This is a genomic window from Providencia sp. (genome assembly GCF_003533305.1).
GTDB lineage: Bacteria > Pseudomonadota > Gammaproteobacteria > Enterobacterales > Enterobacteriaceae > Providencia.
Window position 1 is genome coordinate 122427 of the sequence record NZ_DOEH01000019.1, and the last position, 44018, is coordinate 166444.

At 38.1% G+C, this 44018-nt stretch carries 25 protein-coding genes (1 of these 25 only partly in view); 6 read left to right on the plus strand and 19 right to left on the minus strand.

Annotated features, from left to right (window positions below; translation table 11 throughout):
- Positions 1–148, minus strand: the start of a protein-coding gene (gene rlmKL / locus DD649_RS12310) for a bifunctional 23S rRNA (guanine(2069)-N(7))-methyltransferase RlmK/23S rRNA (guanine(2445)-N(2))-methyltransferase RlmL (protein ID WP_294107304.1). Its footprint begins 1961 nt before the window's first position; only the first 148 of its 2109 coding nucleotides appear in the window; the start codon lies at positions 146–148; the stop codon falls past the left edge of the window.
- Between the two features lie 98 nt (positions 149–246).
- Between rlmKL and DD649_RS12315 the strand changes: the two genes are divergently transcribed.
- Positions 247–1362: a YcbX family protein gene (locus DD649_RS12315; protein WP_294107305.1), complete on the plus strand. Its 1116-nt coding sequence runs from the start codon at positions 247–249 to the stop codon at positions 1360–1362.
- Positions 1363–1515: 153 nt separating this feature from the next.
- On the opposite strand, the gene DD649_RS12320 is transcribed toward DD649_RS12315, so the two are convergent.
- The 3 genes from DD649_RS12320 to pepN all read right to left on the minus strand — a co-directional run bounded on the left by DD649_RS12320 (position 1516) and on the right by pepN (position 6302).
- Positions 1516–2061, minus strand: a complete 546-nt coding sequence (locus DD649_RS12320; RefSeq protein ID WP_294107306.1) for a cell division protein ZapC — start codon at positions 2059–2061, stop codon at positions 1516–1518.
- 250 nt (positions 2062–2311) lie between these two features.
- The gene (gene pyrD / locus DD649_RS12325; RefSeq protein WP_294107307.1) at positions 2312–3322 is read right to left on the minus strand and encodes a quinone-dependent dihydroorotate dehydrogenase; all 1011 of its coding nucleotides are present in this window, start codon (positions 3320–3322) and stop codon (positions 2312–2314) included.
- Between the two features lie 361 nt (positions 3323–3683).
- Positions 3684–6302, minus strand: coding sequence for an aminopeptidase N (pepN, locus tag DD649_RS12330; RefSeq protein WP_294107308.1), 2619 nt, complete (start codon positions 6300–6302; stop codon positions 3684–3686).
- Positions 6303–6888: 586 nt separating this feature from the next.
- On the opposite strand from pepN, the gene pncB reads away from it, so the two are divergent.
- The 4 genes from pncB (at position 6889) to DD649_RS12350 (ending at position 13334) form a co-directional block, all read left to right on the plus strand.
- Entirely contained in the window at positions 6889–8103 is a 1215-nt protein-coding gene (gene pncB / locus DD649_RS12335; protein ID WP_294107309.1) for a nicotinate phosphoribosyltransferase, read from the plus strand.
- Between the two features lie 499 nt (positions 8104–8602).
- Positions 8603–10003: an asparagine--tRNA ligase gene (gene asnS, locus DD649_RS12340; protein WP_294107310.1), complete on the plus strand. Its 1401-nt coding sequence runs from the start codon at positions 8603–8605 to the stop codon at positions 10001–10003.
- A gap of 594 nt (positions 10004–10597) precedes the next feature.
- Positions 10598–11710, plus strand: a complete 1113-nt coding sequence (locus DD649_RS12345; RefSeq protein WP_294107311.1) for a porin — start codon at positions 10598–10600, stop codon at positions 11708–11710.
- A gap of 433 nt (positions 11711–12143) precedes the next feature.
- Complete coding sequence (locus DD649_RS12350) at positions 12144–13334, plus strand: amino acid aminotransferase (protein ID WP_294107312.1); 1191 nt, start codon at positions 12144–12146, stop codon at positions 13332–13334.
- Between the two features lie 89 nt (positions 13335–13423).
- Here DD649_RS12350 and DD649_RS12355 read toward each other — a convergent pair whose 3' ends face one another.
- The 9 genes from DD649_RS12355 to cmoM all read right to left on the minus strand — a co-directional run bounded on the left by DD649_RS12355 (position 13424) and on the right by cmoM (position 35692).
- Complete coding sequence (locus DD649_RS12355; protein WP_294349720.1) at positions 13424–23596, minus strand: anthrax toxin-like adenylyl cyclase domain-containing protein; 10173 nt, start codon at positions 23594–23596, stop codon at positions 13424–13426.
- A gap of 167 nt (positions 23597–23763) precedes the next feature.
- Entirely contained in the window at positions 23764–24411 is a 648-nt protein-coding gene (locus DD649_RS12360; protein WP_294107314.1) for an MBL fold metallo-hydrolase, read from the minus strand.
- A 39-nt stretch (positions 24412–24450) separates the two neighbouring features.
- Positions 24451–24999: a YcbK family protein gene (locus tag DD649_RS12365; RefSeq protein ID WP_294107315.1), complete on the minus strand. Its 549-nt coding sequence runs from the start codon at positions 24997–24999 to the stop codon at positions 24451–24453.
- A 304-nt stretch (positions 25000–25303) separates the two neighbouring features.
- A complete protein-coding gene (ldtD, locus tag DD649_RS12370; RefSeq protein ID WP_294107316.1) occupies positions 25304–27031 on the minus strand; it encodes a L,D-transpeptidase in 1728 nt (575 codons plus the stop codon).
- Positions 27032–27332: 301 nt separating this feature from the next.
- Entirely contained in the window at positions 27333–28046 is a 714-nt protein-coding gene (gene aphA, locus DD649_RS12375) for an acid phosphatase AphA (protein WP_294107317.1), read from the minus strand.
- Between the two features lie 387 nt (positions 28047–28433).
- The gene (mukB, locus tag DD649_RS12380; protein ID WP_294107318.1) at positions 28434–32876 is read right to left on the minus strand and encodes a chromosome partition protein MukB; all 4443 of its coding nucleotides are present in this window, start codon (positions 32874–32876) and stop codon (positions 28434–28436) included.
- Positions 32873–33601, minus strand: a complete 729-nt coding sequence (gene mukE / locus DD649_RS12385; protein ID WP_336430811.1) for a chromosome partition protein MukE — start codon at positions 33599–33601, stop codon at positions 32873–32875. The genes mukB and mukE overlap by 4 nt, the downstream gene beginning before the upstream one ends.
- Complete coding sequence (gene mukF, locus DD649_RS12390; RefSeq protein ID WP_336430812.1) at positions 33582–34907, minus strand: chromosome partition protein MukF; 1326 nt, start codon at positions 34905–34907, stop codon at positions 33582–33584. The genes mukE and mukF overlap by 20 nt, the downstream gene beginning before the upstream one ends.
- Complete coding sequence (cmoM, locus tag DD649_RS12395; protein WP_336430813.1) at positions 34904–35692, minus strand: tRNA uridine 5-oxyacetic acid(34) methyltransferase CmoM; 789 nt, start codon at positions 35690–35692, stop codon at positions 34904–34906. Before cmoM ends, mukF begins: the two co-directional genes overlap by 4 nt.
- A 323-nt stretch (positions 35693–36015) precedes the next feature.
- Between cmoM and elyC the strand changes: the two genes are divergently transcribed.
- Complete coding sequence (gene elyC / locus DD649_RS12400; protein WP_294107321.1) at positions 36016–36843, plus strand: envelope biogenesis factor ElyC; 828 nt, start codon at positions 36016–36018, stop codon at positions 36841–36843.
- A gap of 88 nt (positions 36844–36931) precedes the next feature.
- Here the strand turns inward: elyC and kdsB are convergent, their stop codons facing one another.
- The 6 genes from kdsB to DD649_RS12430 form a co-directional block, all read right to left on the minus strand.
- Positions 36932–37681, minus strand: coding sequence for a 3-deoxy-manno-octulosonate cytidylyltransferase (kdsB, locus tag DD649_RS12405; protein ID WP_294107322.1), 750 nt, complete (start codon positions 37679–37681; stop codon positions 36932–36934).
- Between the two features lie 5 nt (positions 37682–37686).
- Positions 37687–37866 (minus strand): Trm112 family protein, encoded by a 180-nt coding sequence (locus DD649_RS12410; protein WP_294107323.1) that lies wholly within the window; start codon positions 37864–37866, stop codon positions 37687–37689.
- A 143-nt stretch (positions 37867–38009) separates the two neighbouring features.
- Positions 38010–38225, minus strand: a complete 216-nt coding sequence (locus DD649_RS12415; protein ID WP_294107324.1) for a cold shock domain-containing protein — start codon at positions 38223–38225, stop codon at positions 38010–38012.
- Positions 38226–38617: 392 nt separating this feature from the next.
- Positions 38618–39616: a tetraacyldisaccharide 4'-kinase gene (lpxK, locus tag DD649_RS12420; protein ID WP_336430814.1), complete on the minus strand. Its 999-nt coding sequence runs from the start codon at positions 39614–39616 to the stop codon at positions 38618–38620.
- Complete coding sequence (gene msbA / locus DD649_RS12425; RefSeq protein ID WP_336430815.1) at positions 39613–41358, minus strand: lipid A ABC transporter ATP-binding protein/permease MsbA; 1746 nt, start codon at positions 41356–41358, stop codon at positions 39613–39615. Before msbA ends, lpxK begins: the two co-directional genes overlap by 4 nt.
- A 38-nt stretch (positions 41359–41396) precedes the next feature.
- The gene (locus DD649_RS12430) at positions 41397–43805 is read right to left on the minus strand and encodes a DNA internalization-related competence protein ComEC/Rec2 (protein ID WP_294107325.1); all 2409 of its coding nucleotides are present in this window, start codon (positions 43803–43805) and stop codon (positions 41397–41399) included.
- Between the last annotated feature and the right edge of the window lie 213 nt (positions 43806–44018).

Sequence of the window (44018 nt, forward strand, 5' to 3'; positions counted from 1 at the left end):
AAAGTAGGCTTTGGTACATCACTCGTTCATCGGCCTGAAAATAGACACCCCCTTGTGCAATCTTGCACTGGCTAGCTCCAAGAGCTTCCAATTCCGTTTTCAGTAGTTCTTCCAGGCCTCGAGCTGTGCTGGCAAACAAAGAATTCATAGTATTTATTACCGATTTCAATGAAAATTGTTGCGCATTATAGCTAATCTTATGCGCTTGTCATAAAGTTGCTGTGCAACAATTATAAGGATTAAAAAATGATAACGCTTTCGCGCATTTATACACACCCAATCAAATCAATGAGAGGGATACGTTTATCTCATGCATTCGCTGATATCAGCGGACTGACTTTTGATCGTAACTTTATGGTAACGACACTGGAAGGTAAATTCATTACTGCAAGAAAATATCCACAGATGTTACTGTTCACACCCGCTATGCTTAATAATGGGCTTTATCTTAGAGCACCAAATGGCGAAAGCGCTACCGTATTGTATCAGGACTTTAACGATAATCAGAGTCCTACTGAAGTTTGGGGCAATCATTTTCATGCGCTTATTGCGCCGGATGCGATAAATACTTGGTTAAGCAGCTTTTTTGACGAGCCAGTTCAATTACGTTGGCTCAGTCCTCAGCTATCTCGCAGAGTGAAAACCCATACCGATATTCCATTATCCTTTGCAGATGGTTACCCTTTTCTATTAATTAGTGAATCTTCAGTACAAGAACTTCAACGTCGTTGCCCTGCAAGTATTAAGCTTGAGCAATTTCGCGGTAACTTGATTATTACTGGCGCCAAACCTTTCGAAGAAGATACCTGGAAAAAAATTCAAATAGGCGATATCGTTTTCACTTTAGACAAGCCTTGTAGTCGCTGCATTTTAACCACCGTCAGCCCTGAAAAAGGCATCAAACATCCGAATAGTGAGCCTCTGGCAACGTTACAAACATTCCGCACAGCAGAAAATGGGAATGTGGATTTTGGTCAAAATGTCATTATTCACAACACGGGTGTCATTCGCGTTGGCGATCAACTCACCGTATTAGAAACCAAGTTAGCAGAAAAATACGTTGAGAAAGAAAGAGAAACACCCGTCGCGGTATCGACCAATAAACCACAAATCAACACGTTGAGTTTAATCTTTGAAGGTATTGAATATCAAGGGGATAATCAGAGTGTTATCTTAGAACAGCTTGAATCACATGGTATCTCTGTTCCATATTCATGCCGTGCAGGTCTTTGTGGTTGTTGTAAAATAAAGCTTATCGAAGGGGAAGTAACACCATTAAAACAAAGTGCAATTAAAGATAATGGCTATATATTAGCCTGTAGCTGCATACCTAAAAGCGCAGTCAAACTTGCTTTAAAATAGTATTAATAGATTTGTCTATTCAAACACCATCACGAAAAATAATTTAGATAAAGTGATGGTGTTAATAAACTAGAGTTAAATTAATCGTTATATTTATATGATGGTATTTTATTTATTTTTACTTTTCTGTATTCACCGATCATAAACGATCAACTAAATGACATTTCCATATAGTATACGCTTAGTCTTAGCTGAATATTGCATCATACGATCATTCATGATCTTAATTGGATCACAAAATCGCAAAGTCCTATCTGATAATTCAAGCTGTGGCTCCGCTAATAAACATAAACTCGCCGATATACCTGCTTCCGCAATGATAAATGTTGAATAGCAATTAGTATTCTCTAAACACACTTGAACCAATTGCCCTTGAGCAGGCTCAGTAACATAGTGAAAGGTTGAAAAATACCAGCTTTTAGGCATTTGTGGTTTTAAAAAACGAAAAGCAACAAGACTATTTAATACTAACTCCGCTCTTTCTTCGAGAGTTATATTTAATCTCTTCGCTTGCTCATCAAATATATAATATTCACCTGCATCTTCAATACTAAATGGCATTTCATTTCGAGCAAAAGCCGTTAGCATTTTTGCGGGAAAACATGACCGGAATATCATTCCGTTGGCGAGGTCTAGCATCACCCTGTCATGATCATGATCAAAATACCAACGCCAATGATCATCAGGTTTAATTTTCATAAACGATCCTTCAGCGATTTATCGGTAAATAAACTTTAGGATCGATCATCAATAATGATTGTTCCAAAAATCTATAATGAGTCCTTAAATGTCCAAGTTAAGATTAGATAATAAAGCACTATATTTGACGTAAATAACCTATAACTTAAAGCATAAAGGAGATGAAACTAGTTAAAAAATAAACAATATTCATAATATAGATTAAAAGGGGGAATAAATAAACCCCCTTGATATGTAAATTTACACTTTATTAGATATTATTGACAATATCTTTTATTAATTTTGGTCCATGGTAAATAAAGCCAGAATAAATTTGTATTAATGAGGCCCCAGCTTCCATTTTTTCCCGAGCGGCTGTCAGTGAATCAATTCCACCCACACCAATAATTGGCAATTTACCGTTTAATTCTTGGGAAATAAGCTTAATCACTTGGGTACTTTTTAATTGAACTGGGCGTCCGCTTAATCCCCCCATTTCATTGCAATGATTTAAACCTTGTACCAATGAACGGTCTAACGTTGTATTCGTGGCAATAACACCATCTATATTATGTCGAACTAAGCTATCAGCAACCTGAATAATTTCTTCTTCAGTTAAATCCGGTGCAATTTTAACAGCAACTGGAACATATTTCTGATGCACAGATTGCAACTCAAGTTGCTTAGCTTTAATACCACTTAATAAATCATCTAAAGCTTCGCCATATTGCAAAGTGCGTAGACCGGGAGTATTTGGAGAAGAAATATTCACGGCAATATAACCGGCATGGGCATAAACTTTATCCATGCAAATTAAATAGTCGTCTTTACCTTGTTCAACGGGCGTATCTTTATTTTTACCAATATTAATACCAATTATTCCGCCATAATTTGATTTTTTGACATTCTCAACAAGGTTATCAACGCCTTTATTATTAAATCCCATTCGATTAATCAAACCTTCCGCTTCGACTAATCTAAACAAACGCGGCTTGTCATTACCTGACTGTGGTTTCGGCGTAATCGTTCCAATCTCAACAAAACCAAAACCCATAGCGCCGAAAGCATCAATACAATCACCATCTTTGTCTAAACCCGCAGCAAGCCCTAAGGGATTCTTAAACGAAAGTCCCATGCATTGAACAGGTTTAGTCGCAACAGATTGGCGTAAAAGGAATTTTAGAGGGGAATTAGTTAAACGTTGGAGCTGACGAAAAGTCAATTCGTGAGCTTTTTCAGGGTCGAACTGAAATAATGCCTTGCGGGCAAGGTGATATAACATATTCAATAACCTATTTTCTATCTATGCGAATACATGTCTAAGCGTAAAGAAAGACACAATATTGCGCGTGCCAATACACTCGCCAATTTAGTTTGCCGAGCCCCTAATAACATAGCTTATTTTTCATTCGATAAAACGCGCTATAGACTACCTTAACTTGACGTTATTTACCCATGAAAAAATCAATAAAAATGATGTTTGATTGATTTATCACCATTTAAGACCCCGTTAGATATGCGAGGACAACAACAAGATAAGAATAATAGGTAATAAAAAGCCCCTAAAATTTAATTTAAGGGCATAAATTGACAGTTTAATCGTTATCCCATTTAGGAAATATATAAACCTAGTTTTGATACTGTTAGCTTTCTAACGCTTTAGTCACCTTCTCAAATAAATCCCCTGAAAGGTTGTCTAATGCTTTTAATTGCAAAAGGATATTACGCATCAAACCTTGACGCTTTTCATCATAACGCTTTAAGCGAATTAACGGCTCAATCAATCTTGAGGCAACTTGCGGGTTACGCGTGTTTAAATCAACTAATATCTCATATAAGAATTGATATCCACTGCTATCTTCTGCATGAAAATTCACTGGGTTACCTGCCGTGAAAGCCCCGACTAATGAACGAATACGGTTTGGATTACTCATACTAAATGAACGATGATTTAATAATTTTCGGACATTTTCTAGCGTACCTTTAGAAGAATTAGCGCCTTGCAAAGCAAACCATTTATCCATCACCAGACCATCATGGTGCCAGCGTTCATCAAAATCAGCCATTAATTCAACATGACAAGGCAATTTCTCTTCATAAGCTGCGGTTAGCGCAGCCAGCGAGTCAGTCATGTTATCCGCAGTTTTATATTGGTTTTGAACCAATTTATTGGCCAATTCCTTATCGTCACCCGCAGCAAGATATTGCAAGCAAGTATTACGTAATGCACGCTTAGCAATGTCTTGGTGATCAACTCGATACCCATCAATTTTGATTGAACCATATACCGCCAAAAATTCATCATGTAATTGGGTAGCCAGTTGACCATAAATGAAATTATGAACTTCATGAATAGCAACAGGATCAATCACAGGGAATTGTTCCGCAATCTCATTTTCTGATGGCAACGTTAAAATCAATGCAGCCAAAGCAGGATCAATTGAATCACTCAACAGCACAGCTCGAAACGCATCAATAACATGCTCAGGTAAAACTAACGCTTCACCCTGATGAAATTTTGCAACGTTGATTTTCGCATAGTTATTAATTAACTGCTGAGCCGCATCCCAACGTGAGAATTCATTGCTGGCATGTTGCATTAAGAAGGCTAGTTGCCCATCAGTATAAGGATAGTCAAGCTTAACAGGCGCTGAAAACTCACGTAGCAACGAAGGTACTGGTTGACTGGTGATTTCATCAAAAACAAAAGTTTGCGACTCTTGGGTAATATTTAAAACTGAATTTACCTGATTCCCTTCGCGTTTTAATGGGATCACCGCGCCATCTTGTCCATACAATTCAATATCCAAAGGAATATGCAGAGGAAGTTTTTCAGCTTGATCTGCCGTTGGTGGCGTCATTTGGCTCACATGCAGAACATATTGTTGCTTTTCAGGCAAATATTCATCGCGTACCGTTAATACTGGCGTGCCTGATTGGCTATACCAACGACGAAATAGTGATAAATCGACATTTGATGCATCTTCCATCGCTTGAACAAAATCATCACAAGTCGCGGCGCTACCATCATGGCGATGTACATATAACTGCATACCTGCTTGAAACATCTCTTCGCCGAGTAATGTGTGGATCATCCGAATAACTTCAGATCCCTTTTCATAGACGGTCAAAGTATAAAAGTTATTCATTTCAATAACTTTTTCAGGGCGAATTGGATGTGCCATTGGGCTTGCATCTTCAGCAAATTGAGCCGCACGCATCACTTTAACATTGTTGATACGATTTACTGAGCGAGAACCTAAATCTGAACTAAATTCTTGATCGCGAAAAACAGTCAAACCTTCTTTTAGACTTAATTGGAACCAATCGCGACAAGTGATACGGTTACCGGTCCAGTTATGAAAATATTCATGACCAATGACCGATTCAATACCGAGATAATCTTTATCTGTCGCCGTTTCACTTTTCGCTAAAACATATTTAGAGTTGAAAACATTCAGGCCTTTATTTTCCATTGCGCCCATATTGAAGAAATCAACGGCCACAATCATATAAATATCAAGATCATATTCAAGGCCAAAACGCTCTTCATCCCATTTCATGGCATTTTTCAATGACTGCATTGCCCAAGGCGCACGGTCTAAATTACCTTTATCAACAAACAACTCTAAGGCGACTTCGCGACCACTACGGGTAATAAAAACATCTTTTAAAACATCAAAATCACCCGCGACAACCGCAAATAAATAACTTGGTTTTGGGAATGGATCTTCCCATTTAACCCAATGACGGCCATCTTCCAGCTCACCTTTTGCAACACGATTACCATTTGATAATAAGTAAGGGTAACGTGTTTTATCTGCGGTGATAGTTGTGGTGTAACGGGCTAAAACGTCAGGCCTGTCTTGAAAGTAGGTGATATGACGGAAGCCTTCGGCCTCGCATTGCGTACACAATGCTTCCCCAGAAACATACAAACCTTCTAATGCGGTATTTTTTTCAGGGCTGATTTCATTCACAATGCGCAAGGTAAATGTTTCAGGTAAGCCCTCAATAATTAATTTTCCGTCTTCTTCTTTATATTGAGTCCAAGCCTGACCATCGATTTCAAGGCTAATGAGTGATAAATCTTCACCATGTAACTCAAGCGTCGAAGATTGAGGATTAAGACGTTTAACCTTACTGACTGCCGTTACTACAGTCTTTACTGGGTCAAGGTTAAAATCGAGTGCGATTTCATTGATAGTATAATCAGGAGCTTGATAATCATGGCGATATTTTGCTTGTCGTAACTGGGTCATAAGGTAACCTTATTATGCGTTAATTCAGTATCGTGCTGTTTTGTTACTTCATACAATACTATAACAACTGATAATGTGAACGGATTTGAGAAACATTTTCATCAAAAGATATTAAGCTTTTATATAAGAATGTTGTCACTTTATCTATAACCGTACCTAACTTTGTTAACAAATCGTTTGTTTGTTGGTGCTATCCCACTATTAAATATTTCATTACCTGTTAGTATCAATCGGTGATTAGTTCCTTTTTGTGGTATCACTCACAGTAAATTATTAGCATTCAAATTATTTGCTTAGTTCGTCTATTTTAGATATTCATTTGAAAGCATTAAACATTGATTTGAAAGCAATACATTAAAAAATAAACAGGTGAATTAAAGTTGAAATGTCCTCACGGCACATCAAGATAGAATAAAACTTCAATCTTTTGGTAAAGTGAGTATACTTTTGCAACTTTAATGATTTAGACCCTTGATAATTCAAGTGACATGACAGCGTCAAATAGAGCAACTCAATGACGTTTACGTGTACATGAATATGATGGGTATAACTAAGTAGATAAGCTCCGTGAGGATGCCTGCGCGCCATGAATTTAGACGCTACACCAATTATTACATCACTACTCGATACCGATGCTTATAAGCTCCATATGCAGCAGGCGGTCTTTCACCACTACAACCAAGTGCCTGTGGTTGCTGAGTTTCGTTGCCGTAGCAGTGAGCGCTTAGGTGCCTACGCAAATGCGATCCAACAGCAAATTAACTTGATGGCGAAACTATCACTTTCTGATGAAGAATTAAGCTTCTTACGTAGCCTGCCATTTTTCCAAGAAGACTATCTCACTTGGTTTAAATTATTTCGTTTTAACCCTGAACAAGTTAAGGTTTCTGTCACTGATGACGGGCAATTAGCTATTCGTATAAGTGGTCCATGGCGTGAAGTGATCCTGTGGGAAGTACCCCTTCTTGCGCTAGTCAGTGAAATAGTCCAACGCGATAGACATCCAAATGTCACTGATGAAGATGCCGTTAACCAGTTAAGAAAATTACTGACTATTTTCTATAGCCAAGCATCCGAAAACCAACTTGACCTATCTAACTTTAAACTAATGGATTTCGGTACACGTAGACGTTTCTCCTACAGTGTGCAATCTGCCATTGTTTCTATGCTAAAAAATGAATTCCCTTATTTGGTTGGGACAAGTAATTACAAGCTCGCCCACGAGTTAGACTTAATACCCGTTGGCACACAAGCCCATGAATGGTTCCAAGCGCACCAACAAATAAGCCCTGAATTATCCAATAGTCAGCGCGAAGCGCTACAAAGTTGGCTTAACGAATATCCTGATCAACTCGGTATTGCATTGACTGACTGTATCACTATGGATGCATTTTTACGCGACTTTGATGAAAATTTTGCGAAGCGCTACCAAGGATTACGCCATGATTCGGGTGATCCGATTGAATGGGGTAAAAAAGCCATTGCCCACTATGAAAAGTTAGGTATAGATCCGCTAAGCAAAACATTGGTCTTTTCTGATAGCCTTGATTTGCAAAAAGCCCTTGAGCTTTATCGCTACTTCCATCAGCGAATTAATTTAGTTTTCGGTATTGGCACACGACTGACCTGCAATATTCCTAATGTCGTGCCGCTGAATATTGTGATTAAATTAGTTGAATGTAATGGAAAGCCCGTCGCGAAATTATCCGACAGTCCAGGCAAAACGATGTGTGAAGACGATGAATTCGTCAACCAACTCAGAAAAGCTTTTGACCTACCTAAACTGGAAAAAGCCAGCTAGTCCTCCCCCCTATTTTTAGCCTCTCCGCATAAGAATTTACATTTTTCTTATGCGGCGCTTTAAAAGCGCTTTTGCTTTCGCCTGCTTACTATTACTATAGCTTTTGAGCCCTATCTCTATCGTTTATATTCAAATAGAAAGGTTTGTAGCGATTTTTTACTTGTTTCCTACTAAATGGCAAGTAACATAGAGCTTTGGCCCCTGAAATATGGGATTTCGTTAATATATCCCTACTTTACTATTTTATTCGTTATATATTGATTGCTATACCTTAAATAAGGAATATCTAGCAATTCAATTTATTAAATGATTGTAATACGATTTGAGTTATATCCTAAATAATTCGAGTTGTAGGAAGGCGGCAAACAAATTGAGACCTAGGAGCATACATAAGTATGTGACTAGGTTCGATTTGCGAAGCCAACGCATCTACAGCTTGAAGTATGACGGATTGAGATAGTCAAAGTAGATATTGTTAAATTAAAAGAGAGTAAATTTTATGATAGTAGCGCCTGTAGTCGACGTACTGCAAGGCCGAGTGGCGGTAGGCTCAGAAGTCACCGTTCAAGGCTGGGTACGTACAAGGAGAGATTCAAATGCTGGTTTTTCTTTCCTCGCCGTTTATGACGGTTCTTGCTTTAACCCATTACAGGCTATCATCAATAATAATTTATCAAATTATAATGACGAAGTCCTTCATCTAACAACCGGTTGCTCAGTTGAAGTCACAGGCACCGTTAAGGAATCGCCAGGTCAAGGACAATCCTTTGAACTTGACGCGACAGCCGTGAAAGTTGTCGGTTGGATTGATGATCCTGATACCTACCCTATGGCAGCAAAACGCCATAGCGTTGAGTTTTTACGCGAAGCGGCTCACTTGCGCCCACGTACTAACTTAATTGGTGCGGTTGCACGAGTTCGCCATACATTGGCACAAGCGCTTCATCGCTTCTTTGATGAGCAAGGTTATTTCTGGGTATCAACCCCATTAATCACCGCATCAGATACCGAAGGTGCCGGTGAAATGTTCCGTGTTTCCACACTGGACTACAACAACTTGCCACGCAATGACAAAGGTGAAGTTGATTTTAGCGAAGACTTTTTTGGTCGCGAAGCGTTCCTAACGGTTTCAGGTCAGCTTAATGGCGAAGCTTATGCTACTGCTATTAGCAAAATCTACACTTTCGGACCCACTTTCCGTGCTGAAAATTCAAATACTAGCCGTCACTTGGCTGAATTTTGGATGTTGGAACCTGAAGTGGCTTTTGCAAACCTAGACGATGTTGCAGGCCTTGCGGAGCAAATGCTCAAATATGCGTTTAAAGCCGCATTAGATGAACGCCGTGACGACTTAGAGTTCTTTGCTCAGCGTGTTGATAAAGAAGTAATCAATCGCCTTGAAAGCTTTGTTAATTCAGATTTCGCACAAGTGGATTACACCGATGCGATAAAAATCCTCGAAAATTGTGGTCAGAAATTTGAAAACCCAGTTTATTGGGGTGTTGATATGTCATCTGAACATGAGCGTTATTTAGCAGAACAACACTTTAAAGCACCTGTTGTGGTTAAAAATTACCCGAAAGATATTAAAGCTTTCTATATGCGCCTCAACGAAGACGGTAAAACCGTTGCCGCAATGGACGTATTAGCACCGGGTATTGGTGAGATCATCGGTGGCTCACAACGTGAAGAACGTCTTGATATGCTAGATGCGCGTCTTGAAGAGATGGGTATGAATAAAGAAGATTACTGGTGGTATCGCGATCTGCGTCGTTACGGCACAGTGCCACATTCAGGATTCGGCTTAGGCTTCGAACGTTTAGTGGCGTATGTCACAGGTGTTGGCAACGTACGTGAAGTCATTGCATTCCCACGTACCCCAAGAAATGCTTCATTCTAGTGTCACAAATTAGCTAAGTATTTTTTACTTTCTGTTTCTACTTAGTTAATTTGCTAAATATTGGGTCAATCATCAGGTTGGCCCAATACTTTTTGTAGAAGTCTTAATTATTATTCTGTTTTTATACCTCAGCATAAATTCTGTATAGTTGTTAACTCAATCACAAATTTTCTGTTATCGCCTTATAAGTGACCTGTTATTCAATCTTATAAGGAATAGCTAAGAATTATCTGCTTTTGCGATCCAATTACTGACTTCTTTTAGCACAAAACAGCATTCGAGTTTCCCTAAGTCGCTCAAAAAAAGCTCAATTCGCCTTGTGAAAAAGTTCACTTATTTTTGTAATATTTTTTAAACTGGTACGATGTGTGGTTATTATTTGATCTATTTTTTACATTTTGAAACATATTATTACCATTTGTTACAGAAACTTCGTTTTTGTAGCACTTTGAGGGTGGATTAATTTATTTAGCAATGGAACACTGGTCGCCGACATAGACGACACTAATCTCTCATAAATAGTTCCAAATAAATTTGAGAATTATTTTTGGCAGTGGCAGGTGTCCGAAAATAACACCAATGAGGGTAATAATAATGATGAAGCGCAATATTCTTGCAATAGTTATCCCAGCTCTGTTGTCTGCAGGCGCAGCAAACGCAGCTGAAGTTTATAACAAAGACGGCAACAAATTAGACGTTTACGGTAAAGTTGACGTTCGTCACTATTTCGCATCTGCTGATAAAAAAGACAGCAATGGTAATGCTAAATCAAGCCAAGACGGTGATGATTCACGTGTTCGTGTTGGTCTGAAAGGTGATACTCAAATCACTGATCAACTGACTGGTTTTGGTCGTTTCGAGTGGGAAACTAAAACTAACAAAACTGAAACTAACAACGAAAACAAAAACCGTTTAGCTTACGCTGGTTTGAAATTCGCTGATTTCGGTTCAATCGACTACGGCCGTAACTACGGCGTAATCTATGACACGAACGCATGGACCGACGTTATGCCTTTATGGGGCGGCGACACTATGGCTCAGACTGACACGTTCATGACTAGCCGTAACCGTAACCTATTAACTTACCGTAACAACAATGCATTCGGTTATGTTGATGGCCTAAGCTTTGCCCTGCAATACCAAGGCAAAAATGGCGACAACAACAAATCTAGTGCTAAAACAGCTTACGAAAATAACGGTGACGGCTACGGTCTATCTACCGCTTATGACTTAGGTTGGGGCGTGACTCTGGGTGGTGGTTATTCTAACTCTTCACGTACTCCTGCACAGAAAAATACAACAGCTGCTGGTGGCGATAAAGCTCAAGCATGGAACGTTGGTGGTAAATTCGACGCTAACAATGTTTACTTAGCTGCTATGTATGGTCAAGCACTGAATACTACCCACTTCGGTAAAAATGATACTATTGCTAACAAAACTGAAAACGTTGAGTTAGTAGCACAGTACCTGTTCGATTTCGGTTTGAAACCATCTTTAGGTTATAACCAATCAAAAGGTAAAGATATCGCAGGCGGTAACGGCGACATCGTTAAATACATCTCTGTAGGTTCTTACTACTACTTCAACAAAAACATGTCTGCAGTTGTTGATTACAAAATCAACCTGCTGAAAGACAATGACTTCTCTAAAACTTACGGTCTGATGACAGACAACGTAGTTGGTTTAGGTCTAGTTTACCAATTCTAATTATCAGCTAACTGATAATTTTGAAACAGTAAATATGTTTTTGAAAGCAGCACTTCGGTGCTGCTTTTTTATTGGTTATTATTCGCAGCATCACTTATCGCTTTATCTCCCTACCTTGTAATTACGATGTCTATTATCGCCCACGACTTTGACTCATCTAAGCTAAGCGCTAAACAATGCATTCCCTCTAAAAATACAATCAACACTCTCATCACCATACTCATTATCTTGCTTTAAAAACTAATAATTAGACAATATCACTGTATTACTGGCGATTACTGGTCGTATTGCAGGCAATACCTATCGAGTTCACAAGATCTCACCAATTATAGGTAAAACAGTTGGCAAATCCCCTCGCTCACGTTACCCTGAGAACTCGACATTTTCGGCTAAACCACCTTTCAGCTAACAACAGAGCTTTGGAATCGATAACATGTTTGAAAAAATCACTGCTGCCCCTGCGGACCCTATTCTCGGTCTTGCTGATAGTTTCCGTGCGGATCCTCGCGATAACAAAATTAACTTAGGTATTGGCGTCTACAAAGACGAATCAGGTAAAACACCTGTGCTTGATACTGTTAAAAAAGCAGAGAAATTTCTGCTTGATAACGAAAATACTAAAAACTATCTTGCTATCAGTGGAATGCCTGAGTTTGGTCGAGTCACCCAAATATTACTATTTGGTGAAAACCATGAAATCGTAACCTCTAAACGTGCACGCACTGCACAAGCGCCGGGCGGTACAGGTGCATTACGTATCGCAGCTGATTTCATTGCAAAACAAACCAATGCAAAACGTGTCTGGATAAGCGGCCCAACTTGGCCTAACCATAACAATATTTTTGAAGCCGCTGGTTTAGAAGTTAAAACTTATAGCTATTACAGTGCCGCTAAACATGATATCGATTTTGAAGGTATGATAAGCAGCCTAGCAGACGCTACAGCGGGTGATGCAATCGTACTGCATGGTTGTTGCCATAACCCAACAGGTATCGACCCAACAGCCGAGCAGTGGTCTATTCTCGCAGACTTATGTGCAGAAAAAGGTTTACTGCCTATTTTTGACTTTGCTTACCAAGGTTTTGCTAAAGGCTTAGATGAAGATGCAGAAGGCCTGCGTATTTTCACCAAAAACAATCCAGAAATGATTGTCGCGAGCTCTTTCTCGAAAAACTTCGGCTTATACAACGAACGTGTTGGCGCTTGCACCATTATCGCCAAAGACAGCGATAACGCAGAGCGTGCATTTAGCCAAGCGAAAGCCGTTATCCGTGCTAACTACTCAAATCCGCCCGCTCATGGCGCAGCTGTTGTCACAACCATTTTGTCTGATGAAAATTTAAAAGCAGAATGGATCCAAGAACTAACATCAATGCGTGAACGTATTAAACGTATGCGCCAGCTGCTCGTAAAAACGTTGGAAGAGAAAGGCGCTAAACAAGACTTTAGCTTCATCATCAACCAAAACGGTATGTTCTCATTCAGTGGCTTAACCAAAGAGCAAGTAGAACGCCTGCGTAGCGAATTTGGTATTTATGCAGTAAGCTCTGGTCGTATTAACGTCGCTGGCTTAACACTTGAGAACATGGTTCCTTTGTGTGATGCGATTGTAAAAGTGCTATAAGCCAAGCTTATCACTTTTTGCGGTTTAACCGTTGATATCATCAATAGGCCAGTCAGTGAATTCTCTGACTGGCCATTTTTTAGAGATGGTTATTTAAGGTTGCTGAGGAAGTGCTCTGTTATTTGTGCCGCCCCCCAATTTTTTCTATAATTACCATTCTTTATCGTAGAATCAAGGTTACTTTCATAGGCTATACGTTGCTCGGCGAGTAGCTGTATCAAACGTTCAACGGTTTGATCTATATTTTGTTTTGATAGCAGCCTGTGGTCGTTAAGATAATTCACCTCGGTTACATTAGCCACTTTATTCAAATGGTTGTTATGGCGTAACGTCACGACTCTTCCACTCTTTGATTCATATTTCGTTTCAGTCACCGTTGCGGATAACTGATTGCCATCGGTGTCGTTACGCTCAAAACCAATCAATAGCAGCTTATTTCGCCCAGCAAAATCAGTGACCGTCACATCCCCTTCACCATGGCCACTGATAATGTAGAGATCATCTCCTTTATCTGCCGATAATTGGTCTTCTCCATCTAATGAGATCAACACATCCTGATGCATACCCTGTGCCAATAAAACATCATTACCTTGCCCACCATACAGCACATTCTCTCCGCCAGTCGCAATCAGTTTATCATTACCACCACCACCTTTTATCACACGACCGTACTCAGTCATATCTATGATCTCATCATTGCCAGATAAAGCATCAATGAACCAGTTATCTCTCCTACTGTCAGGCTGTAGCGTCCTTCCATCATTACCCGCTGTTAGCATTACGGGTTTCACGGTCAGCCCTTTTAGCGTGTCAGCCAGTTTCTCAGTTGGCTTCCAAGTAGCAAGCTCTCCGAAATGCTTTTCTTCATGCAATTTTTTAGATAAATAATTCACGAGCGGTGTCATACCATCACCTGTGGATGCAATAAATTTTTCATCCAATCGTTCATAATGATGAATGCTAAAATTAGCCGCGCTGTCATCGCTAGGTCGTTTAATTTTGACAATTTTACCGCCTGCTGAAGAATAGAGCAGGTATTCCTCATTGCTTTGCTTTATGGGATCGTTTTTAAAGTTGACCAAGTGAATATGATTGTGCCCCGCATCATCTACAATATAAACCCCACCCGCCTGATTACCCTCAATCACATAATGATCACTTCCCTCCCCACCCATTAAAGCATCACTGCCATCACTCGATAACAGTAGGTCATCACCTAGCCCACCGCTAACCGAATTAATCCCAGCGCCGCCATACAGAACATTATTTCCGACTGAGGCCTTAATATTATCATCACCCTTACCACCTAATAGGACGTAACTGTCTAAGCTTCTGCTGATAATTATATCGTCACCATTCCCCCCATCAATAACATGCTCTTCTGATATATAACCTGCAGGTAGGATTATTTGGTCAGCGTGGTCACTGCTCTCCATGACGGGTTTTATTGGCGTTATAAAGCCCTCCTTTAGATTCACTTTAAATACGTTGCTGTGCTTATCTTGCAGTAAAACAACCTCCGTCAGGTGCTCTCCGACATTAGTAAACTTGATATCTAATTGTTTTTTCCCTGAATTATTAATAGAGTAAATCTCATAGCCATCCATGTGTAGTGAATAACCATTCTCAGTCGGCAATAATAAATTCACACTATCCGATTTAGTAAAACTATCCTTCACTTTAGAAAAGTCGAACTCAATTTGCCCATATTCATCTTTTCCTTGCACAATTTGGTAAGTATCGATTCCACGACTAATTTCTATATAACTACCACTCTTGATAAGTGGTAATAAATTATTTTTATCATTGCCGTAATAGGATAAATGCTCAGCACGGCCAATCGGGGTAAACCAACCCCATTCAGGGGCAATATGGCAACGAGATTGATTTATCGTTATACAATTAGCTAGCTCATCTATTTTGACGGATTTATGTTCAGGGGCTGGTAACTGATCATATTCTTGAATATAACTTAAGCTGAAATATTGATGAGGTCGTGTTTTATCTTGTTGAGTTGTCATCACCCAACCATCACGTGTTTGTAGCTGATAGATATGATGCAGCGTTTTCGAATCGCCATCTGATTCAAACACATTTTCTAACACAATTGATACTTCACTTTCTACATTTGCAAAACTTTGTCCACCAATCACGTGGTCCGCCAATTTTATTGTTAAGACCAAGTTATTACCACTTAACCGTATTTGTATTATTTCATCTAAGGAATATTCTAAATTGACTCGGCTTTGTGAACGATTATATTCATTAATCATTACTTCCGTTTGATATATTCTATTACCCTGTATATAGACAGGGTTATGATACCTTCGAGTTTTAACAACTTTTTCTTTTATGTCAAAATAACGTTCTGTAAGATAAAAATCACTAACATGTTCAGACCAGTCAAAACGGCGGATACGATAGCTATCATTACCATCACCACCTAGCGCTCTACCTTGGGTTAAAATAAGCAGATCATCGCCTCCTTTTCCTTCCAATACATCAAAGCCAAGCCCACCATCTAATATATTAACCGCATCATTTCCCTGTAAAGTGTCATCGCTATTTCCCCTTACCACCACATTTTCCATTGCTTGTAAGTTCGCCGCTGGAATAACGATAAGAGAACTTTGTTCCTGATAATTCAGCGTATTTGCATTTAAATCGACAAGCACCTGATGGTTCTTCGGTAAGCTATCAATAATGACGGTATCTTGCCCACCTTGACCATCTAAATATTTAGTTGGTAATTTCCCTCCGCGTGACATTAATGAACTTACGCTACAATCACGCATAAAAAATAAATCATCGCTGTCCCCACCTGCGAAATATTTTTCACCAAGTAAAACCTGAAAGGAATTTTTTTGTGATTTTTTTCCGATAAGCACATCATTACCATTAGCTGTATTCCAACTTATCCCTTGGCTAAATGTGCTTTCTATATGTAATGCCGTGCGATAAGTATTATTCACCAAATTTTCACTAAAGAAGCGTTCATCAGCGCTAATCAAGCGCTGCCCAAACACACTAAATTGAGTATTGGTTGAATAAAAATTAATTTGTTCTGAAGCTGAATTCTTTAATTGCCTATCTAGGGGCAATGATAAATTATTATCTAGCACCTGATGCCGGGCTTTAAATTCATCAAATAATGGGTTCTTATAACTAGTATTTAAAGAATAATGCTCATTAGTCGAGACTCTGCCTATCGGCTTAAGGTCTATTATCTCTTTAGCTTCCCGCTTAAAATGAATCTTTTTACGATAATCTGGCTCAATACTTTCATAGCTTTTATAGAGAGTTTTTAAACGTTTAAACCAGCCTCTATTTCTAGCGAGTTCAATTTGTAAAATGAAATCGGCTTCTTCAGCTGTAAACGTAGGGGCTCCATTACGTAAAAAACAGAAAACAATATTTCCTGATCCTAATTTTTCAGTAGAGAAAGTTCCATGGAAGTAATTCCTATGATTATCAACTAAATAATATCTCTGCAAAGGTTCAGAGATGGGTTTTTCAACAATACTGAGGTGATGACCAAAACCTGCATGCTGAATATTACTTTCGAATAAAATCAGATCCCTATCCCAATCTTGATTTTTGAATGCATTAATCTGGTGTTGATTACTCATCTCTTGCTGACTACGTAAGGTTGGCTCCAAACCAAAAGCGCCTCGGATCCCTTCTTCTAATTCGCGATCCCAGTCAATATCAATAATATTTTTAATATTTTCAACAGCTCGGATGCCGTTATAAACCCAGCCCCCCACGAGCAATACTCCTCCAACAACTAATCCTATAACCGGAATAGTCGAAGAACCGACTAAGACGCCAATGACAGTCACCCCATTGATCACCGAACCCACAATAGAAAAAGTGGCATTAACAATAATGTCTTCACGCTGTTTAGGGTCTGTTACACTGTCCAATTTAGATAAACTGTCGTAAGCTTGATAGGCATCAATTCCCATCCCTATCAAATTGAAGATCACTACCGTGCCCATTGCAAGTCTTGACCGGAACAATGAGCTTGTCCCCTTACTCGATGCGATACTTAATAGCATTGGTTGCACTATCATATCGCCATAATTAAAAAAGGCAGACGCAACAAGTAAATAAAACTGCTTCTCTAACTCTTTACTTTCTTCAACGCTAATATCGGGATTATCCAATTTGGCCAAAATAGCATAAGCGCTAATCAGACTTTGGATCGCACCAGCCGCCCCCATGACTTGCCCAGCATGATTTGCAATACGATGATATTTAGGAAGCTTGTTACCCGCTTGACGAACCTTGAGTAATGTGGAGGACGCAACAGCGTCCTGTTGAGCATCGATATTGCTCGCTAAATATTTAAACTGTTTTTTCAGTGCTCCCGACTCAGCAAAGTTAGCTTTCCGCTCGACGAGTTGGTAAATATCTGCTGATTTTAATTGCTCATGAAACACTTTAATGAAAGAGAGATCCTCTTTCCCACCCTCCATTAAGGTAAAGTAGGTCGATAATTTCTCAGGGGAAAAGCGAATTTTTTTATGTTGTCCACCCACATCGAAATCGCTAAGAGAAATTGTTCTTCCCTCTATTGTGGCGCCTAATTGCTGTAATTTTACAAAAGAAACTTTTTCCCCATTGATAGTAACCCAGCGATTTTTAGGTAGGGAAAACGCAGTTTGCTCTATAATCGATTCTCGTTGATTTTGTAATGAGGGCAATACCTTTTTAATATTTTTAAAATCTAAATCAATAACCTGGAAATCAGCTCTAAAATTGCCATTCTTCATTACTTCGAGCCCGGCATTTTTTCCTCTCGCAATAAATTTTCCATCCGCAAGTTGAATATCTTCATTAAAATAATGTTTAATTTTTTGTTGGAATTTCCATTGAGCTCCCTCAGACGTTCTATTTTTAATACTAAATTGTATCCCTTGAGGATCAAATAAACTAATTTCATGACTTCCATTACGGTTGACTTGCATTACCGTATAAGTAGCTGATTTTCCTTTTATGAAAATAATTGCATTGCCAGAACCGGAGACGGTTGAAAATAAGTTTAATAGCGACTGATCAACCACCAATATACTATTTTCACGAACGACGGTATTAATATAGTGGCTATATTCATCCATTTTTATCAACAATGATCTTTCTGCTGATGTTAATGTACCTTTAAATTTAATTCTCTCAAGCTGTGCTTTTCGCTCAATAATATCTCGCGCCGTATCGCTACCCGTAAAATAAAATTCAATGCCATACATTCCCCCCAGAGTTTGGTCTATCACTCTAGGTTGATCCACTAAACGGATAATATCATGGTTAATTAACCCCACTTTATAACCATAACTTAACAGCTGATTAAATTGCTTCAATCGCTGTGCTTGGTTATTTTCATAGGTTTTAAACACTTCACTAAACGAAAGTCTCCTTAACTGAGCCTCTTCTGCCACTAAATTAGATGAACTAAACTCTTTTAGGTTATTGCTTAATAATATGAATTTATTATCATCAGTGACTAAGTCTAAAACTTTACCTTTATTAAACTCAACTCCATTAAATCCATCCCCAGCCGGAAATATTTTACTCAATAATAGTTTTGAGTTTTCACTTAAATTATTTAATAACGATAAATCATTTTTTATCTCAATTAATAGAGTATGAATATACTCGGCTTGTTGCTGATAACTGTTTGATAGTGAAGATTCAAGAAGCAAGTTCATTGACAAAGTATTAAAATCTTTATTTTGACTCAAAATATCATTCAATCTTTTATTAATTAATGGGTCTGATACTGCGATTTTTAATTTTTCAATATCAACCCCTCCATTTTCATCTGAAAAATAATTTAATAAATAAGGATGTTCCACCTTAGTGATATCTTGAATTAAAACCTCTTTTAACGATATTTTTTCCAGTAACGTAATCAATGACTGATGTGAATTTCCGCCTAAAAATGATGTACTCTGAGTATCATTATTTACACTAGCAAGATGGTGATTATAATCATGCGTATATTTGGATTTAACCTCGGAAGTCATACCATGCGATTTAAGATTTGCAGATAAGTCCATAAGAAACACTTTATGCTCCGCCGCGTCAGTTATCATAGCGGGGCCTACTGAATGATATAAAATATTTTCAGGATTTATTAATGGATATTTATTTTTCAGTGCCAATAATTCAGATGCCAATTTACCAGTTGGTTTTCTTATAATATCAGTATCACCAATAATTACCCAATTAGTTATTTTATTTTCCTCTACTAAAGAAATTAAATCCGCTGAACCATACTCTAATATACTTTTTTTATTTTCAACATCCATCTGGAAAATTAACGTATTATGTGGGTCCCTTGCAGCTAAACGTTCTGATTGCAATAAGCCTTTTCTATCATCCGTTAAGCGAATAATCACTGTTAATTCTGAAATATTCTGAGCTGTAATGTTTGATACTCGGTTAAGAATGCGTTCAGAACTCACCATTTTCCAAATTGGTGTTTCTTTAATTCCTAATTCATTAATTTTTTCATTAAAGGTAAAATAAAAATCATCAGGTAGATTACCTTTATGTCTTTTCAATTCATTAACAAATAATTTATAGGCATCATGGTTATAAATAACTTTCTTTAATAAATCCATATCAAGGGTGCGCGTATCTAGATCCCTAAATACGCGCATAGGATCTGGTTCAATATAATCATTTAATTGATTTAACGTAATCTCACCACGGCGAACTTCATTAATAAAATATAACACACTAGATTTACCATTAATTCTAACCTGCTCTGAACCTGTATTATATTGATAAGTAAACTTGTAACCATCTGTACTTACCGAATCACTATCACCATCAATAGGCATAACTAATTTATTCCCCAAGTAAATATTACTTACCATTCTATTGTAAGCAACAACGGGAATTCTTACATTATACTCAGCTAATAAAGGAATTATTTTTATTACAAAATTTTCATTAGGTCCACCTCGCGCTAGGTTGCACCCTAGCAAGACTAATTTATCTGGAGATTTACTTTTTAATATTTTATTTTGTAAGTATAAAATGCTATTAACATATTCTGCAGCATTCTTTCCAGCATATAACGTTGGCTCATTATTCCCATAATAAATACCATGCCCAACAGTTATCCAGCGTACCTTACCTTTTTTTATCCTTTGAAGATCCCCATGTAATATTTTATATTGCTTATTCGTCATATTATATTGAATAACCATGGAATCGTCTGGGTGTTTAGAAAAAGCATTACCTGTTGCACGAGCTGCAATTTCATCACCTTCAATTTGAACAATTACATTATAATCATATTCAGTTGGTTTTATTTTTCTTACTGTTTCAGCATCCTGCTGCTGTAATTTTCGATATTTATCTATTGGATCAGACCAATGCTCAAGTGACTCAATACTTGATGATTGCTCACCAGCTAATACGCCATTATTATGTGTATTTATTTCATCTAATTGAATATCACCAAAGCCCATATCTAATTTCGCAATAGGTTTACCGAAGTTATTATCAATATATCCTTTTTGATTTTCTTTCCCCTCAATAAAATTCTGATCAACAATAGGGATGCTTTTCTTACGCTGTATCTCTCTTCTAGCATTAATAAAACTATCTGATATTTTTCTTTTTGGATTAAAGTAATCAGCATATTCCCCTTCACACCAGTTAGCATTGAGAGGAGCACGATATCCCTCATTAATTAATAACTGTTGAAAATTTGATAGGCTTTCAACATCATTAATAATAACCGTACCCGATGAATTCATTTGGAAATAAGTATCTATCGATTGGCTTGTTCCTGATAATTTATTTTTTCCTTTGAGTTTATCCGGTAAGAAAAAGGTAATTGGGAAGTTATCTTTCATCACACTTCCAGGATTAGCATCATCAGCCCCATGATGAACTAACTCTAATCCAACAGGGCGCCCTAATTTTTTATTTAAATCTCGATTAATCTCCTTGATTTTTGTATTAGTAATACCATTATCTTTCCCCTCTCTTTTATTATATTCAGCCTCAGTCTGATAGAGCTTTTTCTGTTCATTCGTGAGTTCATCATAGTTAACACTCGCCTTCCATTCTTTCCATGAAGGCATTTCTGACACTCTAACATAATGCTCTAGCTCAGAAACTGAAAAAATAACACTAAAAAGATCATAATCTGCCGTCATCGCTTTTCCCGTTTTAGGGTCACCGACCACAAGGAAAGGATTTATTTTATTACCAGACAGATGATAGACTTGCCATACCTTACTTTCTCCTCGAGTTATATTTTTAAGAACAAAATGATAGGATACATTATCCACCTTTGCACTTGTTCTACTGCTGTATTCTCCCCAGCTTACATCCACCAATGGCTCCACTACCTTATATTTAAGTAGCTCATTCATACGTTCATGAGTTACTTCAAGTATCACCGCCTTTGCATGCCCTTGCTCAATAGACTGTGTTACATAATCATTATATTTCTCTTGCTCATCCCGAGCTGATTTTTTGGCAAACTGCTGTAAAATAGGAATAAAGCCACTATGAGGTCCCCAATCTGAACTTTTACCTTTAATCGAGAGCCCTTTACTGCTATACAGACCAGAAGCAATTAAACTTGTCGATTTATAATCAATAGGCCGCATACCTATAATAATATTATAGTCATTGGCAACTTGTGTAATGGCTCGTTGATGATTTTCTGGGATCCCTGTAATAGGCTTGGATTCATTATTGGACAACGGTTTTAAATGCAAGTTGACACTAATATAATCCCTTGCAATGTTTTGATTATTATGACTCTTATTGATATTTTCAAAGGTCTTGATATCGAAATCTTTATTTATCGAATAAATTTTGTATCCATCTTGAGAGATAAAAACATCTTTTTTAATTTTAGATATAGTTTCAGGATTATTAACTATCCGTGTATAAAGGTCTTGTCCATCTAAAATATCCGTATATGCTATAAATTCGACACTCCCTACGATAACCTTAATTTTTAGTAAACAATTTTCCGGATTGAATTCTTTATATATTATTTTGCACTTACTCCCTTCTTGCTGATAAGTGATTTTTCTTTCAGCTAAAAGTACATTTTCAGTTATTTTTAAACTGATTTTATTTATTTTTTTAAAACCACTCCCACTATTCCCATTTTTTTTAAATTCACTAACAGTTATATTATAATCATTATCAAAAATAGGTATTTTATTTTTTTCAGCATTTATTTTAATGTGATCATCTAAATAAGAAAAAAAATCAATCTGTTTGTTAATCGTCGTAACACCACTATTAGGATCAAAAAATGAATATTCCCATGATTGATTTTTATTGTTATATTTTGCGCTAATAACAACCGCGTGGTTACCTAAAATCAATTGATAATAGAGTGGTGTTTTATTTTTAGCTGTATGAGCAATAATGACGTCCTTAAATCTCTTTACTGTCGTTCCCTCTAATGTATTAAATGAATAATTCTGATGTATATTATTCCCTTTAATACCTCGCTGGTTATTTGTTAGCTCTAACTTTAAATAATTATCTCTATTAATGCTTTCAGATATCGAGTCAATAAAAAAATGCGCATCAGAGACCGAGTATTTACTTTCTAACAATAAATTCCCCCGTATAAATTTTTCTTTTAATTTTAAAAAAATAGGGTCAGAACTAGAAACTTCTCCTTCCTTTGTATTAAAAAAATCCTTATTAGCATATAATGCATTAATATATTCTTTAAATTTTATTTTTTGGGACTCATAAATATACTGATAATAAATTTTATTTTTTTCATTAACCTTCGTAGCTTTCTTTAAGTTTTTATCAATTATATCATTAAAATAATCACCAAACATTCTATTGTTAATTTTATCATAGGTTAGGCCATCAAAATAATCCCTATTTCTTAAAGAGTTATCACGAATTGCTTGGATTTTAATAAAATCATAAATATACTCATTCAATAGAACTTGGGCATGCATTTTCAAAGCGTCATATCTTGCTTTATCTATTGCAGATAAACCCACTCTATCATAACTAGTAATATCATATAAATAATTCAACTGCTGAATATAATCAGCACCTTTATCGTCTATATTATAGATTAAAAATTCATTTGCCAACCCATAACAATAACCTGCTGATTTACTATGATTGATACCATACTCAGTCATAATATTGGTAAAGAATGATTTGTTTTTAGGGGCATTAATATAATTATACAAATTATATTGCATGAAATTTATAGTGTAGTTATTACCTTTCATTTATTAATTATCCATAGTTGTTATTTAACATAAAAAAAATAACAAAACCAATAATTTTATTCTATAAACAAAATTAAATTAGGAGTAAATTTATCTACACTCATAAAAATAAAAATGCCTCATTAATGAGGCATAAATAAATAATATAATAAATTAAGTTAAATTAATTACCAAACGGGCTGTTCATCTTGCAAAAACGGATTGGTCTGACGCTCATGTCCTAAATTAGACATTGGGCCGTGACCCGGAATGAATTGATAATCATCACCGAGCGGCAATACCTTGTTTTTAATCGAGGAGATTAGATCTTGATGGTTGCCGCGAGGAAAGTCACTGCGTCCAACGCCGCCTTTAAATAAGACATCACCCATGGATATCAGTTTATCTGCGTGATTGACAAAAATAATGTGTCCTGGTGTATGCCCCGGACAGTGCAACACATCAAAGCTGATATCACCACAGGTTATCTTATCACCTTCTTCTAACCAATAATCTGGTGTGAAGTCTGGGCAATCGCCAATATAAAACATCGCATTTTGTTCGGCTAAGTTTTCAATCCAGAAAGCATCTTCTTTCTGTGGCCCATGAATGGGAACTGAGAAATGTTTTGAAAGTGTAGCTGAAGCACCGATGTGATCGGAATGACCGTGGGTTAATAGAATTTTAGTCAACTTCAATCCACGGCTTTCAATTGCAGAAATTAATTTTTCTGCCTCACCGCCGGGATCGACAATGACAGCTTCCATTGAATTTTCATCCCAAATAACATGGCAATTTTGCATAAAGGGTGTTACTGGGATAATAGTATATTTCATCGAGCAATTACTCCGTAATCTGTGTCACCTATGCACAGATTACCATGTTCTTGCCGGTCCTGTATCGATATGTACGAAATTGCTTCTTGGATAATAACCTACACCGCCAGCTTTCATTTTTAACGCTGCTTTACGGATGTTACTTAGCTGTAAACCTTCAATATGAAAATCCATTGCTTGACCACGGGTATGATAGCTTTTTTTCGCTACACCAGAGCCTTTTTTACGTAATGAATTATTGGTTTCCAATGAGCGATATCCAGAAATTAACTGAACCGGTTTATTAGTTCCCATCAACATCTGTAATAAATAAATTTGATCGAACAGCTTAGGGTCGATAGTTTTCACTTTATCGCAACGGTAATCACGAAACATGTGATTCAAACGCGCAAGCTCAGATTTGTTATAACTGCGGCCATTGAAAAATTCAGTTTTTAAAAATTCGCCAGTATTGAGATTTTCAAATCGTAGAATTCTTGGTCGTGGTGTCGTCATGGCAGCAAATACATGGCTAGGTAATAAGCTGAGGCCGATAGTAGCCGCACCAATTCCCAACCACTTCCTGCGGTTTTGGTCAATTATATCCATAGGTGATAACTCGGGTCTTCGTTATTTAAAAAGAAACATCAGAACTGATTCAGTTTAGCAAATGATATTTAGCTTTAATGTATAATTATGTAAATTAATGCATAAAATAAACAAATTTTATGTCATTTACGCTAAAAGGTGAGTTTTATCACTAAAAACCATTCAATGATAATTTAGCTGCACGTCTCAACTTGTGAACTTAGCTTAAAGAATAAAAAATATTGAGCAATGGAATTGATGTGAATAGTTATGAATTGCGCTGAATATTCAGGGAAGTTACCTTCCCTGAATAAAAAGAAATGGATTAGCGCAGAATACTTTTTATAGCTGGCAAATATTTTTCCGTACCATCAATGCTCTTATCATATTGATAAATATCAGCACGATATTGCGCTTGTTGATCTTTATCCACCCAAGCCGTTTGATAATACAAATAAACAGGGATTCTATCCGGTATATTCACATAACGCGTTGAGCCTTCTTTTAACGCACCATCAATACGCTTTTGCTCCCAACCCGCATCACCAAGCAGAATTGTCGCTAATTCACTGGCTTTATTCACGCGCACACAACCTGAACTTATTGCCCTCGCATTACGATTAAATAAGCTATGGTTTGGCGTATCATGTAAATAAATCGCATCCGAGCTTGGCATATTAAATTTATAGCGGCCTAAAGAGTTTGTTGGTCCCGGTGCTTGTCTGACTCTATATGGAAAATTCGCGGGTGTAATATTTTCCCAATCAATAGAGTAAGGGTCGATTTCAAATGAATCCTGTCCCCATCCTGAGTAGACCGTATAACCTCTGCGGCTAAAATAGCTAGGATCTTGCTTCCCTTTTGGCGCGATATCTTTACGTGCCATACTAGTTGGCACACTCCAAGGCGGGTTAATCACCACATTATTTAAAGCGCTGCTCATAATCGGTGTTTTACGATCCGCGCGTCCGACAATCACTTTAGAGTCTAAAATGACCTCATCGTTTAAATAAAAATCTAGCGAGTAACCGGGAATATTGACTAAAATACCAGTGCCATTACTTGCTGGTATAATACGTAAACGTTGAATATTTAATGCCATCAAGGCGGCTTTTTGTTTTGGTTTCATATTCAACCAAACTTTAGAGCCTTTACCCACCACACCATCAGCATCTAAGCCATATTGTAATTGGAATTTTTTTACGGCTTCAACAAGTTCATTGCTATATAAACGAGCCGCTGCCGTCGCTTTGGCGATTTCCTCTGGCGAAGCTGACGCATCAACTTCTGTGGAAATAGCACTGCTATCGAGCAATCCATCACGATATAAGATTTCTCTCAAGGTAATAACATCATCACTTGATTGCCCAGGCTTTAATGATGTCGTGCTGGTAATTTCGAGCGCATCTTCAGTCATGGCGAGCTGTTTAAGCATTTCTTCGCGCATCGGCTGGTACAGCGGATGATTAATTGCTTGGGACTTAACCCACGCTCCTAACCTATTTTCAGAAGCCGCATCGAGCCAAGGTTTCATTTGCGGTGCTGTTGGCGCTATTATTTTATATGGACGACTAGTATATAACCAATATTGGCCACTTGCCTCAACAGAAGATAGGTATTGTATATAGCCCATCATGGCATCAGATAAAATGACATCTCGGCCTAATTCACTTAATTGGCTATCTTCAAGTAACAACAACCACTCACTAAACTGAGGTTGCACCCCTGAAAGTGAAAGTTCAGCTAATTGTCGTTGAAATTGTTCGATAGCCGTTTCATCTTGCCACAACAACTTCATTTGCCGATCGGCATATATTTTAGCCAGTTGTGTGGTAAAAATAGGTTTAACATCAGCCGGTAATGACGATGTTATCTTTACCAAACTTTCTGCTGGTGTAACCGTGACCACTTGATTCAATTCAACAACTTGTGGCTGCTGCATTTCCGTCGTATTTAACTGCATATTTTCTTGTTCTGAAAATGCAGGAAATTGTAATGTCATCAGCCCACAGATTATCGAGACTTGCAGAGCTTTCACTCTTCTCTTTGCCATACATCCACCTTAAGTTACTACATGGATAACAATAGTTTTTATTATAGTTGCAAATTTATTGTATTTAATTTGAAAACGAATGTTATAGGAATAGACTAATTTTGTCTTTATTGAAAGACAAAATAGCATTAAGAATGGAAATAAATAAGAATTTAACTAATGAATAAGATCATTTTCAGTTTAAATCGACTAAAAATATCTGAATACTGAATATTGATGACTTTTATTATTTAATTTTCGGTATTTAATATAAAAATAGCTAAAGGCAATAAATACCTTTAGCTATTGATATTAAACAATTTTAATATTCTGAGTTGATAACAACTTCTTCACCAAACTGACCTGCTTTTGGCAATGGCTGGTAAGATGAGTTTGCCGCTCTTAACACACGAATTCCACGGATATTTAATTCTTTTGCTGCTGCGATATCTGCATCCGCATCACCATAATAAATAGTCAGCTTGTGATCACGCATCCAGCTGACTTTATTATTTTGTCCTGGCTCATCACCGGCAAAAATAACAGGTTGCATTTTATCTGCAGGGATAGCTAAACCTTCTTGTACGTATTTAGTCACAGTTTCGGTTTTAGTTTTTGTACGACCTGTAATGAAGTAAACAGTGTCGCCTCTCGCTAGGTGCATTTTAACTAAATCTACACCTACTTGTTTAGGCATACTGAATTGATCCCACTCGTTATTCATTTTTTCCCAGAACTGAGGATTTTTCAGATAGCTATAATCATTTGGTGAAAATTCAATTTTTCCGCGATAAAAACCTGGGCTTGAAAATAAAACAGTATCGTCGATATCAAATCCGACCGCCATTGGCGCTTTACCATCTAAACTTTTTTTAATTTGTTCAATTGAAACCCAATTTACTGGCTGCTGTTGCGCTAATTCAATAACAGTAACACCGGGACTAACCGTTGCTGGCATTGGGATCTTAGCTTGAGATGCAGCTGAAAAGCTGAACGCTAAAGCAATGGCGCTCAACGTTAGGGTAATTTTTTTCATCTTTAATCCTTGTTTAAGTTTATCCCGCCAATTAACCATTCTTTACTTTTATGGATAAACGAGTTGGTATCAATACAAACAAATACTGCATATCACTTATATTTATGAGGGTAATAAATAAATAGAGCAGCAAATACTGTGAAGTTAAATCACAAGTGCAATGATGATATGAGTTTTTATTACATTAAAATGAGACTAATATCTCATTAACGCTATCTATTATCGACTGGTATGATAATTATGTGACCCATGCAATTATTTTGTGCCACAAAATATTCATCGTCTTCATCGTCTTCATCGACATAATTTTTAAATAATAATAAAAAACCGACACGGTTTTACCCTATGTCGGTTAGTTTCAAACTGACGGCTGATATAAATGCGTCGTTATTGAGGCAATGCTGCCTGCGTAGTTGGTGTATCTTGACCAAATCCTTTCAGCCCAACCACATGCACATGTTCATTATTACCAAACACTTTACGCACTAACTTATACGTTGTGCCTTTTTCAGGACTGATATTTTCAGGCGCTGCAATAATTAACTGCATCTCTAGCCTATCGCACAACTCAAAGAGTGTGGCAATAGACTTCGCATCAAGACGTGCAGCTTCATCCAAGAAAAGCAAACGGCAAGGAATAATATCTTTAGCTCGTAATCTACGTGCTTCTTCTTCCCAGCTTTGTACAACCATGACCAATATTGACATACCGGTACCTATCGCTTCACCTGTTGATAAAGCACCACTTTCCGCTTTAAGCCAACCGTCTGAACCTCGATTAACTTCTACATCAAGCTCTAAATAATTACGATAATCCAACAACTCTTCACCAATGGTTTGCGGTAAACGCTGCCCCATATCAACTTGTGGATTTAAACGCTGATACAGCTTCGCCATCGCTTCCGAGAAGGTCAAACGTTGGCTAGTAAATAGATCTTGATGCGATTCGCTCTCCTCAGACAATACGCTAAGTAGTAAAGCATGGCTTTCACGTATATTAACGTTAAGTCTAACCCCTTTAACTTGACCAAAGGAGACTGCTTGTAACCCTTGGTTTAACATACGGATGCGGTTTTGTTCACGTTGAATAGTTTTACGAATAATATTCGCCACACTTTTCGAGCTAATCGCCAATTTTTGTTCGCGAGCTGTTAACTCTTCGGTTAAACGTCCTAACTCAATCTCCATTTGCTCAATTGCATCAATGGGATCATCAGTACGAATAATATCTTGGCGAATACGTTCACGCAGATGCTGATAAACAGCAATAAAGAATTTAATTTTACGATCTGGGAATTTTGGATCTTCAGATAAACGTAAAACATCACGCAGATGTTCATTATCAGCGACAGCTAAACGCAGTGCACCCAACGCTTTATCCGACATAGAACGTAGACTGTCACCATCGGTATAGGCTAATTCGCGACGGTTTAAACGGCGTTCAACGCCATTATCTTTAACCAATCGCATTACTGCACACCAACCCGCTTTAGCAGAAACAACTTGTTCACGTATTTGGAAGTAGTCTTTTTCTAACTTACGCAGTCGTTTTTGCAAATTGTCCATTTCAGCTTCACAAAGTGTGAGCTGTTTTTCTAACTGATTAATACGACTACGATTTGCCATTACTGACTGATGAAGTTCATCACGGCGAATACGCGCTCGTTCTTGTGCATCAGGATCGGCCTTAACACCAATCTCTTGCATCTCAACCTCAAGCTCTTTGAGCATTTCTTGCTTAGTATCAAAGGAGCTACGAAGAGAAGCAAAAACTTGATGATATTGCGCTGTCTGTGACTGATGTTGGCGTAGCTGTTCCCTTGCACGACTACGTTCAGTTTCAGCTTGTTCCAAGCGTTGACGTAATTTTTCGTTCAGGTCAGCATTTTCATTAACCATACCCGTTGAGTCACTGTAACTAAAATGAGCTCTACGCTGTACAATTTCAACTAATGCAAAAGCTTGTTGTTTCGCATTTTGTTGGCTGTGTTTCGCCTGTTCGTAATCTTTACGCAATTGGTCATGTTGCTCAGGATCGCTCAGTAGCACTGTCACCATCGGCTCAAGTTTTGCCAACGCATTACCATATTTATTTAGGAAATGTGCCGCTTCCTCAGCTTCTGATAACTCTTCATTAATTTCTTCAACCCGATCAACTAAAGTCTCATCCATTAATAAACCCACAAGCGGTAACAAGCGGTTCAGGGTAGATAAGCTTTCTTTACCTTGGGTAAATTGCTGACGCTGTTGTTGAGTCTGCTCTTCGAATTGAGATAATGCGCGCTCAAGTTCATTACGTTTTTGATTTAACGTTTTAATTTCAGCTTCAGGGTCATCTTCAAATGCAACTGAAATATGCTGACCAATAAAACGGCTAAACGCTTGATGTGAACGCTGAATTTTCTGTACATCAAATGACAGCGTCGCATAACGCTCTGATAATGCATCACGCTCTAAAGTCAGCGACTCTAAATGGCTCTCACGCGCGGCGCGACCGAATAACGGTAATTCAGGATAGCGAGAATAGCGCCATTGTCGCTCGGAAGAGCGTACAAGTACTGCATTCTCAAATTCCTGTGCATCAAAAACACTATCGTCAAAACCTTGTGGGTCCCCTTCAATGAAATACACATCATCAGGACAATCTTGTAATGTTTCCAGTTGGCTACGAACAAGGGCTAAGTCTTGAACCACAATACCGTGACGAGCAGGACCATAAAGTGCAGAGAAATAAGCCGCATCTTCAATCGTAATATCATCATATATTTCTGATAATAATACACCGTTAAAGCGTTCCGCTAATGCCAACATGCGGCTATCTTCCGCACCACTAGGTTGGCTAAGACGTTCAATTTGCTTTTCTAGCTCGCGTCGCTGCGCAGCAACTTCATCGCGTTCAACCGTAATTTCACGTTCCTGCTCAAGCAATTGCTGCATGTATTCAGTCACTTCACTACTGGTATTAAACGTCTCATTAGCTTGTTCATTGAGCTGTGTTAACGCTTCTTGCGCCATGATCCAAGCGGGCGCTTTAGCTGACAACTGTTGAATACGTAAACGAATTTGTTCAAGTTCTTGACGCATTTGCATACGTCTTTCACCACTTTCATTCACGCCAATACTTAGCTCTTCTTGTTGCGCTTCAAGCTCTGCCATCAACACATCTAGCTCATCAGGCTCGTAACTTTTCCCATGACGCTTACAAAATTCACTCAGTAATCTTTCTGCATTTTGCTGACTATCCAAACGCTGACGCAATTCAGATAGTTGCATACGCAATGGCTGGACTCGTTCAGCTAGATGCGACTGTGATGACCAGTCACGTAATAACGTGCGTGCCTGTTGGTATGCGTCACTACGACTGACTTCGCCAACCATGGTTTTAACTAACTGATAAGCTTGTTCAAACTGGCTATGAGCGGCATCAGCCACACTCATCTTCTGTTCTAATGATAATAATATTTCGGTAGCTTGCTGCTCACGCGCTTCGAAAGTATCAAGCCATTCGTCGGCATTTTCTATTGTTAGCTCAGGTAACTGGCACAATTCACGAGCGCGCGTCAACGCTTGTAAAGCCTGTTGATATTGAATAGCGCGAGTTTGCTGAACATCCAGAGCTTGCTGATAATCCGCTAATTGATTTTTTAATTCATCGACTTCAACTTCAGCCGCTTCCGAACGCGCTTCATATTCTTCTTGGCTTTCTGTCGCGACAGCAACAACTTCAGTTTGTTCTTCTAGACGATAAGTTAGCTCTTCAATATCAGCTTGGTAGCGATCTATTTTTTCTTGTTGGCGTAATGCCGCCTGCACAAGACTCAAATGATCACTCGCCGCTTGGTAATCAGTTTCAAACACCAATGACGATTCATTTTGTTCGTTAAGCTCACGAGCCATATCGACGCTGCGAACTTGCTCAACTTTAAGCTGCTTGCGATTTGCATTTAATTCTTTACGCGCAGCTAAGGCAGTATCTAAATGAATACGTCTTTCATTTGAATGACGCATATAATCAGCAGATACATAATCCGTCGCTTGGCTAATTAGATGTTTAAATAAGTCACGATCTGACTGTGTCACACGGATAGCTTCAAGGGTCAGACGGTTTTCACGTAATGCGGCTTCCATGTCTTGGAATGCTTTACGAACCCCGCTATTTTCAGGCAATAAATAATCACGTAATGAACGTGTAATCGCACTGGAAATACCCCCGTAGAGAGATGCTTCAATCAAACGGTAGTATTTACTACGGTCGCCAGCTGAACGTAAACGTTTTGGTAATACGCCGAGCTCAAATAATACTGAATGGTAATCAGTAATTGAGTTGAATTGCTTAAACTGTATACCTTCTTGCGCTTCAAGCCGTTCTTTTAACTCATTTAAAGGAATAACTTTAGCTTGACGACCATCAATAATTTCCGTCAAAATTTCAGTAGGCACTGTCGCAATTGGCACGCCTTGAACCATAAAAGGTTTGATATCAACTTTCTTATCACGACCCGCGACTTGTTGAAGGCGAACACCAACCATAACACGCTGATGTTTAGAGTTTAAAACATCTAAAATCGCGTAGCAGACCCCAGGACGTAACTTCCCGTGTAAGCCTTTGTCACGAGAACCAGAGGTGGCCCCAGCTTCCGTTGTATTACGAAAGTGTAATAAGGTTAAATCTGGGATCATGGCGGTAATAAAAGCGGCCATGGTAGTTGATTTACCCGCTCCGTTTCCGCCTGAAAGCGTGGTAACGAGTTCATCAAGGTCAAAGGTTCGAGCAAAAAAACCGTTCCAATTCACCAGCGTCAGTGAGCGAAATTTTCCGCGTTCAATCATTGTTGTCCATCCTCATCACTTTCTGCCGCTTCTTGATTTTCTTCAGGCTCATCTTCATCGCTATCTTGTAATGATAACTCCCCTTCAAGAGAGATAGCTTCGCCATCACGGATCATTCTTAATTGAGCATCTTGAGGGCTATCACCACTACGTACATCAGCGCCAAAACGAAATACAGACTCTGAAATGACGAATTTATTCGGATCATTTTGCAAAAAGTGCACCATACCCAAGCGGCGCAATCGATTTAACGAAGTTCTGAGTTTTTCTTGCAGTTTTTGTTTGTCTAAGTCAGAACCTGTCGAGCGCTGATTCACAAATTTCATTAATTTACTTTCATCAGCAAGCGATAATAGCTCTTCGAACAATTCTTGAGAGGTAAAAATACCTTGATTGGTTAACCGTTCAGGGCTGAGATAAAGATAACAAAGAATTTTACCCACCATCATATCCAGCTCAGAGAGTACCGAGCGAGGGATCAATGTCGTTGAACGGGGGCGCAAATAGAAAAAACCTTCTGGCGCACGAATCAATTCAACATTATAACGTGAGTAAAATTGCTCTAAATCTTCCTGAAAATCCATCAGAAATGCGTGATTATCAAGATCATCAATACTAATATGGCGACCCGAGCGTAACTGACTGTCAAGCTCAGGGAAAATAGGATTAACGAGTGCTTGAGCCAGTTTAACTGGCATAAATTGTTCAATATTTGTCGATGACATGTGCCTGCACCTTGGCTCCGTGATCATTAATAGCACGCCATTTTGACGGTAATCCCGCCAAATCAGCCTCTGCGATACCTAGTTTTACAGCCTGATCGATAATAATACGCGCAACATCAAAATGGCGACTCTGCGGATATTGTTTCAAGTAATCTTCTAATACTTGCCCGACATCTAGCGGCTGTTTATCCGCTTTATAAAATGCCAGTTCAGCTTCCATTAGCTCTGCAAGTCGATCATTTATTTCACTAAATTCTTCGAATTCAAGCTCTGGTGGTAATTCACCGGTGACCTCTTCATCATGCAACGCAAGCTCTTCATCACGCATATCAAATAGTCTGTCTGCATTGGTATAAGTTAATGCCCACGGACTATCGAGGTACTGCTGTACCGATTGGCGTAATCGTTGAGAAAATATCCGATTTTTATCCATATCAATTGCTGTACGAATAAATTTATGCACATGGCGGTCATAACCAATCCATAAATCAATGGATTGCTGTCCCCAACTAACAATTCGATCCAGTTTATTCTGCAAATCAAAAATTAGTCTATCAACCATATCAGAAAATTGAGGTGCGTTCAGATTCGCCTCTTGAATACGCATCAAGTTAGCTTGCAGTTTATCACCAGTGGCTTCCAGCGTATCTTGCAGCTCTCTTAATGTTCCTGATGTTTCAGACAATAATTGCTCACAATTGGCGATCGCCGCTTGCCAGTCTTGGCTCAATAATGCGGCAATATCTTCTTTCACTGAGCTTTGCTGCTCATCCATAATACGCTGGGATAAATCAATGCTGTCGAATATTTCTGCTACTGAATATTTTAATGGGGCAAAAACATAGCGATGCCAATAAAACTCATCGCCACCTTCTTCCGCAGCCTCTGCTGCACGAAGTAATTCACTCGCCACGATAGAAAGCTGCATTGACAGCCTTAATGTTGAAAATTCACGCTGGCGAATATAATAATCACTAATACCAATGCCTAAAGGCGTCAGACGATAAATGGCATTACCTTCAATGATATCACTGGCAAAGCGGTTAAATATCTTCTGACGCACCATATCATTGATGGCGTTATTTGCTCTGACAGAGAGTGACTCTGTTGTCTGTTCAAACCCTTTACAAACTTCACGAAAGGCGTCAATTAGCTCCCCTTCGGTCATTTCACCATTAACTCGCTCACTGTTCAAAACAGCAACCGATAGCAAAAAGGCTAAGCGCTCTGCGGGAAGTGAAATCGAAAAATCATTTTTTCGTGCCCAAGACACCAGTTCAGGGACGGTCTGGGAAAACTCACTCATAAATCGTCCTTTTGTATTTGTTTTCGCGCCATGACATGAATATAGCGTCCCATGCTGATATAAGGTTCTTCACGACAATATTGCTGTTCTAGCGCCAGCAATGCTGGAAAATCTTTTTGTTGTAACTGTCTACTTTGCAAATAATCATGAAATACTCTTACGCCGCTTTTGCCTAAGATTTCCATATCACATGCCAAAAGCCATTCATCTACCTGTTGAGGGAAGAGTGGATTTTGTGGCGACAACGAACGCTTGCGTCTACGTTGGATGTGAGGGGTCGCGAGATGAAAATTGCCTAAAATCGCATTGCGCATCACTAAGCCATTTGCATTATAGAACATGACAGAAAATATGCCTTCAGGTCTGATTATATCTGCCAACTGCTCAATTGCATATTTTTGATCGCTAATCCATTCCAGTACTGCATGAAAGATAACGAGATCAACCGGCCCCGTTAAATGTTGTGCAATATCCTGTACCGCACTGTTAACAAAGCGGATATTTTCACTAATTCCTTCTTCATGCGCAAGCTCACTCGCCCTTTCTAGCATTTCTTCGGATAAATCGCAAAGTATGACTTGATGTCCCATCGCCGCAAGCTTGCGCGAAAAATGGCCTTCACCGCCTCCGGCATCAAGTATACGTAATGTTTGACCTTTAAAATGGTTTTCTAATAACTGGCTAAGATCTTGCCAAACGACCGCTTCACGTATTTTACCTTTTGTCGTTCCATAGATGTTTTTTGCAAATTTATCGACAATATCATCAAAGTTGCGGTCTGCCATGTGCTATCTGGTTACCTATAATTCATTATTCAAAACATGTTTGTTGGTCAATCAGCCTAGCAACGCGCCTGAAATTTATCAGTTTTTATTCTGTAATTCATGAATATGGCGTCGCTTATCATATAAAATGCAGGCAATGACTGAATCCTGAATTATAACAGATAATAGCTATATTTTTGCATAGTACTTTATTTTGCTCACTGAATTTCATTTTGGCATCATGACTTTCATTTTTATGCGCAAAATTTATTATTTCATCAAAGCTGGTTGAATTGAGCTCAATGAACAATAATGCGTTATAAACCTCTAAAATAGGCTTTGTTATGTTATTTCTGCTAAAAAAATATATTGGTGCATTATTAATGCCATTACCGCTCCTGCTGATTATCGGACTTATCGGTTTAATTCTATTGTGGTGTACCCGATGGCAAAAAAGTGGCAAAACACTGGTCAGTGCCAGTTTGCTCTTCATCTTGCTGTTAGGGCTACAACCTGTATCGGATAATTTGCTCGCCCCCATTGAAGGCAAATATAACCAACGTTATGAATTAATTACCCCCAATCCACCAGAAAATGTGCATTATATCGTTGTTTTAGGTGGTGGATTTACCTATAACCCCGATTGGAGCCCAAGTTCTAATTTATTGAATAATAGCCTTCCTCGGGTAACCGAAGGTGTGAGACTTTATCTGAAATACCCTGGCAGCAAACTTATTTTTACTGGTGGAAAGGCCAATAATCCCATAAGCAGTGCAGAAGTCGCCGCACAAGTTGCTCAATCATTAGGAGTTCCCGCTGAAGATACTATTGCACTCACTGAGCCCAAAGATACGCAAGAAGAAGCATTTGAAGTCGAAAAAATTATTGGTAAAGAGCCTTTTTTATTAGTGACATCGGCAAACCATCTTCCTCGGGCAATAACCATGTTTACGAGTAGAGGAATGCAGCCATTACCAGCTCCCGCAAATCAACTGGTTATTACTAGTGCAATCAATCCATGGGAAAAATACATCCCATCATCTTATTACTTTGGTCATAGTGAACGCGCTTGGTATGAGCTAATTGGCACAATATGGTGGCATTTAAAACCGGATAACACTCAAGTGTTAGAGCAACCGTTACTCACCCCTGAAAGTATTGATGCAGAATAATGCGTCATTACAACGCACAAAAAAAGGTGTAATTCATTGAATTTACACCTTTTATTTTTAGCTAGATTAGCAGTCTCAATATCAGTCGCTATTGTGATGCAAATTGCTTTCTGACAATTTCAAGATCTTGCGGGGTATCAACACCAGCTCCAGGTGTTTTTTCGGCAACCGCAACATGAATTTTTTCGCCATACCATAGCACTCTAAGCTGCTCTAGCATTTCAATTTTTTCTAATGGGCTCGCTTCCCACGTAATATAACGACGAATAAAACCTGCACGATATGCATAAATGCCAATATGTCGAAGAAAATAATCGCCAATGGTATTTTGGCCAGTTGAAAAATTGTCTCTATCCCAAGGGATGGTGGCGCGTGAAAAATAAAGTGCATAGCCTTCATTATCAGTAACAACCTTAACTGCATTAGGATTAAAAGCTTCTTTAGCATCATGAATAGGTACAGCAAGTGTGCCCATATTAGCTTTGCTTCCTTGAAGATTACTAGCAACTTGACTAATAATTTCAGGTGGAATTAACGGCTCATCACCTTGAACATTAACAATGATTTCGTCATCTGAAAAACCGTAAAGGTCGATAACTTCTGCAAGTCTTTCTGTGCCAGATTGATGATCAGGATTTGTCATACAAGCTTCGCCGCCCGCTTGGATTACCGCAGCGGCGACATCAGGATGATCAGTCGCCACAATAACTCGGCCTGCACCTGATTTAATTGCTTGCTCCATCACCCGCACAACCATAGGCTTGCCATGAATATCAGCGAGAGGCTTACCCGGTAATCGAGTTGATGCGAAACGCGCAGGAATAATTACAGTAAACATAATAGTTACTGTCCTTCATCTAAAGATACTTGGCGAGCTTCGGTTTCTAGTAATACGGGGATACCATCGCGAATTGGATACGCTAGATGGTCAAATTTGCAGATTAATTCGAGGTTGTCTTTGTTGTAACTTAATTTACCGTAACAAACTGGACAAGCGATGATTTCAAGTAAACGGTGATCCATGTTTTCTCCCAAATGGAATTAACTCACTTGGCGTCAGGATATCACATGCAGATATCACCGTTAACTTTAATCTTTCTAGATACAATCTCCTGCAAGAGATAAGAGGATAGTCAGCAGGAGAAAAAGCGCTTTTAATTATTTAATTAGTACGCAATAACGTCGGTTGCCGTAATACCATTTGAATTGCGAGTTACTGAAAACTCGACGTTTTGGCCTTCAGCTAATGATTTCATTTTAGTGCTAGCAATTGACTTTCTTGTTACAAATACATCATCACCACCATGGAATGGTGAAATAAAACCGTAACCTTCTTTTGCATCAAACCATTTAACTCGACCCATATGTAATTGAAAATTCATATTAAAACTCCTTTTGTTCTAAGAACAATATTTCTTTTTATCGTTTTATTATTACTCTTTAGCGTTTTCCCATTATAAATTGCCGATCTATTAACACGTTTAAGAGTAATTAAACTTTTACCAATATATGCACTTAATAATTGTGCGTTATTTATTACGATCCCAATAGTGAATTTCAGACACCGCACATCTACTGTGAATTTAACAGTGTATTTTGACATTTTGATGACAAAACTGATTAAAAATGTAGTTGTTGCGAGGATATGAAGACTAACTAAAGAACGGATCGTGAAATTTAAGCTAGTATAAAATCCAGTTATTAATGTATTGCATCCATATACATAATAAGTGGAGCTATATCACAGTGCGGCTATTATTACCATAATCAAACTTCATAGGCAAGTTTTTTTATCGTTTGAGATAATGTTTTTTATTTCACTTAGAATAGTTTTAGCACCAATTTCATCAAGCTGAGCTTGCACAGGTAAATACCACCAGTTAGCTTGTGCAAAAGACTGGCATTTAACTGCATCTTTTTCTGTCATTAATAAACATTCATTTGGGTTAGTTAATGAGGCTAGCTGTTGTTGGTCATAAGGTTGATGATCAGAAAAAGCGTAGGTTTTTATTACGTTTAATCCTTTGCTTTGCAAAGAATTAAAAAATCGAGGAGGATGTCCAATACCCGCCATAGCAATAACCGATTGCAATTGATTAACTGGACATCTCTTGCCACTCACAAGATTAACAGCAATATCCCCTTCAAGAGACATTAAGACTTCATTACCTTTCGGGCTCCCGCCATTAACAATCTGTGCGTTAACACTTTTTAAGCGTCCTGCGCGTTCACGCATAGGACCTGCTGGTAGCCACCATCCATTTCCAAAACGGCGTTGACCATCAATAACCACAATTTCATAATCTCGTTTTAAGGCATAATGCTGTAATCCATCATCTGTGATAATCACATCTAACGAATTATTAGCTAATAAAGCTTTAATCGCATCACTACGTTTAGGTGCAACGGCCACCGGTGATTTGGTTCTGTGCCAAATTAGCACAGGTTCATCACCCGCCGATGCCGTGGTCGTTTGATCATCGAGTAATAATGGATAATGCTCAGATTTACCACCATAGCCCCTAGAAACAACCCCAACACGATAACCTTCTTTGGTTAATGATTCTACTAACCAAATCACAACAGGCGTCTTACCGTTACCACCCGCCGTTAAATTGCCAACGATAACGACAGGGATCGGCGCTTGCCAAGAACGAAATAATCCAGTTTTGTAACCAAGATGCCTTACTGCCGTTATCAATCCATACAATATGGATAACGGCAGTAATAAAATGTACAGCCAAGATTTACCGGACCAAATACGTTCAATCATTGCTTAAACTGTATACTATGTAATTGAGCATATGCGCCATCTTCAGCTAACAGCTTCGCATGATTCCCACGTTCAATAATATGTCCATCCTGAACGACTAGAATTTCATCCGCATTTTCAATTGTAGACAGTCGATGAGCGATAACCAATGAAGTACGATTTTTCTGTAATTCATCAAGAGCAGCCTGGATAGCACGTTCAGACTCGGTATCTAATGCCGATGTTGCTTCATCAAGGATCAAAATAGGAGAATCACGTAAAAGCGCACGTGCAATAGCGATACGCTGGCGCTGCCCACCAGAAAGCATCACGCCATTTTCACCAATTATGGTATCTAAGCCTTTATCCAATTTATCGATGAAGTCCATTGCATAAGCCATTTTAGCTGCTTTTTCAATCTGTTCGCGGCTATAGCTACCATCTGTTGCATAAGCAATATTATTTGCAATGGTATCGTTAAATAAATATACATGTTGCGATACTAATGCGACTTGGCTACGTAATGATTCCAGCGTGTATTCACGAATATCATGACCATCAATGCGAATACTACCCTCATCAATGTCATAGAATCGAGTAATCAAATTTGCAATCGTTGATTTACCAGAACCTGAACGACCGACTAAAGCAACTGATTTGCCTGCGGGTAAGGTAAATGAGATGTTATCTAACGCAGGATGATCTTTCGTTGCATAGGTAAAAGTGACATTTTCGAATTCAATATCACCTTTTACTTCTTTTAGCACTTTGGTGCCTTCATCTTTTTCTTGCTCGCTATCTAAAATAGCAAACAACGTCTGACAAGCAGCCATACCGCGTTGGAATTGTGCGTTAACATTTGTGAGTGATTTTAAAGGGCGCATCAAGGCAAACATTGATGAAAAAACAACAGCGATAGTCCCTGACGTTAATTGCTCACGAATTTCAGGAAAGCTGGCGGCATAAAGTACAAAAGCCAATGCAAAAGACGCAATCAATTGAACAATTGGGTCTGATATAGCTGAAGCAGTCACCATTTTCATATTTTGGCGACGCATATTATTACTGACTTTACCAAAACGTTCAGTTTCAACTTTTTGCCCACCAAAAATTAAAACTTCTTTGTGCCCTTTCAACATTTGTTCAGCACTAGCAGTTACATGTCCCATACCCGTTTGCATATTTTTACTAATTGAGCGAAAACGTTTAGAAACAATACGAATAGTGATTGAAACAACTGGTGCGATTACAATCAAAATAAGCGATAACTGCCAGCTATAATAGAACATCATCGCAAACAAACCGATGATATAAGCACTTTCACGGATAATCGTGATTAAAGCACCTGATGACGATGAAGCAACCTGTTCAGAGTCATAGGTGATCCGAGACAATAAAGTCCCTGTTGATTGCTGATCAAAAAAACTAACTGGCATTCCCATCATATGACCAAAAAGTTTTCGGCGCATATTCATTACAACTTTGCCAGATACCCACGAGACACAATAGGTAGAAACGAAGCTAGACAAGCCACGAATAATAACCAACCCTAACACAGCTATAGGTAGCCATTTTAAAACGTCGTTATCAGCTTTATCAAAGCCTTCATCAAGTAAAGGTTTTAACAAGGAAATCATGAACGCATCGCCAGCGGCGTTAATGACAAGCGCTATCGCTGCAACGATTAAACCCGCTTTAAACGGCGCGATAATCGGCCATAAGCGACGAAATGTTTGTTTTGTAGAAAGATCTATATCATTCATGCTTTTATTACCAGACTTAATGTAAGCGCACTATTCTACTAGGGAAATAGCAGATCACCAAACCACAGATGGTACCACCGAGGATTAATTTCATTTCGATAGCGTAAAGTATTTATTTTTTCTTTTTTAAACCATAGAGTTAACTGCCCTGTCTCAGACGTATTCAACCATTTAATATTATTCTGTTTATACCTAAAATGCACTTTATCAGCAGGTATTTTCCATGGGCTATACCGCGCAGAAGAGACTATCGCTGTCGATGGGCTAACAGTTCTTAAAAATAATGCCGTTGAAGAAGTACTACTTCCATGATGAGGTGCAAATAAAATATCTGAACGTAATTTATTTCGATACATTGCCACCATCATTTTTTCACCTTGTTTTTCTAAATCACCAGTGAGCAAAATTTTATGATAACCATCCGTCAATTGAATAACACACGAATCATTATTATGTGAAATTTCAGATAACTTTTCAGGCCAAAGTACTTCAAAACTAAGTTTTCCCCATTGCCACTGTTGCCCTTTATAGCAAGGAAGATGCTTATGTTTAAATAAGTGATTACTCACAACAACCCGTTTATCTCTTACGAAGCGACTATTTTTATTTGAATGACTTTTGCGTCCAGAATTATTATAGCGTCCAAAGCTACTACGTACACTGAGCCATGGGTAATAATTAATGAGGTCAGTCACTCCTCCAGTATGATCTAAATGATTGTGGCTAAGAATCAGTCCCATTGGAGTAATGCTGTGATGTTTTAGAAAAGGAATAATTTGCCGTTTTGCATTACTTTCTCCCTGCCATCGATTCCCCGTATCATAGAGTAGCGCTAAATTGTTTTGCTCAATCACCACAGCTAAGCCATGACCTATATCCAATACAGTTAAGCTCCAGTCACCTCTAGGTTCTATTTCTCGCATTCTATCCGTTAATACTAAAACAATTACACACCCCAATAAGCCAATATAATTTTTATACCAACTAAATAGGATGACTAAGGCAACTACCCAACATATTAGTAAAAAATAATAAGGAAACGTATTTAATTCAAACCAAAAACCACTTAAAAACCCCAATGGCTTCATACCAAAGCCAATAACTTCGTCAATAAAAACAAAGAGCCAATTTTGTACGTAAGTAACGGGTATCAAAAAAATACAAAAAATAATAGGTACGACAATCCACGAGATAAGAGGAACAAACCAAAGATTGGCGAAAAAACTCATCACGTTGATGCCTTTAAACAAAATGACTTGTATGGGAATTAATAAAATGAGCAACCCAATCTGCAAATGAATTAACGGTAAAATTTTACTCACAATTTTTCGTTGATTCATGCTTGAAGATAGGGGAAATACAGTAAACCAATATAATATTGCCAGTACCGCAAAACTCGACAACCAAAAACTGTCTGAAAGGATAGATAATGGATCAAAAAATAAGATACAACCGATACTCCATATCGCCCATCGCCATGAAAAGCAGTAAAACGGTTGCTTACGAATATACACCCATAACAACAATGCCAGTAATGCTCGAGTTGCAGGAATAGCAAAATTGGATACCCAAGCGTAAAGAAAGGCAAAAATTAATCCCAGTATAATCGGTATGTTTTGACTCACTAACCTAACAGGAAACAAATACTGTAATAATCGAGCAAATAAATATCCTAAAAGATAGGACATACCGATATGCAAACCAGATATTGCAATCAGATGAGTAAGACCTGTATTTTGTAGCAATACCGAATGCTCTGGTGGCAATAAATTACGCTCACCAAACATTAAAGCGTAAATAATACCTGAATATTTAAGTGGGCTTATTCCATCAACAAACTGATTAATTACCTGCTGCCTAAAAGAACAATGCTCATTTAATATTACACTTTTCTTATTCTTTAAAGTTCCGATAACACGCTGAGCTAATTGATAGCGTTGTTGGTTAAATCCCCCTTCATTCAATGATGAATGTAATGGATTCAATTTTGCTTGTAGTTGCCATTTCTGTCCCGCACAAATTTTTATTTTAGAATGTCCCTTTCTTTTCCATGTTGCATACAGCGGTGGAAATACCACTATTGAATCTATATGATCAATTCGGACTTTAAGCTTTTGTTCTATGTCATCACTTAATGGAATGCTAACAACAGTGATATCTAATTGGTGGTGCTGCTTAGAAAGTAAGTTTATTTTTTGTTTTAAATCGATACCGTGCCAGCAGCCCCATAAAAAAATCATCATGATCAAAATGATAAACTTACCGATTCTATTAATTTTACAAAAAAGCAGAAACAAAAACAGGATTGCAAAAATAACTAACGTACTATTTATATTGGGTAATTTTGGTAAAAAAAGAAGGGGTAACACACCGATAATTACTGCAATCGCAGCCTCTGTATATGAAAGGGAAATCGTTTTTTTATTCTGATATTCCCCCCCATTCATATTTTATGCCTCGTTAAGTTAATAAGATAAACGACAACATAAATTATACTTTCCTACATTTTTACTTATCTTAATTTGAAATACAAAGCCGTTCGCAAATATTGTGTTGGCTCGTATTACACCATAAATTAATTGCGAAGCGCTTCGCAAAACACTCAATATTTATAAAAACCCACTTGATATATACGGAGTTTGCGGAGTTTGCGGAGTTTG

Bases quoted from the DNA above. Each gene is read 5' to 3' on its own strand.
- DD649_RS12430 (WP_294107325.1), bottom strand. From the start codon at position 43,805: ATGAATGGGGGGGAATATCAGAATAAAAAAACGATTTCCCTTTCATAT.
- asnS (WP_294107310.1), top strand. From the start codon at position 8,603: ATGATAGTAGCGCCTGTAGTCGACGTACTGCAAGGCCGAGTGGCGGTA.
- pyrD (WP_294107307.1), bottom strand. From the start codon at position 3,322: ATGTTATATCACCTTGCCCGCAAGGCATTATTTCAGTTCGACCCTGAA.
- ldtD (WP_294107316.1), bottom strand. From the start codon at position 27,031: ATGGCAAAGAGAAGAGTGAAAGCTCTGCAAGTCTCGATAATCTGTGGG.
- elyC (WP_294107321.1), top strand. From the start codon at position 36,016: ATGTTATTTCTGCTAAAAAAATATATTGGTGCATTATTAATGCCATTA.
- mukE (WP_336430811.1), bottom strand. From the start codon at position 33,601: ATGTCATCGACAAATATTGAACAATTTATGCCAGTTAAACTGGCTCAA.
- DD649_RS12410 (WP_294107323.1), bottom strand. From the start codon at position 37,866: ATGGATCACCGTTTACTTGAAATCATCGCTTGTCCAGTTTGTTACGGT.
- DD649_RS12355 (WP_294349720.1), bottom strand. From the start codon at position 23,596: ATGAAAGGTAATAACTACACTATAAATTTCATGCAATATAATTTGTAT.
- aphA (WP_294107317.1), bottom strand. From the start codon at position 28,046: ATGAAAAAAATTACCCTAACGTTGAGCGCCATTGCTTTAGCGTTCAGC.
- mukB (WP_294107318.1), bottom strand. From the start codon at position 32,876: ATGATTGAACGCGGAAAATTTCGCTCACTGACGCTGGTGAATTGGAAC.
- DD649_RS12345 (WP_294107311.1), top strand. From the start codon at position 10,598: ATGATGAAGCGCAATATTCTTGCAATAGTTATCCCAGCTCTGTTGTCT.
- pncB (WP_294107309.1), top strand. From the start codon at position 6,889: ATGAATTTAGACGCTACACCAATTATTACATCACTACTCGATACCGAT.
- msbA (WP_336430815.1), bottom strand. From the start codon at position 41,358: ATGAATGATATAGATCTTTCTACAAAACAAACATTTCGTCGCTTATGG.
- DD649_RS12350 (WP_294107312.1), top strand. From the start codon at position 12,144: ATGTTTGAAAAAATCACTGCTGCCCCTGCGGACCCTATTCTCGGTCTT.
- pepN (WP_294107308.1), bottom strand. From the start codon at position 6,302: ATGACCCAGTTACGACAAGCAAAATATCGCCATGATTATCAAGCTCCT.
- cmoM (WP_336430813.1), bottom strand. From the start codon at position 35,692: ATGGCAGACCGCAACTTTGATGATATTGTCGATAAATTTGCAAAAAAC.
- kdsB (WP_294107322.1), bottom strand. From the start codon at position 37,681: ATGTTTACTGTAATTATTCCTGCGCGTTTCGCATCAACTCGATTACCG.
- DD649_RS12315 (WP_294107305.1), top strand. From the start codon at position 247: ATGATAACGCTTTCGCGCATTTATACACACCCAATCAAATCAATGAGA.
- DD649_RS12365 (WP_294107315.1), bottom strand. From the start codon at position 24,999: ATGGATATAATTGACCAAAACCGCAGGAAGTGGTTGGGAATTGGTGCG.
- mukF (WP_336430812.1), bottom strand. From the start codon at position 34,907: ATGAGTGAGTTTTCCCAGACCGTCCCTGAACTGGTGTCTTGGGCACGA.
- lpxK (WP_336430814.1), bottom strand. From the start codon at position 39,616: ATGATTGAACGTATTTGGTCCGGTAAATCTTGGCTGTACATTTTATTA.
- DD649_RS12415 (WP_294107324.1), bottom strand. From the start codon at position 38,225: ATGAATTTTCAATTACATATGGGTCGAGTTAAATGGTTTGATGCAAAA.
- DD649_RS12360 (WP_294107314.1), bottom strand. From the start codon at position 24,411: ATGAAATATACTATTATCCCAGTAACACCCTTTATGCAAAATTGCCAT.
- DD649_RS12320 (WP_294107306.1), bottom strand. From the start codon at position 2,061: ATGAAAATTAAACCTGATGATCATTGGCGTTGGTATTTTGATCATGAT.